This is a genomic window from Veillonella sp. AF36-20BH (assembly GCF_003602765.1).
Lineage (GTDB): Bacteria > Bacillota > Negativicutes > Veillonellales > Veillonellaceae > Veillonella > Veillonella hominis.
Genome location: NZ_QTLR01000008.1, coordinates 1 through 57,671, shown reverse-complemented (window position 1 = coordinate 57,671; position 57,671 = coordinate 1). Strand labels below are relative to the sequence as shown.

Below are 57,671 nucleotides of genomic sequence, written 5' to 3'. Positions count from 1 at the left end.
CAACTGCAGAGATTAAAGCCGCTGATCTTGCTCAAATTGCAGAGGCCCAAAATTCTGAAATTGTTATTATGCCTGTGCCATTACAAGATGTATATGTACAAGTTAATACTATTAACAGCCCAGATTCGTACAATAATGATAATCATGAAATTTATATCGCTGCAAAGGTTAATGCCCTTTTATACTATTATGATGTAAACGATAAGGTAATCCATACTGTTCGTACGGGCTTCAACCAAACTGATGACTCTTTAACTATGCCAACACATAAATCAGTTTGGAACAAAGTTATGACTATATTACTTGATAAATTACCATACAAACGAATTCCAACAGACCATGACCGTTACCAAGCACCTGGTATTAATTCTGAGGCACCTGTTGTACTCGATTTCCAAGTAGAACAACCTAAGAATACTGCATACTCCTTAAAAGGTGTGAGCGTCTTTGTAGATAAATTTCTTAAAAAAAGGCTAGCCAGATGGCTAGCCTTTTTCTTATAACATTTTTGTAACATGCAAGCGCAGTAAAGCACGTTGCAATGCTGCTTCTGCTCTTTCTACATCAATATCAGGTGTAGGATTTGATAACCGACCTTCAGCACGCTCTTTAGCACGCTGTGCACGATCCACATCAATAGATGTAGGATCTTGACAGTCAGGGGTTACAATACTCACCTTATTATGTTCAATTTCACAGAAGCCACCAAATACGGCAAATTCACGAGATGTTCCATCTGGTTGATCAATGCGTAAAGGTGCTAAGTCTAATGCAATAATCATAGGCGCATGATTTGGCAAAATACCAAAAGCACCATCGATAGCTTTACCTACAAAGAATGTAGATTGGCCTTCGAATACGATTGCATCAGGTGTAATTATCTGTAGGGTCATAGGTTCCGCCATGGATTATTCCCCCTTCTCTTGCATTTCCTTTGCTTTTTGAACGGCTTCATCAATGGTACCAACCATGTAGAATGCACCTTCTGGCAATTCATCATATTTACCATCTAAGATTTCTCTAAAGCCTCTCAATGTTTCGGACAATGGCACATATTTACCAGGAGAACCAGTAAATACTTCTGCTACGAAGAATGGTTGACTCAAGAAACGTTGAATCTTACGAGCGCGAGATACAGTGAGTTTATCTTCGTCAGACAATTCTTCCATACCGAGGATTGCGATAATATCTTGAAGATCGCGATATTTTTGCAATACTTCTTGTACGCCACGAGCTACTGCGTAGTGCTCTTCACCAAGTACATGTGGGTCCAAAATACGGCTTGTAGAATCGAGTGGATCCACCGCCGGATAGATACCAAGTTCCGCAATGGAACGAGACAATACTGTTGTCGCATCCAAGTGAGCGAATGTCGCTGCTGGAGCAGGGTCAGTCAAGTCATCGGCAGGTACATATACAGCTTGTACAGAGGTAATAGAACCTTCTTTAGTAGATGTAATACGTTCTTGCAATGCCCCTACGTCATTAGCCAATGTAGGTTGGTACCCTACGGCAGATGGCATACGACCTAAAAGGGCAGATACTTCAGAACCCGCTTGGATAAAGCGGAAGATATTATCGATAAACAAGAGCACGTCTTGTTTCTTCACATCACGGAAGTATTCAGCCATTGTAAGGCCAGTAAGACCTACGCGCATACGAGCCCCTGGTGGCTCATTCATTTGGCCGTATACGAGAGCTGTTTTGTTGATAACGCCGGACTCTTTCATTTCGTTCCACAAGTCATTACCTTCACGAGTACGTTCACCTACGCCGGAGAATACGGAGTAACCGCCGTGCTCTGTAGCAACATTGTGAATCAATTCCATAATCAATACGGTTTTACCTACACCGGCACCACCGAAGAGACCAATTTTACCACCTTTTACGTATGGAGCGATAAGGTCAACGACCTTAATACCTGTTTCCAAGATTTGTGTATCCGGAGAAAGGTCATCAAATTTAGGTGCTGGACGATGAATAGGCCACTTTTCATCAGCCACAACTGGAGCTGGATCATGGTCTACCGTTTCACCAAGTACGTTAAAGATACGACCTAATACGCCTTCCCCTACAGGGATGGAGATTGGAGCGCCAGTATCTTCCGCTTCCATATTACGTGTCATACCGTCAGTAGAACTCATGGCAACGCAACGAACTGTATCGTCGCCTAAGTGTTGCATAACCTCTACTACGATTTTTTGTCTATCGTGTGCCTTGTGGTCATGGTAGATGTGGATGGCGTTGTAGATAGCTGGTAAATGACCAGCATCAAAGCGCACGTCTACAACTGGGCCGATGACCTGCACAACTTTACCAATATTATTACTCATCGACAGATGTCTCCTTATCTATTGCAAGGCATTAGCGCCACCAACGATTTCAGAAATTTCGTTTGTAATACTAGATTGACGCAACTTGTTGTATTCAAGGCCTAAGGACTCAATGAGTTCCCCTGCATTATCTGTAGCAGATGTCATGGCCGTCATACGAGCGCCCAATTCACTAGCTGCAGATTGCAACAATCCATTATAAACTGTAATTTCTAAGTATTTTGGCAACAACGCCTCCAAGACGGATACAGCAGATGGCATGAAATCATACTCTTCTCCTTTTACCTCATCTTGTGGTTGCTCTATTGGCAACAAGCGCTCAGCCTGTGCAATTTGCGTCATAGAATTTACAAAACGTGTATAGATCATGATGACTTCGTCAACTTCATGACGTTCGTATAGTGAAAGTGCTTCATGCATAATGGTACGCGCATGTTCATAGGATGGTTTATCAGAAAAGCCCGCATAGGACTTATCGATATGAATACCTCTAGATTTCATGCTATCTCTAGGCTTTCTGCCTGCCGTGATAACACGGTACGTGTCAGAAGATTTACCATGTAATTGTTCCATGGCAAATTTCAACACATTAGACGAAAATGCCCCTGCCAGACCTTTATCTGCACCTACTACAATATAGCAAGTACGCTCTACAGGTCGCACATCTAAGAGAGGACTTTCAAAGCCTTCTAAATCACTATTAGACATATGACGCAAGATTTGCCCTATCTTCTCTGCGTAAGGACGAGTAGCTTCCGCTTTTGTTTGTGCCCTACGAAGACGAGCAGAAGCTACCATCTTCATCGCTTTTGTAATTTGTTGCGTATTGGTAACACTTTTTATGCGTTTTCGCAAATCTTGTGCACTAGCCATACATTACGCCTCCTTACGAGACACTAATGTATGTGTAGAGCCAAATGCTTCAACACATTCTGAGATTGCTTGCTTCAATAGATTTTCAGTTTCTTCGTCAATTTTCTTAGACGTTTCAATGTTAGTGATGATTTCAGGGTAATTTGCTTTTACATAGCGTAAAAGTTCAGCTTCAAAGGACAATACATCTGCCACTTGAATATCTGCTAAGTACCCTTTTGTACCAGCGTAAAGGTTAATAACCATTTCCGCTACGCTCATAGGCTCATATTGACCTTGTTTTAACATTTCAGTTAAGCGTTCACCACGATCAAGTTGAGCGCGTGTAGCCGCATCAAGGTCGGAACCAAACTGAGCGAAAGCAGCCAACTCACGATATTGAGCAAGGTCCAAACGTAATTGACCCGCTACTTGTTTCATCGCTTTAGTTTGAGCACTACCACCTACACGAGATACAGATAAACCTACGTCAACAGCTGGACGAATACCAGAGTAGAACATATCTGTACCCAAGAAAATTTGACCATCGGTGATGGAAATTACGTTTGTTGGGATGTATGCAGATACGTCACCTGCTTGTGTTTCAATGATTGGCAACGCTGTAATGGAACCTCCACCAAGTTCAGGTGAAAGTTTCGCAGCCCGCTCTAATAGACGGCTGTGTAAGTAGAATACGTCGCCTGGATATGCCTCACGCCCTGGTGGACGGCGCAATAATAGGGACATAGCACGGTATGCAGCCGCTTGTTTTGTTAAGTCATCATATACGCATAATACGTGTTTACCTTGGTACATAAAGTATTCACCCATGGCAACACCAGCGTATGGGGCAATGTATTGAAGAGGTGCACCAGTGGAAGCACTCGCAGAAACTACGATTGTATATTCCATAGCCCCTGCTTCTTCAAGTTTTTGTACTACACGAGCAACCGTAGATTCTTTTTGACCAATAGCTACATAAATACAAATAACATCTTTGCCTTTTTGGTTCAAAATAGTATCTAAGGCAATCGCAGTTTTACCTGTACCACGGTCACCGATGATAAGCTCACGTTGACCACGGCCGATTGGTACCATCGCATCAATCGCTTTAAGACCTGTTTGCAATGGTTCGTTTACGGATTGTCGATCCGCAATACCAGGTGCTGGATGTTCAATAGGACGACGTTCTGTAGCTTGGATAGCACCCTTGCCATCAAGAGGTTGACCAAGAGGGTTTACTACGCGACCAATCAAGGCATCTCCAGCAGGAACGTCCATAATTTTGCCAGTACGGCGCACTTGGTCTCCTTCTTTAATCAAGAAGTCATCACCTAATAGTACGGCACCAACATTATCTAATTCTAAGTTCAAAACCAAGCCATATACGCCGTGTGGTAATTCTAGCAACTCACCGGCCATGGCTCTTTCAAGACCATAAATATGGGCGATGCCATCCCCTACGTCGAGAACAGTACCCACGTCATCGACATTGAGGTCAACATCATAGTCCTGAATCTGCTGTTTGATTATAGCAGTGATTTCTTCAGGCTTCATTTTCATATATACCCATTCACCCCTATCTAATAGAGTTCGTTCTTAATAAAGATTTTTCTAATTCCTCTAAACGACGAGATACAGAGCCATCAATGCGTTTATCCCCTACTTGGATAACGATACCACCCATAATAGATGGATCTTGACGCACAGATAAAATAACATCTTTCCCTGTTACTTCTCGTAATTTAGCTTGTACAGATGCTTCTACATCAGCTGTGATTGGTTCTGCTACAGTTACAGTAGCTTCCAAAATACCACGAGCCTCTCGTGATTTTTGAATAAACGCTGCAATGGCCTGCGCAATATAACGATGGCGACCGCGTTTAATCATCACATAGATAAAATGTAAAGCAACTTTGTCGATACTAGATTCAAAAATAGAACCAACTAACTTAATCTTTGCATCTTCTGTAACGATTGGATTTTCAAGGAATGAACGAAGTTCAGGCTGTTCCGCCATAACGGACGCTACATAACCTAATTGCTCCTCCATGAGTTCCAAATTATTTTGTTCTTGAGCTAATTCAAACATAGCCGAACCGTATTTATCTGCTACAATTTCTATGCTCATCGTATCACAACCCTATCGTTTTACTATCAAGTTGACGAATAGCGTCTTCGATCAATTTTGTATTAGTTTCGCTGTTCATATCTTTAGCAACAACTTTACCAGCCATAGCTACAGACAAAGAAACAACTTCATTGCGTAAACTATTCATAGCACGATCACGTTCGATTGCAATATCTTGGCGAGCACGATTTTTTTCTTGTTCAATTTGTTCGCGTGCTGTCACTAATTGTTCGCGTGTTGTATTTTCTGCTTCTTGAACTGCTTTTTCAACAATTTGTTGTGCTTCTTGACGTGCTTTAGCAATTTGAGCAGCATAATCAGCTTTAAAGCCCTCTGCCTCTACACGAGCTTTTTCTGCAGCTTCTAAGTCTTTAGCAATTCGTTCTTTACGTTCTGTCATCATAGCCAATAATGGTTTATATGCAAAACGCGCCAATAGCCAAACTAATATAAAAAAGTTCAACATTTGAGCAAGAATCGTTCCAAGGCTTAAGTCAACCAAGGTTATTCCTCCTCGTTATTATCTGAATAACAAAATAAATGCTACTACTACACCGATGATAGGCATCGCTTCGATCAAACCAATCGCTACGAACATAGTAGACATCAATTGACCACGCAATTCAGGTTGACGCGTAATGCCTTCAATTACTTTGCTAGATACAAGACCGTCACCGATACCTGCACCAATGGCACCACAACCTACTGCGATTGCTGCTGCTAATGCGAATAAACCTTGAGCTTCCATAATATATCCTCCGTAAAAAATTAATGTTCCTCACTAAGAGCCATCCCCAAGTAGGAGGCAGTAAGAACGGTAAAAATAAAGGCTTGAATAATACCAATAAATAAACTAAAAGCAATCCATACCCATGGTGCCGGTACAAACCAAGGCAAATTGTACAATACTTCTAACAGAATTTCACCAGCTACGATATTACCAAATAGACGGAAGGCAAGTGTAACAGGTCTAGCAATCTCTTCAAAAATATTCAGTATTAGCAAAGCCTTATAAGGTCGTACGAAATGCTTGAAATAGGATAAGCCTTTAACTTTAATCCCCATAACCCATACTACTAATGTGCTACATAGAGCTAATGCAACAGTAGTATTAATATCGGATGTTGGTGATGTTAACGCCTTAAACGTAGGCATTAAACCTAATTCGTTTCCTACAAAAATAAATAAGAAAAACGTAAATAACAAGGAACTCACCATCGGCCAATGACGACCTAAGTTCGGAGCTAATTGCCCCTCTAAGCCTTCCAATATAGATTCAACTATATTTTGCAAGCCTACAGGCACCAATTTTCGTCCCCGGGTGGCTAGTACTGTTATCAGTATTACAATAGCCATAGTAACCCATGTAGCAATTAGAGTATCCAAATTAAATGTCAACCCTAACCACTGCACGACTTCATGGTGTCCCGCATGTAATTCCACGTTCTCAACCCCTTCCATAGACATAATAAAAAACTAATATATTTACAATAAATATAAATATAATATATATGTATCATCATACATCGTTATAGATATATAATCAACACTTGAAGGGTAAACAATTCTAATTACTCATGAATGTATTGTGTATAATGCATTATTGGAATATATCTATAATTTAACACATCATAAGATTAGAAATGTCGACTAAGCCACCAGTAAACAACATATAATGCAGGCTGAATAAGTGCCACACCAACAAACACGCTAATAGCCTCTATGCCGGGAATCTTTAATCCTAAGACTACTAATGAACCTACTAACATAAGACGCCATATCATCTGTCTACGAGCTTTACGAACGGCTTTGTAAGGATCCCCTGATACAATGGATTGACCATGCAAAGCTAAACTTAACAAGTAGAGCACCATTATAAAAATGCCCCACAACCAGCCCCATACATATTGTTGCAATCCGCATGCAATCTGTATTATTACTCCAAAAAAGGCAATAAAAAAACAAGTCAGTAACACGCACACTATGAATTTTATATATTGATTCATACATACCTCACTACTTAACTTGTTTATATAACATATAAAACCCTGTTATAGCGCCTATTAGGCCAAATATGACCATACAGAGTGGTTCCGTTTGAAGCCAAGTATCCAATTTATAACCTAGCCAAATAAAACCTCCAATACAGGAGACCAGTGTGACCCCCGCTGATGTTGCCATGGCGAGGGCTTTCACAAGATCCTTATCCATATTATTTACCAAAACGTTCAGGACGACGCGCATCACCTAAGAATTCATGTCGCAATGCTTGGATAATACGTTCAGATGCTTTCCCATCACCATAAGGATTGACGGAGTTAGACATCAATTTATAAGCCTCTGCGTTGCTCAACAATTCATGAGCCGCTGCGTGTACTGCATCTTTATCAGTACCTACTAGACGAACTGTACCAGCTTCAACAGCTTCAGGGCGTTCCGTTGTATCGCGCAATACAAGAACTGGTTTACCAAGAGCTGGGGCTTCCTCTTGAATTCCACCTGAATCAGTCAAAATCAAATAAGATTTAGCCATTAAATTAGCAAATGGTTCATAATCAAGAGGGTCAATTAATGTAATACGTTCTACAGAACCAATTTCTTCTTGTACAACTTGGCGAACTTTAGGATTCTTATGTACAGGGAAAACAACTTGAATATCTTCAAATTCATTAATTAAATCTCGAATAGCTTGATATACATGACGCATAGGTTCGCCTAAGTTTTCTCGACGATGTGTGGTAACAAGGACCGTGCGTTTTTCAGAATCAAGAGCATTAATAGCTGCATCATCGAATACATAGTTGTCTTGCACCGTCGTATCAAGAGCATCAATAACAGTATTACCCGTTACATAAAGATGTTCTGTATTAATATTTTCTTTTTTTAAATTGCTTTCAGAACTAGAAGTAGGCGCAAAGTGATACGTCGCAATAGAGCCCGTCAATTTGCGATTCATCTCTTCAGGGAACGGAGAGTAAATATCACCTGTCCGTAATCCTGCTTCCACGTGACCTACAGGAATTTCTTGGTAGAAAGAAGCCAAGGCCCCAGCAAAGGTAGTTGTAGTATCACCATGAACGAGTACCACATCAGGTTTTGCTTCTTCTAATACATCTTTAAGGCCCATCAAAGCACGATTAGTTACATCATATAGTGTTTGACCTTGACTCATAATATTTAAATCATAGTCTGGGGTAATATTAAACAAGTTTAGTACTTGATCGAGCATATCTCGATGCTGTGCCGTAACGGTTACGATAGGTTCCATATCTGGTGCTGCTTGTAACGCTTTTACAAGAGGAGCCATCTTGATAGCCTCAGGTCTTGTACCAAAGATTGTCATAACTTTTAACATAGTTGCCTCCAACGTAGTAGGATAGAAAAAATGGGGCGCCAAGCACCCCACAGATGGTTATTCCTTATGAGAATCATCAGTATTCTCCAAAGCTTTAGCCAATTCATCGCGATCAAAGGATATGGTATCATCCGAGTCGCTGCGTTCAATTGTAGGACGTGGTAACGGATGCCCTGCCGCATCACTATGCATGATAACACCAAGGCGTCGTGCAATATAGATACTACACAAGAAAATTACTAATACTAAGGTCGCACCGACCCAAGCATTAACCTCTGCAACGATAACAGATACACCACCGAAAAGAGCTGTTACTGCATACATCAACAATACAGCTTGCTTTTGTGTTAATCCTTGTGCCAATAAGCGATGGTGAACATGACCTTTATCGGGTTTAAAGATGGGACGCCCACTGATTTTACGGCGCACAATGGCAAATAAGGTATCCAAAATCGGCAAACCTAATACGATAGCTGGTACTACTAATGCAATGGTAGCAGCCGTTTTAACGGCGCCCATAACAGAAATAGCAGCCAATGTATAACCGAGAAGCATAGAGCCCGTATCACCCATAAAGATCTTTGCAGGGTTAAAGTTATACCGTAAGAAGCCTACCGTTGCACCTGCCAAGGCAAGAGAAATACAAGCGAGGTCGGTTTGACCAAGTTGCAATGTCATTGCACAAACAGCGATACATGCGATAAAGGAAATACCTGCAGCCAAGCCATCAAGACCATCGATGAGGTTTACAATATTTGTAAAACCAACTATCCAGAAAATAGTCAATGGAATAGCCCAATACTTGAGATATACTACACCACCCCAAGGAAGGTTAATGAAGTCTACTCGAATATCATAAGCCACCAGAATAGCAGCTGCTATAATTTGTCCCATTAACTTAGTTTTTGGCTCAATTTGTTTAATGTCGTCCCAAATACCAACTAGCACCAAAATGACCGTACCAAGGACAAACCCAAACAATTTATGATCATGCGGGATGGAATTGTTAAAAAGAACCGATCCCACATAACCGAGAAAGATTGCTAATCCACCAAGTCGTGGAATCGCACCATGATGCACCTTTCGAGCATCAGGCTTATCTATTGCCCCAACAGCAACGGCAAAGCGTTTTACCAATGGGGTAAGTGCAAAGGTTATGATGAGCGCTAGTGCAAAGGCCCACACATAATCGAGCACATATTCACTCATAAGACACCTCCAACAAGTAGGTTGTAAAAACGGATTAATTCGTTAAGCTACGAATAGGAGCAGGAATTCTTCCACCACGGGCAATGAACTCGGCTGCACTATATGGACTCACTTCAATAATAGGAGCATAGCCTAATAATCCACCAAACTCAACAACCTCTCCAACAGTCTTACCAGGTACAGGAATTACACGAACCGCAGTTGTCTTATTATTAATCATACCAATTGCTGATTCATCTGCAATGATAGCAGAAATGGTATCAGCAGTAGTGTCTCCAGGAATAGCAATCATATCAAGACCTACAGAACATACACATGTCATGGCCTCTAATTTATCAAGCGTCAAACTGCCACAGGATACAGCATCAATCATGCCTGCATCTTCTGAGACAGGAATGAATGCACCACTAAGCCCACCTACGTGAGAGGAAGCCATAAGACCACCTTTTTTCACCGCATCATTAAGTAATGCTAGTGCTGCTGTAGTGCCATGACACCCACAAGAGGACAAGCCCATTTCTTCAAGAACATGAGCTACAGAGTCACCTACAGCTGGCGTTGGCGCCAAAGATAAATCGATAATACCAAATGGTTTACCAAGACGACGAGATGCCTCTTGCGCTACCAATTGACCTACGCGCGTGATTTTGAAAGCAGTACGTTTAATCGTTTCTGCTACAACGTCAAAGGATTGTCCTCGAACGGATTCAAGCGCATGTTTTACAACACCCGGGCCAGATACACCCACAGAAATAGCACTATCCCCTTCTGTTACCCCGAAGAAAGCACCCGCCATAAACGGATTATCCTCTACAGGATTACAGAAAATAACGAGTTTAGCACAACCAAGAGCATCATTATTCTTTGTAAGTTCTGCGGTTCTCTTAACGATGATACCCATATCGCGCACTGCGTCCATGTTGATACCAGTTTTAGTTGAACCCACCGCAACAGAGCTACAAACAATATCCGTAGTTGCCATCGCTTCAGGAATAGAGTCAATCAAAATACGATCAGCTCGTGTAGCGCCCTTTGTTACAAGCGCAGAAAAGCCGCCGATAAAATTAACACCTACAGTTTTTGCAGCACGATCCATAGCTTCCGCCACAGGAACATAGGATGTTAAATCACTACCACCTGCTACAAGAGAAATGGGTGTTACAGAAATACGCTTGTTGATAATAGGAATACCGAACTCGCGTTCAATATCTTCACCCGTAGATACAAGGTGTTCTGCCTCTTTTGTAATACGGTCATAAATACGGTCACACAACTCTTTACCAGAACTAGATGCGCATTCGAGCAAGCTGATCCCCATCGTAATAGTACGCACATCAAGCTTGTTATCATGAATCATCTGATTCGTTTCTAAAATATTGTCGATAGATAACATAAGTGCCTCCTATCCTACACGGTGCATGCTCAAGAAAATATCAGCATGTTGTGCACGGATTTCAACACCTAGTTCTTTACCTTGAGTCGTTAAAGCCGCTTGGATAGCTGTAAGATTTTTCATATCTTCAGACTTGGTTTCACACATCATAATCATATTGAAAACGCCATCAAGGATGGTCTGATTAATGGACATAATATTTACACCGTAGTTAGCGAGTACGGTACTAACCCCAGCAATGATACCAACGCGGTCTACGCCGACAACGGTAACAACTAATTTCATAACATCACCTTCTCTAAGCACTACAAACTATATAGCCAGTATAGGGCATTCATATAAGGCATTCAATAAACTATATTAATATATTATAACACATTTATTATTTTTCATGAGTGAAATCTTTATGAGTTTTCTAGTGAAAACAACATGTTACACTTCGTCAGACAAAGCACTTGTTACAATCTCTTCACCAGCAGTTAACAATGCGATAAGACCTTTGTCCCCTTTATAGCTTTCACCATAAATTTTATATAAATCTTCAGTACCAGATGGACGTGCTACAAACCAGCCTGTTTCTGTTTCTACACGAACACCATCGATAGGCATATCCTTGTACAAGGATGTCGTGCGTACATTCGTAATAGCATCACCATCGACCTCTGTAGCTGTAATAGAGCTAGCATTTAACTGTTTCAACTTAGCCTTGGCCTCCTTTGTACAAGCCGCATCAATACGACCAAATCGAGGATCTCCACAGCCTTCCACAATATTGTTATACAGTCTCTCAACAGTGGCGCCCATTACAGCGTACATCTCCATCGCTAAGAGAGCCATTACCATGCCGTCTTTATCTGTGGTCCATACTGTACCATCTTTTTTGAGGAAGGATGCCCCAGCAGATTCTTCGCCTCCAATGCCAATTTCCCCATCGAATAATAGAGAGCTAAAGTATTTAAAGCCTACTGGAACTTCATACACGGGAATTTCTTTAACGGATGCCCACTTATCAATCATGGTTGTACAAACAACCGTTTTACCTACCCCTTTATCCTTCCAACCACGAGTTGTGAATAGATAATCAGCAGCGGCTACGAGGAATGCATTTGGTGAAGCAAGCCCTTCTGCACTAACAATACCATAACGATCGTAATCGGGATCGTTACCAACAGCCAAATCGTAATTACCTATTTGCTTAATAACATCGGCCATAGCGTATTCTGAGGAACAATCCATGCGGACCTTACCATCATGGTCATACGTCATAAAGCTAAAGGTAGGATCATATTCATCATTGATAATATCCATATTGAGATTATAGCGCTCTTTAATAGCTTGCCAATAACCTAGTCCACTACCACCAAGGGCATTAACGAGAACCTTAGGTTTTGCACTTTGTATTGCCTCCATATTAATGATAGAAGACAGTTCTTCAACATACAGGCCTTTATAGTCATACGGAACTTGTTGATCAGGTTCAATATTGTCGATGCTAATACGTTTAAACCCTTCTAGTTCACAATATGCACGAACATATTCATTAGCTCGAGTTTCAATCCATTTTGTAACAAGAGTATCCGCCGGACCACCATTAGTAGCGTTATACTTGATACCACCATTATCTGGAGGATTATGAGATGGCGTAATCACGATACCATCCGCTTTGTCATCGTGGCTTTCATTATAACGAATAATGGCACGAGATATAGATGGTGTCGGCACGAAATCCATATCGGAATCAACCATTGCCGTTACGCCATTGCCAGCAAGAACCTCTAGAACTGTTACAAGGGCTGGCTGAGATAAAGCATGTGTATCTTGACCGACAAAAATCGGACCTGTAGCGCCGAATTGGCCACGGCCATCACAAATAGCCTGTGTAATAGCGGCCACATGTAAATCTGTAAAAGTACCATTTAAAGAAGTACCGCGATGGCCAGATGTACCAAAGGATACGAGTTGTGTCGGATCTGTAATATCCGGAGCATTATCAAAATAGGCATCCACAAGGGTTTGCACATCGATAATATCTTGTTCTTGTACAGGCGTACCTGCTAATTTGTGAGTCATAGAAACCTCTAATCTTATCTTGAGGGCAAGCCCTCTCATTTTACAACCTTGATATTCGATCAATTACATTAAATTACTTTCAAAATGTATGTATCATTCATAAAATATTATATTTACACATAATTAATATAAGATGACAACAGCCAGAGATTTTATCATAATTCTTTATTTTTATCTGTTACAACTATTTTCATCTATTACAACATTATTGTTCGCTTCGGTAGTTATATCTTGTGATTTTAGCTGATTAGATATTTCCGCAGGAACAATAGGTTGAGTAAAACCTTGACCGATAACCTCTTGAGCATCAGTAATCAAAATAAACACATTTGGGTCCGCTTCTTGAATAACCTCTTTCAATTTATTTACCTGCAGCAAGTTAACTGCAACCATCACAATCTGCTTAGGCGTCCGTGTATAGGCACCAATACCATTAATAATGGTAGCACCACGACCGACTTTATTGATGATACATTCACATACTTCATCAGTCCGATAGGTAATAATAAAAGCAACTTTACGTTGATTAAAACCAATTACCACCTTATTTGTAATAATAGTATATACATACACACTGATAAGAGTTACGGCTACCGCTTCAAGTCCAACAACGCCGACAGCAACTAAGAGGATAGCACAATTGATGGCACTATTAATAGATCCCATTTGAAGACCATAATATTTGCGAACGATAAGTGCAATTGGATCAAGGCCACCTGTATTACCACCTACACGGTAGACGATACCAAGCCCCAGTCCAGTTGTGATACCCGCCATCATAGAACTGAGTAGTGGATCCTTAATAATCATGTTATATTGTAAGAAACTAAACAGATCAATCATCCACGATAGCATGAGCGTGCCATACAAGGTATTAAGTACAACACGTTTGCCAAGCCACTTCCAAGCAGCCCAAAAGATAGGGACGTTCAAAATAACGTTCCAAGAACCAACGGATAATCCCGTTAGATAATACAGAATCAATCCTACCCCACTAATACCAGTACTAACCAGTTTATGAGGTAGTACAAAGGCGTCTAGACCAGCACCAAAAATTGCACAACCAATAGCAACTATGACACATTGATAGACAACATCTTTATACTTGGCGAACATAGCTCCCTCCAAATTGCCATTTCACTATAAATATTCTATAATGAACTAATTAAAACATACGCTGTTTACAATGCTTTTAATAATCAAACAACAGGTATATACAAAATCATCATAAACCACTTAATGGTTATTTTCAATCACTTTATAACAGTATAAAATAAACATATTAACTGCATATAATTTGTACATTACAAACGAGGCTATTATGAGTAAAAGTTTTGAGCAACTCGGTTGCAGCAAAATTAATATTGGGCTTGCTATTACAGGTAAGCGTGACGATGGATACCACAACATCGATTCCATATTTCAATCGATTCGCCTTAGTGATTCTATTTATTTCGCTAAGCATCATTCCGTAGTATTTTCTGGTGGCGCTCCCGAATTGCCCGATTACATGCAAAAGCTCGTAAGCTATGGAGAAGATAATCTCGCACTCAAAGCTTTACGCGCCATACAGGCCTATACGGGTTGTAAAGCCGGTGCTGCCATCCACCTCCTAAAACGAGTTCCCGTTCAAGCCGGTCTTGGTGGCGGTAGTGCAGACGCAGCTGCCATGTTATTAGGCCTCAACCGCTTCTGGGACTTACGTCTTACGCAAGAGGAACTTTTAAACATCGGTACCTCACTCGGATCTGATGTACCGTTCCTACTACAAGGTGGTACAGCTCGCGGAACAGGTCGTGGTGAAGTGTTAACCTATAGTCAATCGCCAGAAGCACATTGGCTATTATTAGTAAAGCCAAAGGTATCTATTTCTACAGCGGTTGCTTATGGTCGTTTCAGCGGTAAATCTAAAGCCACCACAAAAACAATCGATACCGTTCTGAATCATCTTAAGAATAATGATTTACAATCTGCTTTCACCAGTAGTGCTAATACATTCGAGGAATTATTATTCCCAGATCACGAGGAACTAATAGTATGTAAGGAGTTCTTCACTAGTCGTGGTTACCCAACCATCATGACAGGCAGTGGTCCTACAATGGTGGTATTACTCAACAAACCAATGGAAGCCTTGCAGTTGCAAGAAGAAATCAAAGCAGCTGATCACGATTGGCTATCACTCATTACTAAAACATGTACACAGGAGGACTTAGTATGACAAAACGGTTACAACCTATACGACTCGATGCGTATAAACCACTAAGAGAAGTTGTAAGTGAAACATTGCGCCAAGCCATCCAAGATGGAGTGTTAAAACCCGGGGAACGTCTTATGGAAATCCCTCTCGCCGAAGAGTTGGGCGTAAGTCGTACCCCAATTCGTGAAGCCATACGCAAACTGGAACTAGAAGGCTTTGTCGTTATGGTTCCCCGTCGCGGTACCTACGTTGCCAATATTTCTTTAAAGGATATTACGCAAGTATTTGAAATCCGCTCTGCCCTTGAAGAACTTGCAGCAGGCCTTGCGGCAGAACGCATTACGGAAGAGGAAATCGAAACCTTAGAGAGAATGCTCGTAGAAATCGGCGATCATATGGAAAACAAAAATATGGAATCCGTCGTCGCTGCGGATGTAGAGTTCCACGAAGTCCTCTACCGCGCTTCTCGTAACGAAAGATTAGCAGATATCGTTCACAACTTGCGAGAGCAAACCTACCGCTTCCGCAGTTTTTCTATGAACCAACCAGGTCGACTTAGAAAAACTTGGGAGGAGCATCGCCAATTAGTAGAAGCCATTGCCTCTCACAATGCAGCGCAAGCTCGAAAACTAGCTCGAATTCACATGGAACATTCCGAACAAACCTTGTTGCAAGGAATGGAAGAATCGCAAGAATTTACTAAAGCATAAAAAACATCCTACAAAAATATTATATAAAGTAAAAATCCTTCCTATTTGTGAAGGATTTTTGTTTTACATAGTCTATAGAAATTGATACAATATCATTGATTATTATATGAATTTTTTATAGGAAAGGGAGTTTTTATGGAAGCAATGCTCAATGATGCTATATCTACCATAAACAATTATTTATGGAGTTATTTCATCATTTTTATTCTCATCGGTGCAGGTCTCTTCTTTACCATGACAACGAATTTTGTACAAATTCGCATGATTAAAGAAATGATTCGCCTCGTGATTAACGGCGCAGGTAGTTCTACAGAAAAAAACCATGTATCTTCATTTCAAGCGTTCTGTGTTAGTACCGCATCTCGTGTAGGTGTTGGTAACATCGCAGGTATAGCGATTGCCGTTGTACTTGGTGGTCCTGGTGCTATTTTCTGGATGTGGGTTATCGCACTCATAGGTGCTGCCACTGGCTTCATCGAATCTACATTGGCACAAATCTACAAAGAGCCTGTCTCTAAAGGCGGTTTCTACGGTGGACCAGCTTACTACATTCGCTATGGTCTAAACAATAAAGCATTATCTGTTCTATTCGCTATCTTAATCAGTATTACCTATGGCTGGATTTACAATTCTGTACAAGCCAATACATTGGCTGCATCTCTCCAGGTTTTTAACCTTGATGTATCCTATACAGGTGCCGTAGTGGCAGTCCTTCTTGGCATTATCATTTTCGGTGGTATCAACCGCGTTGCAAAAGCATCTGAAATCATCGTTCCTATCATGGCGATTCTATACATTGCTACTGCATTATTCGTGGTAATTATGAATATCACCCAATTCCCACATGTAATCTATACTATTTTCTCCTCCGCATTCGAGCCTGTTGCAGCAGGTGGTGGCTTATTAGGCGCTACTGTCATGAATGGTATCAAACGGGGGCTCTTCTCTAACGAGGCCGGTGAGGGTTCTGTTCCAAACGCGGCCGCTACTGCAGCTGTTAACCACCCTGTGGAACAAGGGCTTGTACAAGCATTCGGCGTATTTCTTGATACTTTCATCATTTGTACAGCTTCTGCTTTCATCGTACTCATCGTGGGTGATTACAGCACTACAGGTCTAACAGGTATTGCTCTTGTACAACATAACCTAGCTCAACAGCTTGGTTCTTGGGCTCCTACAGCCGTAGCCATTTTCATTGTTATGTTCTCCTTTAGTTCCTTAATTGGTAACTATTACTACGGTGAAATCAATATTAGCCACTTAACAAATAAACGATTCTACCTACATTTGTTCCGTATTGGCGTAATTCTTATGACATTTGTGGGCTCTATTGCCTCTCTAGATCTTGTATGGAATCTAGCCGATTTATTCATGGCTTTCTTAGTATTAACTAACGTAAGTTCCATCGTACGTATGGGGCGCACAGCAGGTCTTGCCCTTGATGACTATATTAAACAACGTAAGTCAGGTATTGAAACGCCAGTATTTAACCGTTCTATTCTAAATCACACGTACGGCATCGTATGGTGGGGTGATGGTCAAACTACGGACTCCTCCGTACCTCCTACTCCGATTGAAGATACTGTGGAAAAATAAAATATATCGATGCATGAGGCTGGTGAAAGTATCTTTCACCAGTCTTTTTTGTATAATCTTTAAAATAGTTTATTAGTACATACATAAAGGTCTATATTTTTCAGAATATAGATCTTTATTTTTTTGTAAAAGTATCCATTTTCATAGATAAAAATATTGTTCACCAGCAGATTGTACTGTGATAAAGATCATAGTAATTATCTATATTCTTACAACTTTCAACGGTCAAAAACTATAGAATATATTTATGAAAATATAAAGGGTATTCTGTTTACAATGTCGAATACTTAAATATGCGATAAAATTAGCACTAATTAAACTATTAATTTACTCTATTATCCAGGAGGTAATTATGAGCGGTTATAACCCATATGAAAACATGTTAAACACGTTAGACGTAGCAGCTGAAAAGCTCGGCTATACTCGTAGTGAATACGAAGTGTTACGTCACCCAGAACGGGAACTAAAAGTAGCAGTTCCTCTTCAGCTCGACAATGGTGAAGTTCGCGTATACGAAGGTTATCGTTGCCAACATTGCACATTGCGTGGTAGTGCTAAAGGCGGTCTTCGCTTCCATCCTGATTCTGACGAAAACGAAGTGCGTGCACTTGCGGCTTGGATGACTATTAAAAATGCTATCGCTAACATTCCTTATGGCGGTGGTAAAGGCGGCATCAAAGTCGATCCTAAAACTTTAAACCCTCGTGAATTAGAACGCTTAACTCGTAACTTCGTACGCCGTATTGCACCTATCATCGGTGTTAATACAGACGTTCCTGCACCAGACGTAAATACGAATGCTCAAATCATGAGCTGGATTGCTGACGAATACAGCACATTAAAAGGTGAATGGAGCCCAGGTATCGTTACAGGTAAACCAATCGAAGTAGGCGGTTCCTTAGGCCGTAATGAAGCGACTGGTCGCGGTTGCCTCATCGCATTGCAAAGCTACCTCGCTAAGAAAAACTTGGATATCAAAAACCTTACTGTTGCAGTTCAAGGCTTTGGTAACGTAGGTTCCGTAGGTGCTCGTCTCATTGCACAAGCAGGTGCAAAAGTTGTGGCTATCGGCGACGTAAGCGTTAACATCTACAACCCTAACGGTCTCGATGTTGAAAAAGCATACGAATATGCTAACTCCCATGGTCGTTCCCTCGAAGGTTACAGCGAACCAGGCATGACTACAATTGGACCTCAAGAGTTATTGGCTCAACCAGTTGATGTATTATACATGGCAGCCCTTGAGAACCAATTAAACAAAGACAACATGGAAAATATCCAAGCTAAGATCATCTTGGAAGGCGCTAATGGCCCTACTACTAATGATGCGGATAAATACTTCTATGAAAAAGGCATCGACATCATCCCTGACGTTCTTGCTAACGGTGGCGGCGTAGTTGTATCCTATTATGAATGGGTACAAAATAAAGCAAGCTTCTACTGGACTGAAGAAGAAGTTAATGAAAGATTAACTAAGAATATGCAAAATAGCTTCGAAGCTGTCTGGGAAATGCAACATAAATACAATGTACCTCCTCGTCAAGCAGCGTACATGGTTGCTCTTGAACGCCTCGTAGTCGAAATTAGATGGCGTGGCTATAACTGCTAAACTCCTATACCTCCATACATTTTAGCCATAAAAAAGGCGTAAGCTCAATGTGAGCTTACGCCTTTTTATTTGTATTCGTTAATGCTCCATATGAATGGAAATTAATGCCCTCTCTTTAGTTTTATTTGAAAGCACCTAATAAGGCAGCCATGCTAGGACGACTGATCAAGGCTTTCACCAATACAGAACCAAGAATAGCTGGAATGGTTTGACCAACGATAAGATTCAACACTAATAGCCAGTACGGTAGCCCAAGTAATGGGCTAAGCCACAATGGCACACATAACGCAGGCACAAAAACAATTGGAAGCATTGCCCACCAAGCACTGAAGCCAAGCTTACGCATACCTACAATGATGCCTGTTGTTACTACACCGACACCAAAGCCCCCTATCATATCGAAAATACCAAGACCGCCGAATAGGAAGTTAGAAATGAGGTTACCAATCCCCATGGGAATCACCAAGAACGGAAAGGCATAAGCAAGTGCATATAATGATGTTGCTATACGAATTTGATACGCCCCGAAGGAAACGCTTTGCGTTACATACAATACAACGATGTACAATGCCACAACCATGGCAGAAATAGTCAATTTGCGTGTAGAAATCATAACACTCACCTCCTCAAAATAAAAAAAGCATGGCAAAACTACCATGCTTACAATGCTTATGAATTTCCGTAGTTTTGTTTAGAGACAGGATGGTTTCAAACTGTCTTATTTAGTTGTCGCCTTTAGGCAGTACTAATATATCATATATCTAATATTTTCGCAATTAATTGGGATTAAGGCAGACTTGTAGGATCATCTACGATTAGTATCAAGATTGTAAGGTGGGGGTGGTGGCAGATACCTTTCCTCATCGCTCCACTGGCGAACCGGTCATCGGCCTAGGGCCTTGACCTGCCAAAGTCGCTCTTTGAAAAGGTATCTGCCACCACTTCAAATTTAGCAACTCTACTTATACCCTAATACTAGTGACGTACAAGTCCGCCTTGAATTACATATACATGCTACTCTATTAGAATATATATAAAGTAGCCACCTAAAAGGCGACTGCTTGTCTAAGCCAGTTTATGGGTATTATAGTGCTGGGTCTTCGACTCCGTTTGCGTGGAAGGCTTTAGCTCTGTCGATGCAGGTACCGCAGTGTCCGCATGGTTTGTCTCCGCCTTCGTAGCAAGACCAGGTTAAGTGGTATGGTACGTTGAGGCGTAGGCCTTCTTTTACGATGTCAGCTTTGTTGGAGTTAATAAAAGGTGCTTCTAAGGAGCATTCTTTACCGGATCCTTCAAAGATAGCGTCGCCCATAGATTTGTAGAAGTGTTCTGTACAGTCAGGATAGGCATTACCCGCCGTGTCATCACTGTGAGCACCGTAATAGATATAGCCGCAGTCTAAAGATAGTGCCAAGGATGCTGCCGCAGATAAGAATAGGCCATTTCTAAACGGTACATAAGTGCTTACCGTACCCTTCCCTTCTGCCTCTTGTTGTTCTTTGTAGGAACCTTGCGGAATATCTTCACTAGATTGTACTAATAAGGAGCAGTTACTAAAAGCAAATAGCTTAGCAACGTCCATCGTTTTACCTTCCATGCCGTAGTACTCTAAAATAGCTGTAGCAGCCTCTAATTCCTTACTATGTTTTTGACCATATTGAATCGATAAGGGCACTACATTATCTTTACCAAATCGTTCAATAGCAAGGGCTAAACACGTAGTACTATCTACGCCACCACTAAAAAGAACTACGGCCTTTTGTTTTTGAGCCATATTATCTCCTTATTCTGAATAACAGTTTTCAAAATATCTCAAAAATAAAGAATGCAAACATAGATATATATTTCAATAATATATCTATTTCGATAGTAAAAGTCCTAACGCTATCACAACAGCCTCATCCGTAGATGAGGCTGTGCTTTTACATTCACTGAAATTTTATAAATCAATAACCAATTCTACTGGACAGTGATCGGAGCCAAAGATTTGTTGATGAATCTTCGCTTCTTGAATTTTATCATCAAGGCGTTTGGATGTGATGAAATAGTCAATTCTCCATCCTGTATTCCGTTCACGAGCTTTCCCCATGTAGGACCACCAGCTGTATTGCTCAATAGCATCTGGATAGAGGTGACGGAATGTATCTGTAAAGCCTGCCCCTAAGAGTTCTGTCATCTTTGCACGCTCTTCATCGGAGAAGCCTGCATTTTTACGGTTCGTCTTAGGATTTTTTAGGTCAATTTCTTGGTGTGCTACATTGAGATCACCACATAGAATGACAGGCTTTTTCTTATCTAATTCAAGTAGATAATTGCGGAATGCATCTTCCCAAGTCATACGATAATCAAGGCGAGCTAATTCACGTTGGCTATTCGGTGTATAACAGCATACCAAATAGAAATTATCGTATTCAGCAGTGATAACACGGCCCTCTTGATCGTGTTCTTCAATACCGATGCCATTAGTTACGGACAATGGCTTAATACGCGTGAATACAGCCGTGCCACTATAGCCTTTCTTAACTGCACTATTCCAATATTGCTCATACCCTGGCAACTCCAAAGAAATTTGATCCGGTTGCAATTTTGTTTCTTGCAGGCAGAAAATATCTGCATCTAATTCATTAAAGGATTCCATAAATCCCTTTGTTACAGCGGCGCGGAGGCCGTTTACATTCCAAGAAATTAATTTCAATTCTTACTCCTTTATAATACTTCGCATCAATCTAATACTATTCACCGTATTTAACTTGGTGAAAGTCTCTTTCACATAGAATATACGTCAAGTTTTTGCTTAATGTAAGCTAATCTAAAGATTATATGTTAGCAATACTACTGCTTTTTATGTTTCTTAGCATGTCTTGCTTCTGCACGAGCCTTGCGGGCATTTTCATTTGCTTTAAGATCGCTTTCACGTTTCTCACGAAAATAGTTAGCCACCGCCGACAAGACAAGGATTACTAATACAGTTACATTAAACATACCAGGTCCAAAGGTATAGATATGATAACACAAATAACCAAAGGCAACGACTGTTAATAATTGTTTTAATAGATTCATTCGCCCTCCTAAGTTAGTTTAATGTTTCTACACCTGTACTAAGCGGGAAGCTTTCATACGTTACCCAGTCACTAGAACTACCAACATATAAAGCAGATTCAAGCCCTACTTCACTCATGGTTAACAACGCATTGCAGGCAGTCACACCAGACCCACAGTACGTTACAACTGGCCTATTTTGGTAAATTTCGTTGTAATACTCAGCCTCTAAATCTTTCAAGGATTTAGGACCATCTACGGTATAGCCACTTTCATAAAAGTGATTAACAGCCCCAGGAATATGCCCTGTCATGCCATCCATCGTATCCACTTGAGATCCATCATAACGGAATGGTGCACGAGCATCAATAATAACATGATCTCCGCTTTCACTAGCCTTGAGTACCTCATCACGACTCATAACCATATCCGTTTGCAACTCGTAGTTAAAGATAGATGGTTCAGCAGGTAACGGGGTCGGCTCTTTAGTTAGGAGGTGGCCCTCTCGAACCCAACGTTCAATACCACCAGATAAAACGCGTACATCTGTTAAGCCCATGTAACGTAACGTCCACCAAAGACGACCCGCTAAGAATAGCCACGAATCATATACTACAACCTTTGAGTTACGAGTGATGCCATAAGACTCAAAGGTATGAGCTAACTGTTCCATATCTGGCAATGGATGACGGCCACCATGCTCGCCTAAAGGACCAGTCAAATCCTTGTCTAAATCTACCGCATAAGCCCCCTTAATATGACCTTTTTTATAATCTTGATACCCTCTAGCATCTAAAATGATGACCTCATCGAGACAAGCTAATAATTCTTTAGGAGTGATAAAATTTGACATATTGTACTCCTTTCTTTGATTATATCGAAAAATACAAATCTTTTAATATTATTATATACGACTACAACGGGATATACAATTTATTTTGGTATAGTGAAAGTTATTTATTTGCGTAATATTAAAACTAGATAAACACGAAAAGCCCCTATCTAAGATAGGGACTCATACGTTATTTAATGTTTAACTTACAAGCGTTTGTATATGGCATCTACCGCATCAATATCGGCAGGTAACCAATCCACAGAATATAAACTATCTTTAGATAACCATTTTGCAGCTTCATGTTCTACTAAAGTAATATTAGAATCATTTTCCAACGAACATAAATAACAGTGCATTGTTAAATCAAACTTTTCATAACCTGTATATTCGATCGTAATAATATGCTCTTGAACGTTAATATCCGCTTCTAACTCTTCTTTGATTTCTCTAATAAGAGCTACATCATGGGCTTCACCTAGTTCAATTTTGCCACCCGGGAATTCCCATCCATCCTTAAGATCACCATAGCCTCGTTGAGTTGCTAGTATGGTATTATCCTTTTTTATAATAGCTGCCACCACTTCAATATGTTTTCGTTGTTCACTCATAAATATCCTTATCCATTAACAATATAATCATAAATATCATCCCGTACAGGTACTTCGAGTACATATTCTAATTCTACCGCCGCAGTACCATTAGCCATGGAGATTTCTTTAGCATTTTCCTGACCAGTAGAATGAATCGGTCCCAAATAGTAAAACTCTTTAGACTCTTCATCATCCTTGTTTTTTCTCACAAATAAATACATAGCAACGCCTAGTTCATCAGCATTAAATGCGGTTTGTACATCATCAGAGGTAAAGGATCGTTTGTTTTTAGAAATAGCTTTTAGTAATCCTGGATTTTCAAATTTATCCTCGTATTTAATGGTATCTTGAATATCATCTGCTTTATGATAATTAATAAAAACGGGATATGTCTTAGTTTCCTTATGAAATTTATAGCCCCCAATGTTAAGAGGAACTTCGTTTTGAGGCCACTCCAATAGTTGGCAAACCTGTTCATACGTATATTTTTCATATAATGCAAACGGCGTATTACCATAAATATTGTCTTTATACTTTTCATCGAACTGCTTCAAACCATAATCAACGAGCTCTTGAACTTGTTCTTTAAAATTATTATCCTCTAAGGACTGTTTAAAGAGTTGAGATATACCATAACTACCATTGGAAAATTCAATAAATTCACTATCAGCAAAGGTCTTTTGCGCTACTTGAACACCAAATTGATTTGTCATCATATTAATGAGATTAATACGTCCATATTCAGACAAGTCTACATTGTAACTATCTAGTAACTCTTCAGTTACATAATTAATCACATCATCACGACCATCTAGTAATGCCTGCAATAATAGAAGTTCTCTAACACGCATACCTGTTGTTAATTTCTGAGATATAAAATGCAGCATTCTCTCCTGAACAGGTGTAAAGGATATATCATAGTCCTTATCCTTAATCTTTATCAGGAAATGATGATAGGACTTAAATTTACTAAAAATTCTACTAACATCAATCGAACCATGATCGGCAAAATCAGAAATTTTAGGAATACGACCTAATTTAAAGCGTAAATTGAAATAGGCTTCTTTAATTAATTTCATATCAGAAAATTTTGCCGTATCAATAGATTCATAAATGCGTTGTTTTGCAATTTTATCAAAATGTACAGTTGAGGTACCTGGAATAATACGATTGCCAGCTTGTACATAACGACGCAAAGTATCCTTGTTATAGCTCCTATCACCTGATAAGGCTAATGGAATCATAAAGTTATTAGTATAATTCCCAATAAAATCCAATATAACTACATATTCTTTATCCTCAAATTTACGAAGACCACGCCCGAGTTGTTGAATAAAAATTATCGGACTTTCAGTTTGACGTAGCATAATAACTTGATTAATTTCTGGAATATCAACACCTTCATTAAAGATATCTACGGTAAAGATATAATCCAATTGCAGGTCTGGACGTCCCTGATAATCACCGGTTCCCGTTAATCGAGCAATTGCTATTTCCCTAGTTTCTTGACTATCTTCACCAGTTAAACATACAGTGCGATAAACACCACGCTCGTTAAAAGCATCGGACAACGCTTTGGCCTCAACTCGATTACTACAGAATACTAGGCCCTTTACACGACTACCACTATGTCCAAAATAGCGAATCTTTTCTATAATTTTATCTACCCGCTCTTTTGTAGACAAGTTTGAAAAGGATACCTCCATATCAGAAATATCTTCTTGCGTATCCACCCATAAATCACTAATGCCAAAATAATGAAATGGACATAGTAAATCTTCTTCTAAAGCCTGTTGCAATCGGATTTCGTAAATAATATTATGGTCAAATAATTCATACAAATCATAGCCATCTGTACGTTCCGGACTAGCCGTCATCCCCAATAAAAACTGAGGCTCAAAGTATTCAATAATGCGCTGATAGCTATCTGAACCTGCACGATGTACTTCATCAATAATAATACAGTCAAACTCCTTTGGATCATACTGTTTCATTACATCATTACGACCCATCATTTGCATTGTAGAGAATACATGAGTCGCATTATAGTATTTAGCATTCCCAGAGACCAAACCAAATGTAATAGATGGATCATTATAAATCCGCGCAAAACTAGCGATCGCTTGTTTTGCAATTTGTTCACGATGTACTAAAAATAATATTCTTTTAGGCTGCATTTCTCTCATAGCAAAAGCTGCCGCATAGGTCTTGCCAGTACCCGTAGCAGAGATCAAAAGACCTCTTTTAGCATTATTAGCCCTTAATTCGTTAAAGTTAGCAATAAACTGTTGCTGCATGCTATTAGGCTCTAATTGAACCAAATCTATTTTTCTAAATTGCTCTGCTACAGTCTTTTGTGAAGTGCGCTCTGGGCGTACCCATCTTGGTTTATACCAAGGAATAAAATCTTCATAGGGAATAGAAAATTTTGAATTCCAATATAAGTCAAATTCTTCCATAATTTCTCGAGCATAGGTATCACTGCAATGAGCTTCAGATCGAGTATTCCATTCACGATTTTTCTTTAATGCATTAATAGTTAAATTAGAACTACCAACTATAATCTGATAAGATTCATTTTTTCTAAAAATGTAGCCTTTTGTATGGAATCCATGACCACTACCTTGTGTAGTGCAATACACTTTTAACTCAATATTATTTAAACTCCCTAAATCTTCCAAAACTTGTGGACTATTAAAACCAAGATAATCCGTCGTTAACACACGTCCTCGGACGCCACGTTCTTCTAACTCTTTAAGAATTGGTTTTAATGTTAATAAGCCTTCTGGAGTAATAAATGCTACTGATATTAAAAACTCGTCACAATTGCGTAACCCATCTTCAATGGCAGATAATACATTACGCCCTTCCCCATTAGCAATAAGTTCCGAAGATGTAGCAAAATTGATTAAATGATTCGATTCTGACATAACGAACTCCCCATATAATGAATACTATACTTGCTATTATACCAGCCACAGCTGCAACGTCTAGAGAGTATATAGTTTTACTTTTAAAAGTATATTTTTATAACAGCTTACAGCCTCATTCATCGTTTAATCGTTAATTATAAATATAAATACATGTTCAAATCTAACATTTTCATCTATTCCTTATAATTATCGTATCTATACGTCTTTTTTGCCACGTAAAGTTGTGATATAATGTAAATAATTACTCTTAGGGCATTAGTCTGCCCAAATGGATCCAAAAGAGTTAGTGTGTTTTCAAGGAGCGTGCGCAGTTGAAAAAGGGGTACATCAAGTTAATAGCAGCCATTGTGCTTGGTGCTGCTATTATCGGTGGTGGGATCTATGGGGTGTATACACTCTTATCATCCAATACAACGACAATTTTATATCGATCAACCGTTGACGATAAAATCAACGCCATACGACCTTATATTGTTGCATTAGATGCATATAACTCATACAGTGTAGCCTATGCTAGCCAATTACAGCCAACTCTTGAAGAGTTGCGCAATGGGTCTCATAATACGACGATTACCTTACCTAAATATAAGGAACTTAAAGCTGCATTAGAGGTAGCAAAACAAGATAGTTCTACGCCCTACGAAGATGTAAACCAAGCAACAAATGATGTCCTCGTAGTACTTGATCAAATTATTCCTATTGCTGATCAGTTGCAATCTTACTATGTGGAACGTCGTTATGAAAAGGATAATTATAAAGGTAGCGATGAGCTAGCAGCTCAATATGTACCTTTAGCAGAACAGTTCTACGCTACATACAATGCATTAGACTTAGCTTTAGATAATCGTAATAATGAGCTTTATAACGAACGCATGACTGAGTATCAGGGAGAAAAACGGGAAAATGCGGTTAACTTTATAGAGATAAATCTCATAACAGCACAAACTATTGACCTTATTGATCCAGATGGGAATACAGACACCCAAAAGGTAGAATCAAACTTACAACAAATTACACAACGCCTCAATAAATTACAACCTGGTACTACACCAGAAGTACAAAATGCGGTAAGAGAGTATCAAGACTCAGTAAAAGAATTTGTTGCAGAGGCACGCAACTACATTATTATCAACTCATCTTATGGCGAAGCTTATACGCAATTATTTACCAAGTATAATAAAATGATTGGCAAGGCCAATGCAGTTAACATGGCAGACTTAGATGTAACAGAAAAAAAATAATATTTAGATAACACAAAGGACTAGCCCATGCGAGCTAGTCCTTTTATTTTTATGTAAGCAACAAACTTTATTCCCTTTTCAAGTCTTTCGTAATGATGTAATATTCGCTTGGCGAAATCTTAAGCCCCTTTATATAGCTTTTACAAATCATATTAATTTTTGGATATCCTAAGAATAATGATGCACTATCATCTAACAATATTTCTTGGGCTTTCACAATGGCATTATAACGTTGTGTATCATCTATAGTTGTTTCTGCCAAAGCAAGTAGTTCATCATATTTAGGATTACTAAAACCAGACACATTAGTTGGATTAGAACCATCAATATTTGTACCCCAATATTGTTTTAAGAACCATACAGGACTACCAGTGCTAGCAGTTGACACACTAGTTATTGCCAAGTCATATTCACCAGAACGTGTTACCTTATCAACTACACTAGAATCAACAATCTCTACATTAACATCTATACCAATTTTTTTATAATCAACCTGCAATGCTTCTGCATATAAGATAACCTCAGGTCTAGATGTGTAGGTATAGAAGTTAAGTCGTAATTTCTTACCATCCTTATCTACATAACCATCTCCATCAGTATCTATCCATCCAGACTGTGCCAACAAAGATTTTGCACGTTCTACATTATATGTTTCAGGAATTTTAATGTCATTATATCCATAATTTAAACTTGGTGGCAACGGAGTTCTCCCTGCTACAAAAGTATCTTTAAATAGTTTTTTTGCATAATTCTCACGATCTGCCCCCGCCACTAAAGCACGTCTTACATTAATATCATTCAAGTATCCATTGTGGTTCATACGAACCATAACAACACGCAATGAAGGAGTTTCTTCAATGATATAGTCATTACTATCTTTAAATAATCCATACTCACCGGCAGCAATATTAACGGCCATATCAATATCGCCAGCTTGTAATGCCATGGCACGAGTATTCACATCATTAATAGAGTCCACAACTACATGTTTAAACCCAACATCACCGTCCCAATAATTTTCATTTCTATCTAACTCAATACGATCTTTAGTAAAAGATATAGGCACATATGGACCCGTCGCAATAGGCCCCTCTTTACTAAAATCACGTCCATCACGTTCTGATTGAACGTCTACAATCAAGAATAAAGGATCACCTAATAATCCAGGCAAATTGGGATATACCTTATCAGTACGAATAGTTAAAGTCTGTCCATTTGCTTCCATTAAGTCATAAGAAAAAAAGGATTTTGCACGTTTACTCTTTTGAAATGCACGTTCAAGCGATTCCTTAACAGCTTGTGCCGTAACCTTACGTCCATTAGAAAACTTGACCTTATCATTAATAACAAAAGTCCAAGTCTTATAATCATCTCCTACTGACCAAGAAGAAGCAATCCATGGTTGTGGTTTCATAGAGTCATCAAATCTAACAAGATTCTCCCCTATACCATATCGCACAATTCCCCAACTAAAGTAATTCTCAGTAGGTTCTAAAGTCTCTGCATAAGACATAGCTCCTACTTTTAATGTGTCCTTATTGGTGTCTTTTCCACATCCAGAAAATATTAGAGTACCCGCCAATAGAATACACATCCCCAATAATGAATACTTTTTTAACCTCATGTCAACCTCCAACTATATGTTTAATTTCTCCAAAAAATATTGATATATAAATATATTAATACTAAATACTATAATCTATAGTATTTATCCTTACAAATGAGAACTATTTATAGAATCATAGCCAACTTGAATCGTTAAGTTTTCAAAATACTTATTAAATAAAGTATTAAAGGTACAAAAAGGGCTATTACATAATATATAGCTTTACTGCTTTATGTAATAGCCCCAATAGTAGCATAAGTACTAGTTAATTAGATTCTATTATTTACGTTTCAAATCTTTTGTAATAATGTAATATTCAGACGGTGTTATCTTGATACCATCAATATGTTTATTACCTACAATATTAATTTTAGGATACCCAAGGAATAATGCTACAGCGTTATCTAACATCAGTTGTTGGGCATTGATAACAGCATTACGACGCACCACTGGGTCGCTACTGCTTTCACCAAGAGCCAACAATTCATCGAAACGAGGATTAGAGAAGCCAGAGCCATTAGTTTCAACGCCTGTACCCCAATATTGTTTCAAGAACCATACTGGTTGACCCGTATTAGCGGTTACAACACTGGAGATAATCATATCATAATCACCAGATTGAGATAATGTGTCGATAACCGCATAATCTACGATTTTAATTCGTAAATCTACACCGATTTTTTTGTAGTCCGCTTGCAATGCTTCCGCATATAATGGCAATTCAGGACGAGTTGTATAGGCATAAAAATCAAGTACGAGGTTTTCACCATCTTTATCGACAATGCCATCGCCATTCGTATCTTCATAGCCTTCACGTTTTAATAATTCTTTAGCGCGCTCTACATTATATTTATTAGGATCGCGCAATTGGTTAAAGCCATAATCGATGGATGGTGGCAATGGAGCCTTACCAGCTACGAACGTATCTTTCATGAGATTTTTCGCATAAGACTCGCGGTCTGCCGCTGCAATGAGGGCTGCACGAAGATTTGGATTTCGTAGTTTCCCCTTTTGCCCCATACGAACAAATACGTCACGCAATGAAGACATTTCATAGATTGTGAAGTTCTTATCATTTTGGAAGATACTATATTCACCAGGTCCAATGCTAATAGCCATATCTACATCACCAGATTGTAATGCCATAGCACGCGTATTCGCATCATTAATGGAAGGGATCTCAACCTTGGCAAAGCCTGCTTTACCATCCCAGTAATTATCATTACGTTTTAGTTCAGCACGCTCTTTTGTGAAAGAGGATACTACATATGGACCAGTACCAATAGGACCTTCCTTTGCAATATCACGACCATTCGCCTCTGCTGTCACATCCATAATCAAAAACAATGGATCTCCTAACAAGTTGGGCAAATTATAATATTCCTTGTCAGTCTTGATGGTCAACTCCTGACCGTTAGCAGTAATTTCTGTATAGTTAAAGAACGTTTTTGCTCGTTTACTTTTAGCAAAAGTTCGTTCTAAAGATGCTTTTACCGCCTCAGCTGTCAAACTATTACCATTTGAGAATTTAACTTTATCATTGATGGTGAAAGTCCATGTTAACTTGTCATCACCTTGCTTCCAAGAGGTGGCAAGCCAAGGCGTTGCTTTCATTTGATCATCAAACTTGATAAGCGTTTCACCTATACCAAATCGTACAACGGCCCAACTAAAATAATTTTCCGTTGGTTCTAATGTGCCAGCAAAACTAATAGCCCCTACCTTTAATACATCATTAGATGAAGCAGAATCTTGATTCATACAACCAATAGTCCCGAGCATAGTCACACCAAGGGTCATACCTATTAGTAAAGCCTTGCGTAATCCTTTCATTTATACACCTAACCTTTCTACACACATTAACTATCTATTTATGCTCAGATACTCACTATGTTTTGTATTAACATAATCTAGTAAATATAACCTGCTTTTACAATAGTTAATATAGAGAGAATCTATGTACATCACTTCATATGAGCACATCTTATTATACCCATAGGGGTATATTTCATACAGTCAACTATACTATAGATTAGGTGTTAACACAATGTATAATTTGAGAAACATTTCAATATATCTATTAAAAAATTTCATATCTTAACTATACATAAAAAAATAGCAGTTAGTCTTGAAACTAACTGCTATTTTAAGTTTACCTATCCGCTCTAAGCCTCTACGTTTCAAAGCTATACTTTTAAAAGTTTTAAAACAAGCTCTCTAAGCTTCTAATGCAGCCTCATCCAAGGTAAGTGGCTTATGATCTTGACCAATTTCAAAGATGGAGCTCAATAAAACCTTTGTATATGGATGTTTTGCATCCGCCAAGTGGAAAGCATCTAGTTCTTCAACGATAGCACCTTTGTACATTACGACCACCTTGTGGCACATCGTACGAATAAAGGCAATATCATGAGCAATAAATAGGTATGTTAAATTTTTCTTTTTTTGTAAACGCGCCAAAAGGTACGCAATGGAGTCTTGTACGGATACATCTAGAGCACTAGTAGCCTCGTCTAATACGAGGATTTCGGGCTCTAAAACGATAGCACGAGCAATGGCAACACGTTGGCGTTGACCACCAGACATTTCATGAGGATAGCGATGCATAAACTCGCGAGATAAATCTACCATTTCCAGGTAGTCACCTGCGATTTGCTCTTCTTTTCCCTTTTCAAGAAGACCAAAATTATAAAGTGGCTCAAGAATGATATCTTTAACCTTCATACGTGGGTTAAAAGCTGCAGATGGATCTTGGAATACCATTTGAATCTTTTTACGATATTCTTTCGTTTGTTCAGAATTCATATGTTGAATCTCTACACCATCTACATAAATCTCGCCTTCCGTAATAGGAAGCATTTTCATGATCATACGAACCAATGTTGTTTTCCCAGAGCCAGATTCCCCTACAATCCCAAGGGACTGACCTTTTTCGAGAGTTATATTAATATCCTTACATGCTTCAAGCTCACCACCAGTAGGAAGTGGGAATCGTTTATATACATTCTTAATTTCTACTGCATAATTAGTCAATGTAACGACCTCCTCCCAATGTTGGCACAGCGTCTTTTAATTGTTTTGTATATTCATTAGATGGATTTTCCAAAATATCTTGCGGAGTACCAGCATCTACAACACGGCCCTTTTTCATAACAATGATATAATCGGACATATACGCTGCTACACCAAGGTTATGCGTAACCATTACAATTGCTGAATTATGCTCTTTAGCTAGTTCAAGCATTTGCATAACCACTTGAGATTGTGTTGTTACATCCAGAGCAGATGTAGGTTCATCACCAATGAGTAATGCTGGGTCCAAAGCTAATGCCATGGCAATACCCACACGTTGGCGTTGACCACCAGATAACTCATGAGGATAACGGCGCAAGATATCTGCACAATTAGGTAAGGCTACGGATTCCAATAACTCAATGGCTCGTCGATCACATTCATCATTGGAGATTTCAATATGAGATGTAAACAACTCTCTAAACTGTTTACCAATGCGAACAATAGGATCCAATGCACTACCACTATCTTGGAAAATCATGGCTATGTCTTTGCCACGTATGGATCTCCATTCAGACTTAGATAGGGTACGAAGGTCATGACCATTAAAGAGCATTGTACCCTCTGTTACCTCACCACCTACAGGCAATAAACCCATGAGGGCCCGGATCACGGTAGTTTTACCGGATCCGGACTCACCTACGATGGTTAATACCTTACCGCGTTCCAAGGTAAAGTTCACATCCATAACAGCAGGCACACCTTGGTACGCAATGTTAAGGTTTTCTACAGTTAGTATGTTTTCTGCCATTATAGCTCCTCACTATTTTGTAATTTTGTTAGTAATCCAGTAGTAATCACTTGGGTACATTACAGCACCTTTCAAGTAAGAACCTGTAACGATATTAGTTTTAGGGTAACCTAAGAATAATGCAGCGCCATCATTCATCAACAATTGTTGAATTTGGATTGCATAATCACGACGTTTTGCTGGGTCGAATTCAGTTTCAGCTGCATCTAACAATTGGTCAACTTGTGGATTGGAGTAACCAGAACCATTTTGAGGGTTGGAACCATTGTTATTAGTGTGCCAGTAGTTAGCCAAGAACCAGATTGGATCGCCTGTATTAGCTGTTACGATATTGGAGATAAGCATATCATAGTCGCCTTCTTGACCCATTTTATCGATCAAGTTATAGTCAACTGTTTTGATTTTCATATCGATGCCAACCTTTTTAAGGTCTGCTTGAACAGCCTCTGCATAAAGTGGTAATTCTGCACGAGAGTTATATACTACGAAGTTGAATGTTAATGGTTTGCCATCTTTATCAAGGATGCCATCGCCATCTGTATCTTTCCAGCCATCTTCTGCTAACAATTGTTTAGCGCGTTCAGGATTATATGCATTTGGATCTTTCAAGTCTTTGAAACCATAGTCCATGGATGGTGGAATTGGAGCGGAACCAGGAATGAATGTACCTTTTAACAATACATCAGCATAGTTTTTACGGTCTGTTGCAGAGATAACTGCAGCACGAACTTTGTCATCCCCAAGAATACCTTTTTGATTAATACGGGCCAATACGACACGAAGAGATGCGATTTCATCTACTTTGAATTTATCATTGCCTTGGAATAAACCAATTTCACCAGGACCGATGTTAACAGCCATATCTACGTCGCCAGATTGTAAGCTCAAAGCACGCGTATTAGGGTCATCGATGGAAGGAATTTCTACAGTTTTAAATGGTACTGTACCATCCCAGTAGTTTTCGTTCGCAGCCATTTCAGCACGTTCTTTAGTGAAGGATTTAACTACATATGGGCCTGTACCGATAGGACCTTCCTTCGCAAAGTTACGGCCATCTTTTTCAGCTTGAACGTCAACGATTAGGAACAACGGATCCGCTAAAAGGCCAGGCATATTAGGATATTCTTTTGTTGTATGAATAACTAATTGTTGACCATTAGCTTCCATAGAGTCATATTCGAAGAATGTTTTCGCACGATTAGACTTTGCAAAAGCACGTTCAATAGACGCCTTTACAGCTGCTGCATCAACTTTTTTACCATTGGAGAATTTCACCTTATCATTGATTGTGAAAGTCCACGTTTTATGGTCTGGGGATACTTCCCATTTAGATGCAATCCATGGTTGAGGTTTCATTTGTTCGTCAAACTTAGCCAATGTTTCACCTACACCATAGCGCATTACAACCCATGCGAAGAAGTTTTCTGTAGGTTCTAATGTGGATGCGAAGTTAGTAACGCCTACTTTTAATACATCTTTGTTAGCAGCACCATTATTATCAGACCCACAACCAGCTATGAAGGAACCCATCATTACAATACTAAGACCTGCTAATAGGGCCTTTTTCCAAGATTTTTTCATGTAAAATCTCCTTTTACAACTACATGTAAAACATAAAAACATTTAACATCATCACTATCTAAAATAGTTGTGATGGAAAAACCATAATTTCTTACCAGTCATAATGAAACTTTCACTAGATAAAGATTCAAATTTATGAAGGTAAAAACAATTTTATCCTTGATTTTTTGGATCCACTACATCTCGTAAGGAGTCAGACCAAAGATTAAAAATAGCAACCACGATAAGGATGGACATACCAGGGAATGCCATGAGCCATGGACTCGTTTGCAAGTACTGGCGACCCTCGTTAAGCATAAGACCCCATTCTGGAGTCGGTGGCTGAGCACCAAAGCCAAGGAAGGATAAACCTGCTACCTCAATCATGATAGCCCCGATATCTAATGCACCTGTTGTAATAACGAGAGGCATAATATTAGGAATGATATGACGTCTGATGATGGCCGTCGTAGATGCGCCCATCATAACAGCAGCCGTTACATATTCCTCACCGCGCACCTTGAGCGTCATAGAACGTACAATACGAGCATATTTTGCCCAACCTACAACAGATAAGGCTAAAATCGTATTTACAATGCTACCACCTAGAATACCAGCAATAGCAATAGCCAATACGATACCAGGGAATGATAACATGATGTCTGCTAAACGCATAAGAACCATTTCAACTTTACCGCCAAAATAGCCTGCTATAGCACCGATGATAGTACCAATGCTCACCATGATAACGACGATGGATACGCCCATGAACAAGGATAATTGAGTACCATAAATGATACGAGATAATACATCACGTCCTAATTTATCTGTACCAAACCAATGTTGGCTGCTTGGTGCTTGCAATGCCTGACTTATATTTGAGGTGAAAGCATCACCTGGTGCAAGCCAGGGTGCAAAGATAGCGATGAGGACAATGATAATCATCAACCCACTATAGAAAGAGAACAATTTATGTTTTTGAATAAATTCTGCCATTATGCTCTCTCCCTTTTCAATCTAGGGTCTAATAAGATATATGATGCATCAACCAATGCATTAATACACATATATGCTAAAGCAACCCACAACACAAAACCTTCAATCAATGGATAATCGCGCATGGTAATGGCATAAATTGCCATATTCCCAAGTCCCGGCCAAGAGAATACCATTTCTACGACTGCCACACCACCTAGTAACCAACCAATAAGAACACCAAGAATAGTGATGAGTGGTAACACAGCATTAGGTAAAATATGACCGAATAAAATTTTCATCTCACTCACACCGCGAGCACGAGCGCCAATAACATAATCCTTTTGCATTTCCTCAAGGATAACGAGCCGTACTTGACGCATGTATTTAGACCCAACAACAACCGCCAAAGTAATGGCTGGCAAAATAACACCAGACGCGGTCACGCGAGAGGATGCAATCGGTACAAGGCCTAATTTAAGACCGAAGATGTAAATCAGTACAAGACCTAACCAGAATGTTGGCATAGATACACCTACAAACGATAATGATCTTAATACATAGTCAACCCACTTATTACGATTTAAGGCACTTATGATCCCTGCCGGCAATGCGTAAAGCAGTGTAAAGACCAAAGCCGTCCCAGCCAACATCAATGTACCAGGTAACGCCTCCAACATACGATCTACTACTGGCTTTTTAGCAGAATAACTCATCCCTAAATCACCTTGTGCCGCATTGACGACCCAGTTTGCATACTGCACTACAAACGGTTTATCTAACCCAAGCTGAGCTCGAGTTTCATCGATAAGTTCCTGAGATACGATAGTATCTGCCGTTTCAAGTAGCATCGTTACCGGGTCACCTGGTGCTAAATAGGTGAGACAAAATGTCAAAAATGTAATGCCAAACAAGGTAACAATAAATTGCCCCAATTGTTTGACAAAGCGTTTGCCCATAGGCGCCTCCTAAACTCTCTAAACACTAACAACAATTCAAATGACAAACTAATGATACTAGCTTTTTTATATAGCGGTGAAGCTTAAAAGCTAGGGAACGAAAAAAGGCTAGTCGCCCGACTAACCTAAATTAAGCACGGTATATGCATACCATGCCTTTAGAGCAGGCTTTCTGACTCTGATTCATTGCAACATTTCGGCCTTCCCAGTTTCCCAGTGACCCTATAATGAAACCTTGCTCCTCATTACAGCTATTTGCATAGTATAGGTTTTTCACCCATTTTCCTCTTTTACGCTCGGTAAACACCGACACTCACTAGTTTATTCACTTTTATCGATTATAAATATACTATATTAATACTTTGTTTACAATACATATACCCCTTACGGGTATATGTGTATCTTATTATTTCAATATTATTTTTATACTAACAAAAACAATTGATTAGTGATTAAATTCACAATACTGTATAAATTTATATAAATTAACTTATATAAATAATTTTTTATTATATTTACTGTATATAACTGTATATATATTAATTTTAATAATAACAAAGTAATGTAAAACTTTATCATAAAATCTTTTTATGCACAGCAAAAATTTGATTAATAATAAAAATGCTCTTTAAGTTTTTTCAAATTAGGCACTTAGGCACTCATGAATTATAAGTCTAATTTATGATTATCATAAAAAAGAGGCTATTACCAAGTAATAGCCTCTATAAGACGAGATGTATTTAGTTAATCAATACTTTGTTGTAAGCGATGCGCTCTGCGTGTATCCCACGCTTTACGCAAAACATAAATCACCAAACCAATGCTTACTGCCACTGCACTACCTACCATAGCATCAAAGCCACATGCGTAGATTGCATATAGACAATAAAGAACGCCTATACCGAACAAGTAATTAGAGCGTTTAATACGACTTTCAGCTACGCCAGCCATACGCATCATTGTAGGTACTGCCAAGATGCACAATACATACGGTACTACGTTAGTTACAACCGCTAAGTTTACTAGGATTTCAAACTGCTCACGCAAGGATTCGCTTGCAGTGAACAATGTAAGTAATGTTTCAACAGCGAGTAAAATCAATACGCCACGAACAGGAGCATCTTTGCTATTTACACGAGCGAATATTTTAGGGAAGTAACCATGTTCCGCTGCACTTTTGAATACGCGGGACAATGTGAATTGCCAGCAAAGTAAAGCGCCAAAGCAAGAAATAACCATAGCAGCCATAACGATGTTCGCAATAGTATCATTGAACATGTATACAAATGTCAAACCGAATGGTGCGTTAGAATTCAATAAGTCAACGTTCGGCACAATACCTGCCATAACGTTTGTGGACAAGATATAAACCACTGCCACTGCTAATGTACCTGCTACTGTAGCGATAGGTACGTTTTTCTTTGGATTCTCAACAGCATCAGCATTAGCCGCTGCGGACTCAAATCCTAGGAAGCCCCATAAAGTTAGGGAAATAGATTGTTTTACCGCATCATAAAGCGGAAGATCATTTGGGTTCCATGCCGCCCAATAGATAGATGGATCAAACCAATACCAGCCGATTGTACCGATTAATAAAACCGGAACAATAGAACCCCAAATAGTCATGTTGCTGAGTCGACCTGTGAAACGATTCCCTCTGAAGTTTAGAATCGCTGCAAACCACAAGAGCACAATTGTTACCTGACTTGTTTGTGTCGCATTGAGGTCAACACCAAAGAAAGCTGCGCCATAACCTACGGCAGATACCGCGATGGCGATATTAGCAATGATGAGAGATATGCTGTAAGCATAGCTCGCCATAAAATGTCCAGTTTTACCGAAGCGATGTTCTGCATAACCGCCCATGCCCCCTTGTTTTTGGGAGAACATACCCGCTTGAGCAAAAATATACGCTAGTAAAAGCGCACCCACAGCTGTCACGAGCCAAGATAAAACTGAAATAGTACCAACTTGAGCCAAATTAGTTGGTAACATAATGATCCCAGCTCCTAGCATATTGGCTGCTACCATTGTGGTTAGCTGGAATACAGACATTTTTTTAGCGGTGGTTTTCATGTATCAATCCCCTTTCACTAAGGTGAATTTTTTCTCGTCCATAATTCACTTAAAATATATATACCGCTAAGTAAATTCAGTTCGTGCTGTGATGGGCTTGAATGTGAATTTACCGTTTTTATTCTTATTACGAGTTAAATAATAACACCTATGAAACCAAAATAAAAGTACTTTATTGGCGGACAAGGCATATTACACGAATTGAATAAATCATAGGTAATTTATCATCAAAATCGAACAGAACTCATTTTAATCGTGGCAAAGTATATTTTTACCCCATTTTATTCTGTATATAGATGTAATTTTTCCTATCTATCACGGTTATAGTGTCCTAGTACAAGACTATTATTCTCTCACAGTCCACTATACATGTACATGTAAATACATCATTTTAATAGTGGATTATCAATTAGAATTTTGGGCTTTATAGGTATCGTCTAGCTTTTAAATAAAAAATCGATATACATATAAGTATAATGGGCAATATTAGACCCTTAATGAAATCCTTATATGTATATCAATCTTATTTTTCCAGATTTTATTGATAACTATTCTTTATTTTTATCTACTGCTTATTCCGCACTAAGCTCTACTCTTGTACAGATTCAACGATTGCTTTCCATTCAGCAATTTGTTTTTCCTCAGCAGCGATAATAATTTTACCATTATTACGTTGTCGTTCCACACATTCTGGAGCCGTACCAGAATAGTTATTACGACCTGCAACGCAAGCTTCGATGGAGATAGCGTCAAGAATATCTGCATCAAAATGGTTGGAAATAGCTTTGAAGTCCTCTACGGATAGATCAAGGAGTACACAGCCTTTTTCGATGCAATGATGCACTGCATTACCTACAATTTCATGAGCTTCACGGAATGGGACACCTTTCTTCGCAAGATAATCTGCCATATCCGTAGCATTAGAGAAGTCGTCATCAAGGACTGCTTTCATATGAGCCCCATTGACCTTCATACCACGAATCATAGCCGCATTAATGGACAATGCGAAGTGTACTGTATCAATAGCATCGAAGATACCTTCTTTATCCTCTTGCATATCCTTGTTGTATGTAAGTGGTAATCCTTTCAACGTTGTTAGAAGGCCTAACAAGTGACCATAGGTACGGCCTGTTTTACCACGAACCAGTTCACAAACGTCAGGATTTTTCTTTTGAGGCATGATACTAGAACCTGTGCAGTGAGCATCATCAAGTTCAATAAAATTAAACTCATTGGTAGACCACAAGATCAATTCTTCGCTAAGGCGACTCAAGTGCATCATCACTAGAGATGCAAAGGACAAGAATTCAACTACGTAGTCACGGTCAGATACGGCATCCATACTATTTTCGTAAATACGGGAGAAACCTAAGAGCTTTTGCGTATACGTTTGATCAATGCCGTATGTAGAACCTGCTAACGCACCTGCACCAAGTGGCATGATGTCCGCATGTTTGAATACCATCAACAAACGATCAAAGTCTCGTTCTAGCATGGAGAAATAGGCCATCATATGATGACCAAACAATACAGGTTGAGCACGTTGTAAATGCGTATAGCCAGGCATGATAACGTCACTATATTTTTCAGCTGTTTCAATGAGAGCTTTCTGCATATCTACAATGAGTTCGCCTATTTCCACAACAGCTTTACGCACATACATATGCAAATCTACTGCACACTGATCATTACGACTGCGGCCGGTATGCAAACGCCCACCTGCTTCACCGATATCATCAGTAAGGCGTTTTTCAATATTCATATGAATATCTTCAAGAGCCACGGAGAACGGGAACTCTCCTTTATCAATCTGATCTTTAATCTTCGTTAAACCTGCTAAAATAGCATCTCGATCTGCGTCGGAGATAATATGTTGTTTTGCCAGCATAGTCGCATGTGCCTTGCTGCCTGCAATATCTTCGGCGTACATCCGCGCATCAAAAGCGATAGAGGATGTAAAATCCTCTACCGCTTTATCAGTGCCTTTTGTGAAACGCCCGCCCCACAATTTAGCCATTATTTACCTGCTTTCTCTTTCATCAATGCATTAATTTTGAGAGGTAAACCGAACAAGTTGATGAAACCTTCTGCATCAGATTGATCGTATACGTCATCTTCTTCGAATGTTACGAAATCTTCGCTGTACAAAGAATATGGAGAAGTACTACCTGCAGAAATGATATTTCCTTTGTACAATTTAAGTTTTACTTCACCTGTTACAGTTTTTTGAGTTTCGTCAACAAACGCTTGTAACGCGTTCATCAATGGTGCAAACCACATGCCATCATATACGAGTTCAGCGTATTTGTTAGCAATGAGTTCTTTGTAGTGGTATGTAGCTCTGTCGAGGCAAAGGTATTCAAGTTCTCTGTGAGCATACATGATGATAGAGCCACCCGGGTTTTCATAAACACCACGGGATTTCATACCTACCAATCTATTTTCGACGATATCTACAACGCCTACACCATAGTGTGCACCGATTTCGTTGAGTTTTTCTAATATTTGTAATGGAGTACCTTCTTGACCATCTACAGCTACAGGTACACCTTCTTTGAAGGATACAGTTACATAACCAGCTTCATCTGGAGCTTGTTCAGGAGTATGTGTTACCAAGTACACATCATCTTTAGGCGCATTTGCTGGATTTTCAAGATCGCCGCCTTCATGGGACAAATGCCATACGTTTTGGTCCATAGAATATGGGTGAGATTTTGTAGCTACAACTGGAATATCGTGTTTAGCAGCATATTCCATGCAATCTGTTCTAGATTTCAAATCCCATTCTCTCCAAGGAGCAATGATTTTCATGTTAGGAGCTAATGCTTTGATAGTCAACTCAAAACGAACTTGGTCATTACCTTTACCAGTCGCACCGTGAGCGATTGCATCAGCGCCTTCTTTTTTTGCAATATCTACAAGGATTTTACCGATTAAAGGTCTCGCGAAGGATGTACCTAATAAATATTTGCCTTCATAAACTGCACCAGCTTTTACTGTTGGCCATACATAATCTTTTACAAACTCTTCCTTAGCGTCAACGATGTACGCTTTAGATGCGCCAGATTTGATTGCTTTTTTCTCAACTGCATCATAATCCTCAGGTTGGCCCAAGTCTACACACACAGCAATAACTTCAGCGCCATAATTTTCTTTTAACCAAGGAATGATAACAGAAGTATCTAAGCCACCAGAATATGCGAGTACTACTTTATTTGCTTTACCCATGATAACACCTCATAAACCACTATCTATTTAAACTCATATAATCAATACAATATCAGATAATTGTGAAAGCACCGTGGTATCTTCTATCACCGACAGGCATTTTCTCCTTCTGACAAAAAATAGTATACACCTGTATAATTATAAATGCAAGCATTATTTTTATTCATTTTAATAATATATTTCGAAACCGAACTAAAAAACATAAAAAGCTATATCGAGTAATCTAAAATCAGATATAGCTTAATTTCTTACTACGAAATAAATACTAACACTATATTAATTTATACGGGTATCCTCATTAGAAATCACATGATATGTTAATTCATTAACTTTACTAAAAGTAAAGTTAACATCTACTTTATTCTTTGGGACGCAATAAAAATAATCTCTAATATTTATTTCTATTATATTTAGATGTATTTTCTGCCGTTTGATATTTAATACATCATTATCAATGTCAATTCTATCAAATTGCTGGATAACTTCATTAAATTCATCAGAATATTCGAAGTCTAACACCTTAATATTCTGAAGAATATTCTCTTTAAGAACAAGAAACACTTCATTAAAGTAATCATCAAGTTCTGCCAAAAACAAAGTATAGCCTAATAAGAAAACAGTATTAACGTACTCAAAACTTAATAAGGAGTCAAAATCAATTGTAAGACTTTCTGCTTCTTTATTCACCACCTCAAATAAATTAAAAGAATCAAAGCAAGCGCGATATACTGGACTGAGCAACAAAGCTTTGCACTCAAAATCTATACTATTTATAGTATCCACTAATAATGTAGTCGGAATTACACCTCCAACCCACGACTCAACATCCTCTAGTGCCATACCTTGAAATGTAATTTCCTTAAGTTCAGATGATAAACTCATTTCATCGATTAGTTCTAACATATCCATCCTATAAAATAAGGACTCTAATATATTTAAGTTAATACAATTATATCTATAGGCTTGAATTGTTCCTAATGCAATCATTAAAAAGTAAAATTCAATATTTCGTTTCCCGTTAATAATTATTTTCATAGTTTTTGATTCCCACGATAGGTTATGTCTGTTCAAACAATATCAATAGGTGAAAACTGGTAATCTAAAGCTACCTTATAATCTGTAGTTGTATTAATTGATGCTTTTAAAGTATTAACTATTAAAGACTGAATTTCACCTATAGCCGAGTAAAGCTCATTTTGAGCTTCATTAATAATCGCTTCAATACGAACATCTAAATCATAAGACCTAGAAATTCTATAATCACCTGTACTGTAGTCTACATTGCTAAATAGCTTTAATATATTCATCTCAGATATCGCTGTATCGAAGGCATTTATAGTATTTAAAATATTATTTTTATCTATTTCATTTACACCTATAACGGTCTCATTTTGAATATGTGGGATTGAATCCACAATGCATTGCTCTCTAACAGCAACTCGCAAAGACTCTTCATTCATTATTTGTTCTCTATCTAACGCTTTGTTCCAAAAGCAATGTCTAATGGCCATACAATTATGTTCATCATCGTAATAAACTATCCAGTTTTCTATTTTATTAGCATCAGCCTGTTCAATATAAAAAATTTCACGAGCATAGGACTCAACATCATGAACCTCAGATTTATAGTCTAATCCTCCGGGTCCCCTCAAATAATAAGATATAAAATTCTCAAGTCTAAGCATGGCAAACTTAATAGTAGGTTTTGCTCCTATATAAATAGAGGAAAAATTACCTTGCTCATACTGTTTTAGTACAACATTATCCAATACACAATCTCCTAACAGTAAAACACTTGTGAAAGTTTATTATTGATATCACTAATGTAACAAAAAAATCCTTGTTAGCCAATTTAATTTAACTAACAAGGATTTGCTTCTTATATATATTTTTTATTCTTCCACAAGCTCTAAGTCCTGTTCATACGCATAGTCTGCTTCTGCTTGTGTAATCATGCCTTGGTCTACCATTTGTTCGAGCACCAGCTTTTGTCGAGCTTTAGCCCCTTCATAGTTCGTATAAGGATCTAAATAGGACGGTGCATTAGGTAATGCTGCGAGCAAAGCGCTTTGCCCCAATGTTAATCGACTGGGACTCGTCCCAAAGTATCCGTGAGCTGCTTCGTAGATACCATAATAATTATGACCATAATATACGGTATTCAAATACATGGTAAGGATTTCTTCCTTAGAGTAATAATGTTCCATTTCACTAGCGAGAATCGCCTCTTCTACCTTACGACTCATGATGCGTTTCGAGGAAAGGAAAAGATTTTTTACGAGTTGTTGTGTAATAGTACTACCGCCTTCCAGCGTTTCACCTGCTATGGTATTTGTGTACAAGGCGCGAATAATACCGAGTACATCAATAGCTCCATGTTTATAATACCGCTTATCCTCAATAGCAATTAATGCATTTTTTGTATACTCAGGAATAACATCCCCTTTCACCCAATGCTCTTTTGAAACACGTTGATTAAGAGCTATCTGTACTTTATCTCTAAATGTAAACAGTCGTATAATTCGATCTGTACGACTGAGCGTGTCTTCACTTTGTTCTATTTGTTTTTCAACAAGTGTATGAGCTTTACTCTCACGATTTGTCCCTTGAAAGCTATGGTATCCGTCATATATAAACATAGCCAAAATCATGACCACCACGAATACAACTAGGTTTCGAAGGTAGCGAAATACTTTCATTTCTTTCACCTATTTCTTAAAGGTCTGTAATATAAACACATGTAAATATAGGTTTATAATCTAGCCATCTATACAATACCTTATATACATATACAAATATAAGGTATATTAAATGTATTGTATCACATCAATCAAGAAGAAGATATGTAAAACACTAGTTTTTACGTCCACTCATAGTACAAATATATTTAATATATCTTAATAACGGCACGATACTATATATCTATAAATACCGATTAATGCATATTAGTTATACTTATTAAGTTGTATTAAAAACTTTAAATAGAGTATAATATATGAGATGATAAAAACATGCCTATGGAGGAGTAATATGAAACAGTGTATGGATTCAGAAAATCTGCATCGTCGATTGCGTAAAATCTTAGGTCAAGTGCAAGCTATTGATCGAATGATTGAAGAAGACATTCCCTGCGAAGATGTGTTGAGCCAAATTAATGCAGCTAAATCTGCACTACATAAAGTAGGACAAGTAATTCTTGAAGGACATATCAACCACTGCGTACGAGATGGTATCGAACATGGTGACGTAGAAAAAACCATTAGCGACTTTACAAAAGCTGTAGAACGCTTTGCAAATATGGGTAAATAAAAAAGGACTCTACAAATGAATTGCACCCAAAAATTAGACATAATTTTGGGAGATGCAGTTCAAAATGTAGGGTCCTTTTTATTACCCCAATATTAATCGTGGTTAGTTATTAAGAATTCGCTCAATGCAGCGAGTACATCATCTTCGTCAGCACCGTCAGCAGTCAATGTAACGGATGTACCTTTTGTAGCCCCCAAAGTCAATACAGTTAAGATAGACTTAGCATCCGCTGTTTTGCCATTGGCAGCGATAGTCACTTTGGAAGTGAACTTAGTAGCCAATTGTGTGAAGGCTGTAGCAGGACGAGCATGTAAACCAGATTCGTTAGTAATTTCTACTGTTAATTCTTTCATGATAACCTCTTTCTATCTCGATAGGCAGAGCCTATCTCATACATTCTAATAGATATATTGTATCAATATCAAGTATTTCAATTCAAGTATATTACATCTTATTTGCTATATAATGATTCTATTTAAGGCAAAACTGGATTATAGTAAACCTTTTTCAGCTAATACAGATTTAGTGTATTCTGTAATTTCTTCTGCTGTGTCCATAGTAAGTGCTTTATTTGCCACCTCTTCACATTCTGCTTTGGAAACAGAACGCAAGATATTTTTAATAAGAGGAATCGAAGAAGCAGTCATGGAGAATTCGTCGAGGCCAAGACCTAATAGAATCATGGTCGCCACAGGATCACTAGCAAGCTCACCACACATACCTGTAAATTTACCTTGCTCATGACTAGCGTCAATGACGTGCTTAATAAGACGTAACACGCCTGGATGCAATGGTTGATACAAGCTACCGATTGCTTCGTTCATACGGTCTACTGCCAATGTGTATTGGCAAAGATCATTCGTACCGATACTAAAGAAGTCTACATATTTAGCAAGGATTGGAGATATAACAGCTGCCGCTGGTACTTCGATCATGATGCCAACCTTGATATCCTTGTTAAAATCCTTTCCTTCAGCCGCCAGCTCCGTCTTACATTCACTAAGCATATCATTCGCTTGTTTCACTTCCTCAACGGAAGCAATCATAGGATACATGATGTGAATGTCACCAAACGCACTAGCTCGTAACAAGGCACGCAATTGTACCTTAAAGATATCTGGACGATTTAAAGAAATGCGAATGGCACGATAACCGAGGAATGGGTTCATTTCACTTGGCAAATCAAGGCATTTTAATTCCTTGTCGCCACCGATATCCATGGTACGGATGATAACCGGTTGTCCCTTCATCTCTTGGGCTACCTTTTTATATTCTTCAAATTGTACATCTTCTGTAGGCAGTTCGTCGTTTTCCATGTAAAGGAATTCTGTGCGGTACAAACCAATACCTTGTGCCCCCATAGTGAGCGCATGTTTAGCATCCTTTGCCTTGCCGATGTTACCGAATAATTCTACATGGTGACCATCAATGGTAGTAGCTTCAAGATTAGCAGATTCGCGCAACCGTTTTAATTCCTCTTGGAACGCCAACGCTTGATTTGTATACTCCGTCCAATCCGCATCAGATGGATTGACTTCTACGATACCATCGGTACCAAGAACGACTGCTTTGTCGCCATCAGCGAAACTTTCAATATCGCCGACTCCCATAACAGCGGGAATTTCGAGTGTACGAGCCATGATAGCCGCATGAGATGTAGGACCACCCGCCGCAGTGACAATGCCTTTTACCACATTTTTATCGAGGGAGGCCGTATCAGATGGTGCCAAATCATGAGCCACCAAGATAACTTCGCCAGAAATATGTGATAAACCGCGAGGATTCATACCTAATATATTGCGCATCAAACGATCGCCGATATCTTTAATATCTGCACCTCGTTCACGCATGTAGGCATCTTCCATACCAAGGAAGATATTGGCAAAGCTTTCAATTGTTTGAGACGTGGCCGCTACCACGTTCATATGGCTAGACTCAACAAGGGATTTAATTCCGTCAGACAAGGATGGGTCTTGAGCGATTTGCATGTGCGCTTCAAAAATAGCGGCCTCTTCTGGTCCCATTTCATCCAACGCTTTTTTACGAATAGTATCCAATTGTTTTAAGGTAGATGCCATAGCAGTTGCAAACTTGCTAATTTCTTCTTCTACCTTGTCTTCCGCTACAGTGTAATCAGGAATGACAATTTCCTCTTGAATATATCTATATACATTGCCTACTGCAACGCCACGAGATCCAGAAATCCCTTGAATTCGCATATATGTTCCTCTTTCTATTACGATTAGCTACATTACTTTTTATTTTATCATTTCTCGGTTAAACAATAAAGTAATCCAAATACCTATATTCCCTTAAATAGCCATCTCACATGGGGCATTTTTTTATTTTATTATAACTCTTAATAAACGCTGTAAGCTTTCCTTATTTTCCCTTTATTTTGCTATAAATTTATACGATTTCATGCCATGCTTAAGGCCTATTTATGATATAATATTATAATATAGAATATATAATAATATACATATGAGACTTTCACGGGCTTCATGGTGAAAGTCTTACTTATTGATAGGAGACTTTATGAAATTAACAAAAATGCATGGTCTCGGCAATGATTTCATCCTATTTGCCGACCCACAAGGGACTTCTAAAGACTACACAGACCTCGCTATCCGCCTTTGCGATCGTCGCACGGGTATTGGTGCCGATGGTCTTGCCATCCTAGTACCTTCCGAAACTTGTGATGTGCGCATGCGTATCATCAACTCCGATGGTAGTGAAGCAGAAATGTGCGGTAATGCGATTCGGTGCTTTGCCAAATACGCTTATGAACACGGTGAAACTACGAAAGAGACTTTCACCATCGAAACCTTAGCAGGCATAATGAAGCCTACCTTGACTATCGAAAACGGTATAGTCACACAAGTTACTGTAGACATGGGCAAACCATTCTTCAAAGCCCAAGACATTCCTATGAATGTAAACATGGATAAGGTTATCGACGTAGACCTCGATGTAAACGGTGAGACCGTAATAGTAAGCTCCGTATTGCTCGGCGTGCCTCATACGGAGGTATTCATCGACGACATTACAAAGGCCCCTGTTACAACACAAGGCCCAATCCTTGAAAAGCACGATGCCTTCCCTGCTAACACAAATGTAAACTACATTGAAGTAGTAAATGACAAACATATCAAGGTGCGCACTTGGGAGCGCGGCGCTGGTGCTACCTTAGCTTGTGGAACAGGCTCTTGTGCCTCTGCCGTTATGTCCTTTGAAAAGGGTTTAACAGGCCGCGAAGTAGATGTGGAACTCTATTTAGGTACATTGCATATTTCATACTTGGAGGATGGCACGGTGTTCATGACAGGCCCTGCTGAGGAAGTCTTCGAAACAGAACTTCCTATCGACTAAGATGAAGTGGTTACAACTTATATTAAATGCGTTCCTAAGATACCAGCAGGGTCGCTCACTCATGCCACGGAATATAGAGCCCCTCTTAGGACTACTTACATCCATTCTCGTCATCCTCATTGCTGTAGCCAATAGCATCGCCATTGGTTACGCCTTGATTGTCGTATGGTGCATCATGGCCTTTGTATTTTATCGCAAAGGATATCAACCAAAGGAACTATTAAACCTATCCTGGACAGGTGCTAAAACGTCCATCGTGGTGATGCAAATCTTTCTTCTCATCGGTTGGCTCATCGCCATGTGGCAAGCAGCGGGCATTATCCCTATGATCATTGCCACAGGCATCGACTTGATTGATCCGTCTATCTTTATCGTCTGTGCCTTTTTAATAACAGCTGCCGTGAGCATGCTGTTGGGCACCGCACTAGGAACTGTAGGCACGATAGGCATCGTACTCATCACGATGGCAAGAGCTGGGAGTATTCCAGAAAATATCGTAGCCGGTGCCATTATTGCAGGTGCTTACTTTGGTGATCGAAACGGGCCACTATCCTCTAGTGCGTCTCTCGTAGCAGCCTTAACCCATACAAAGGTATCGACGAATATTCCCATCATGTTTAAAGATGGTATTCCAGCACTCATCATCTCTACAGTGCTGTATCTATTACTATCTCAGTGGTACCCACTCAATTACGAAAATAGTTTACTATCCGATACAATTCACTTTATTTTCAACATCGATTGGACATTATGGATTCCAGTCATCATCGTCATTGGTCTATTGCCTTTGAAAGTATCTATCCGTTGGCCTATCGGACTCAGTGCATTAGCAGCGGCCATTCTAGCTTATACAAATCAAGGAGCCACCATTTCTGAGTTGGGATGGTATACCTTAACGGGCTTTGAACTACCGCACTACAATCCACTAGCTAATATCATTCATGGCGGCGGTCTACAAACGATGTTTATCCCTACCCTTTCGATCTTCATGGCTACTGCCATTTCAGGCATGCTTGAAGGGGTTGGCTTCTGGAACGACATACGACAACTGTTAGAACGAGCTAAAACACGGAGCGATATATTTGCTGCCAATGTAGGTCTTGCCTTTTTAACAGGTGCTATTGGATGCAGCCAAGCTATTGCGGTAGTTATGACGCACTCTATTATGCGTATTACCTACGCGCAGCGAGGCATTCAAGACGAAGATGTAATGCTAGACTTTGAAAATAGCGGCATCCTCATCGCTCCATTGCAACCGTGGAATATCGCTGCCTACGTGCCCGTTGTCATGATGGGTACAAGTTCAGCAGGTTACGTACCATTTGCCTTCTTCCTATATCTAGTACCACTCATCTATTGGTTACGACTACGGAAGCAAGATCAATCAATCATACGCTAATTAGTATTATCTCAAAAGGGGAAATTGTATGATTTACACTATTACCTTTAATCCAGCTCTCGATTATATCGTGCGCCTTGATCACCTCAAGACGGGCACTATTAATCGCACCATCCAAGAATACGTTCTCGGTGGCGGCAAAGGTATCAACGTATCTATCGTGCTCAATAATCTTGGCATGGATACGACAGCACTCGGCTTCATCGCAGGGTTTACAGGCGAAGAAATCGTAACACAACTCAAGAACTTCGGCGTAAAAGAAGATTTCATCCGACTTCGCGAAGGATTAACCCGCATCAATGTTAAGGTAAAGGCCTCTGATGAGGAAACAGAGATTAACGGCCGCGGCCCAATCATCGGTGCCGACGAATTAGAGGCCCTATACAAACAGCTTGATGCATTGACCGAAAAGGATACCTTAATCCTTGCTGGCAGCATTCCTTCTAGTCTACCAAGCGATATGTACGAACTCATTATGGATCGCTTACAACATAAAAATATTCGCATCGTAGTCGATGCTACAAAAGATCTACTCACAAAAGTCTTGCCTTATAAACCATTCTTAATTAAGCCAAATAATCACGAGCTTAGCGAAATCTTTGGTCGCACTCTCGCTACAAAGGATGACCTTGTAGAAGCTGCTAAAGCATTACAAGAGAAAGGTGCACAACACGTGCTCATCTCCATGGCTGGTGATGGAGCTATCTTGGTCGCTGCTGACGGCACTGTATACACGAGTCCTGCCCCTAAAGGTATACTCGTAAATTCCGTAGGCGCTGGCGATTCCATGGTCGCTGGCTTTATTACGGGCTATGAAAAGACAGGTAAATTACAAGAGGCGCTCTACTGGGGCATCTCCAGTGGATCTGCCTCTGCCTACTCTGAAAACCTCGCAACCCTTGAAGAAGTAGAAACACTACTTTCACAAGTACGAGTTAAATAATTTTATGTTTTATTTGCATCAAGGAGTACACATATGCAAATCACTGATTTATTAAAACCGCAATCTATCCTGTTGAACGCAGATCCTGTCACAAAGGCTGACGCCATTTACACCTTAGGTGAATTGATGGACAAAGGCGGCCACTTGACAGACAAGGCAGAATATTTAAAAGCAGTGTTCGCTCGTGAAGAGTCTGGTTCTACAGGCCTTGGCGACGGTATTGCCACACCACATGCTAAATCTGCCGGCGTAAAAGAAGCAGGCCTAGCCGCTATGGTCGTGCCTAACGGTGTGGATTTTGAAGCACTTGATGGTCAACCATCTCGCCTATTCTTTATGATTGCTGCTCCAGAAGGCGCGGCTGACACTCATGTAGAGGTATTGAGCAAACTAGCAACTATGGTGATTGACCCAGACTTCAAAGAAGCCCTAATTCAAGCGGCTACTGTTGATCGATTCTTAGATCTCATTACAGCTAAAGAAGAAGGAAACTTTGACCCATCTGTAGAAGGATATATCAAACCAACAGAGGATCAAAAAGCAACCAGCATTACCGATGCTATCGAAGCAAAGGCTACGGAAGCAATTGAAAAGGTAGCACCTAAGATTTCTGTAGATAACCCGCATTATGATGTACTAGCTGTTACAGGCTGTCCTACTGGCATCGCACATACCTACATGGCTGCTGAATCTTTAGAACGCAAGGCTAAAGAAATGGGTATTTCCTTAAAAGTAGAAAAGAACGGTGCCTCTGGCGTTAAAGATGCTCTTACAGCAGAAGAAATTGCACATGCTAAATGTATTATCGTAGCTTCCGATCGCCAAGTAGAAATGGCACGCTTTGACGGTAAACCTATGATTCAAACTAAGGTAGCGAATGGCATCAATAAAGCGGAAGAGCTACTAACAGAAGCTATGGCTGGCACAGCTGCCGTATATCAAGCATCTGCGGCTGACCGCGAAGCTGCTGAGATTGCAGCTAGCGCATCTGATAGCGTAGGTCGTCAAATCTACAAACATTTGATGAACGGTGTATCTCACATGTTGCCATTTGTTATCGGTGGCGGTATCTTGATTGCCCTCGCCTTCTTATTCGACGTATTCGATCCAGCGAATCCTAAAAACTTTGGTTCCGGTACACCTCTTGCGGCTTTCTTAATGCAAATCGGTGGAGCTTCCTTTGGCTTCATGTTACCAGTATTAGCGGGTTACATCGCTATGAGTATTGCGGACCGTCCAGGTCTTGTAGCTGGTTTCGTTGGTGGCTTATTAGCTAACCAAGGTGGCTCTGGTTTCCTAGGCGCATTGATTGCCGGTTTCGCAGCAGGTTATTTGGTATTATTAGTTAAGAAATTAGTATCTGGTTTGCCTCAAGCATTAGAAGGTACAAAACCGGTTCTATTCTACCCTGTACTTGGCGTATTGTTCATCGGTATCGCTATTACCTTTATCATCAATCCTCCTGTATCTGCACTTAATCACTGGTTAATGGACTCCTTACAATCCATGGGCACTACTAGCCGCGTATTATTAGGTCTAATCTTTGGTGCTATGATGTCCGTTGATATGGGCGGCCCTGTAAACAAGGCGGCTTATGTTATCGGTACTGGTGCTCTTGCAACTGGAGAATACGGTATCATGGCTGCTGTAATGGCAGGCGGTATGGTTCCTCCATTGGCAATTGCTCTTTGTACTACATTCTTCCCTAGTCGCTTCACAGAGGCTGAACGCAAATCTGGTATCACAAACTACATCATGGGCCTTTCCTTCATCACAGAAGGTGCCATCCCATTTGCAGCAGCCGATCCAGTTCGCGTATTACCAGCTTGCATCATCGGTGCTGGTACAGCTGGTGCATTATCCATGTTCTTCGAATGCACACTACGCGCTCCACATGGCGGTATCTTCGTAGTACCAACAATTGGTAATCCACTTCTTTACCTTGCATCCATCGCAATCGGTTCCATTGTGGCTTGCTTCATCTTAGCACTTGTAAAGCCAAGTTTAAAAAATAGTATCGCTAAATAGATCATAAAATTAACTATCAATTATAACTTATATATGATTGATGGCTGATGATTGTTGATTGTTTATGATGAGTTTCGACGATTAGCGGTTAGTAACTAATAGTTAACATTTAGCGACTAATTGATTAATGACTCTTATCGATGGTGAAAGCTGGTGTCACACCAGTAGATATAGTAAAAGGACTAGAATATACGTATTCTGAACTGCCCTAAAATTGGACACAGTTTTGGAACAACAGTTCAGAAGTATACGTGATCTAGTCCTTTTCTTATATTCAAAAATAATTAATATTATTTTATAATTCATGATCAAAACTACTTTCAAAAGTGGAAGCAAATCCTCAAAATTGTACAATTACATTGATTTATGTTAAACTATATAAATATTAATTAACTTTAAAATTATAAATTATTATTAGAAATCTAGTTCGGAGAACTAATTCATGAAGTCATCCAAAAATTGTAAGGTTACTGCTGCATTTCTTGCCGCAGCTGCGTTGGGTGGTGTTACCCATGCAGAGCCTACACTTAACATGAATGATTTAGTAGGTACGAGTACCAGTGCTGAATCAACGACACAGAGTCCTACAAGTGTAGCAACTCCAGTCGTGAAACCAATGGCAACTCAGCCAGTCTTACCAGCTACACCACAACCGGCCACCGTTGTACAACAACAAACACCACCGATGGCACAACCTCAACCATCCTACGTGATGCAACCAGCAACGGTTAGCCCTGTACAAACTCAACAAGTTACACCATTGCAAGCAGTACCGCAACAAGTAGTACCAATGCAATCTCAACAACAGGTTCAAACTCAACCGCAGTATGTTGTCAATAAAGATACAAAGGCTGTCATGGAACCTACATTAGCAATGCACAGTTTGATAAATGTACAACGAAAAACTGAACCTGTTACTATAGAGAAACCAGTGGATGGTAAGCAACAAGTACAAACTACACAAGTACAGCGTACACCTGTTGTTATTCAACAAGAATCCATAGCTCCATTAACTGTATCAAATACTACAGTAACAAAAGCCGTGGTAGCAAAACAGAGGCTTACAATTCGAGATATCCAACGAGCTGAGCGTGAGCGTTTAGCTCAACTAGCCGCTGAAGAAGCCTCCCAACAAGAAAATTTATCACAAGCTGATCAACAACAACTTGCTCAAAAACAAGCTGAAGCTCAACGTCAAGCGGCACTACAAGCACAACAACAAGCAGAAGCCCAACGGCAAGCAGCTTTGCGAGCGGAACAAGAACGTGTGGTAGCTCAACAAACTGAGGCTCAACGCCAAGCGGCTTTACGTGCTGAACAGGAACGTATTGCGGCTCAACAAGCTGAGCAAGCGCGTATTGCAGAAGAACGCCGTCAAGCAGCAGAGCTAGAACGAATCCGTATCCAAGAGGAACAACGCCGTATTGCTGAGCAACAAGCAGTTCAAGAGCGTTTAGCAGCTCAACAAGCGGAGGCTCAACGTCAAGCAGCTATTAGAGCCGAGCAAGAGCGTATCGCTGCTCAACAAGCTGAGGCGCAACGTCAAGCTGCTATTAGAGCGGAGCAAGAACGTATGGCTGCTCAACAAGCGGAGGCTCAACGTCAAGCAGCTATTAGAGCCGAGCAAGAGCGTATCGCTGCTCAACAAGCTGAAGCTCAACGTCAAGCGGCTATTAAAGCTGAACAAGAACGTATTGCCGCTCAACAAGCGGAAGCTCAACGTCAAGCAGCTATTAGAGCCGAGCAAGAGCGTATCGCTGCTCAACAAGCCGAGGCTCAACGTCAAGCAGCTATTAGAGCCGAGCAAGAGCGTATTGCCGCTCAACAAGCGGAGGCTCAACGTCAAGCGGCTATTAGAGCCGAGCAAGAACGTCTTGCCGCTCAACAAGCTGAAGCTCAACGTCAAGCGGCTATTAGAGCCGAGCAAGAGCGTATTGCTGCTCAACAAGCTGAGGATCAACGTCAAGCGGCTATTAGAGCCGAGCAAGAACGTCTTGCCACTGAACAAGCCGAAGCTCAACGTCAAGCTACTTTAAAAGCTGAACGTGAGCGTATCCTCGCTCAACAAGCTGAAGAAGAACGCTTAGCAGCTGAAGAAGCAGCTCGCCAACGTGCCGAAGCTGCCGCTAAAGCCGAAGCCGAACGACAAGCAGCTATTAGAGCAGAACAAGAACGTATGGCAGCTCAACAGGCTGAAGCTCAACGTCAAGCTACTTTAAAAGCTGAACAAGAGCGTGTAGCGGCTGAAAAAGCTAGAGCTGAACGCGAAGCTGCTATTAAGGCTGAACAAGAACGTATTGCTGCTAAGCAAGCGGAACTCGCAAGACAAGCTGCAATCCAAGAGGAGCAAGAACGTTTAGCAGCTGAACAACTAGCAAAAGAAGAAGCTGAGGCTGCAGCCAAAGCACAAGCTGAAGCCGAAGCTAAGGCTAAAGCAGATGCAGAGGCTGCTGCTAAAGCACAAGCTGAAGCCGAGGCTAAGGCTAAAGCAGATGCAGAAGCTGCTACTAAAGCTCAAGCTGAGGCTGAAGCAAAAGCTAAAGCCGAAGCAGACGCAGCTGCTAAGGCTCAAGCTGAGGCAAAAGCTAAATCTGAAGCTGAGACTAAACAAGTTCAAGAGAGCAAATTACCACAATCTTATGTAGATGCTCGTAATACAGTCTCCACAAAAGGCTCTCCTGTAACAGAAGAGAAGAATATTCTTTCCCAACCAATGGATCCACCATTGCAAGCCGATGCATCTGCAAAGATTAGCCTTGCCTTCGACGTGAAAAATTACGAATCCATGTCTACTACAGTAGATAATAAGGAAATCAAATATCGCGCCTTCGAATATATCCCTTACGTGACTAATCCTATCGACATCGATCAACAGTACATGAACATCTATGTTCCAGAAGAATACTTCAACAACGGTACTGTAAATGGTTATAATACGCAAACAGCCCCTATCTTCATGCCAAATGCGGTAGGCGGTTACATGCCAAGCCAAGCTATGACTCCAAAAGTTGAAAATGGCAAACCTAACAGTGTTGTATATGCATTATCCCGTGGTTACGTAGTAGCCTCCCCAGCTACACGTGGTCGTACTAACAAAGCCTCCGATGGCAACTTCATCGGCAAGGCACCAGCAGTAATCGTTGACTTGCAAGCCGCAACAGCTTATTTGCATGCTAATGATTCCGCTATGCCAGGTAATGCAAACCGAATTATCACAAATGGTACTAGTGCTGGCGGCGGTGTATCCTTGTTACAAGGTGCTACTGGTAACAGTGCTGATTTCCAACCATATTTACAAGCATTAGGTGCGGCTACAGCGGCAACGAATGTATACGCAGTTTCTGCGTACGCCCCTATCACTAACCTTGATGCGGCAGATATGGCTTACGAATGGAGCTATAATGGTATTACCTCCTTCAACAAGGTATCCATGGGTCAAGGCGAATTGCCACAAGCTAATGTAGGTGGTAACTCTGCTCCTCCACAACGCACGATGCAACGTGTAAACTTGGATGCAGACGATCTAGCATACTCCAAAATGCTCAGTGAACACTTCCCTGATTACGTAAATAACTTACAATTACGTGACTCTTTAGGTCGTGTGTTGAAATTGGATAAGAACGGTAACGGTACTTTCAAAAACTATGTGAAAGAATTTATCGTTGCAGCGGCTAACAAGGCACAAGCTAAAGGTACTGATTTATCTAAGCATACATACCTTGTACGTGATAATAAAACAGGAACTATCAAAGACATTAACTGGGAAGCTTATAACCACTTTGTAAGCCGTTCTAAAGCGCCAGGAGCCTTTGACTCCCGTTCCAATGATACTGGCGAAAACAGTCTATTTGGTACAAGTACTACAGATAATAATCACTTTACTATTACTGCAGCATTACACGATACAACTGCTAACCAAGATGTATACGTAGAAAATGCTAAGATCGTTACTATGATAAACCCAATGAACTATCTCGGTTCTCCAGCTGCGACAAATGCACGATTCTATCGTATCCGTTACGGCACAGCTGACAGCAATACATCTGTTGCAATCCCTTTAATCGTAGGTACGCGTGCTCAAAACCTTGGGTACAGAGTAGATATGGCAACACCATTTGATGTAGATCATTCTGGTGATTACGATCTAGAAGAATTATTCAACTGGATGGATAATATTGTTAAAAACGGTAGATAAATACAATTAAAAATATACCAAAATACTAAAGGAGCTACCTAGTAGCTCCTTTTTTATATCTTGAATTGCAATAAGTAATGCGACAAAATTAAATCAATTTTCTAA

50 protein-coding genes and 1 riboswitch (1 of these 51 running past the window's edge) are annotated in these 57,671 nt (G+C 39.7%); of the genes, 12 read left to right on the top strand and 38 right to left on the bottom strand.

Annotated features, from left to right (window positions below):
• Nucleotides 1–503, top strand: partial view of a hypothetical protein gene (locus tag DW000_RS08720; RefSeq protein WP_120056087.1) — the 3' portion only. The gene continues 457 nt to the left of window position 1, outside the view; the window shows 503 of its 960 coding nt (coding positions 458–960); its start codon lies off the left edge, out of view; its stop codon occupies nucleotides 501–503.
• On the opposite strand, the gene atpC is transcribed toward DW000_RS08720, so the two are convergent.
• From atpC to DW000_RS08640, 16 genes are all read right to left on the bottom strand, one after another.
• Nucleotides 498–905 (bottom strand): ATP synthase F1 subunit epsilon, encoded by a 408-nt coding sequence (gene atpC / locus DW000_RS08715; RefSeq protein ID WP_120056085.1) that lies wholly within the window; start codon nucleotides 903–905, stop codon nucleotides 498–500. The two genes, DW000_RS08720 and atpC, sit on opposite strands and share 6 nt — an antisense overlap.
• 3 nt (nucleotides 906–908) lie before the next feature.
• Nucleotides 909–2,333, bottom strand: a complete 1,425-nt coding sequence (atpD, locus tag DW000_RS08710) for a F0F1 ATP synthase subunit beta (RefSeq protein ID WP_120056083.1) — start codon at nucleotides 2,331–2,333, stop codon at nucleotides 909–911.
• Between the two features lie 18 nt (nucleotides 2,334–2,351).
• Nucleotides 2,352–3,206 carry an ATP synthase F1 subunit gamma gene (gene atpG / locus DW000_RS08705; protein WP_120056081.1) on the bottom strand — a complete coding sequence of 285 codons (855 nt, stop codon included), beginning with the start codon at nucleotides 3,204–3,206 and terminating at the stop codon, nucleotides 2,352–2,354.
• Between the two features lie 3 nt (nucleotides 3,207–3,209).
• Nucleotides 3,210–4,748, bottom strand: a complete 1,539-nt coding sequence (gene atpA / locus DW000_RS08700; protein WP_120056079.1) for a F0F1 ATP synthase subunit alpha — start codon at nucleotides 4,746–4,748, stop codon at nucleotides 3,210–3,212.
• Between the two features lie 16 nt (nucleotides 4,749–4,764).
• Nucleotides 4,765–5,316 carry an ATP synthase F1 subunit delta gene (atpH, locus tag DW000_RS08695; RefSeq protein ID WP_120056077.1) on the bottom strand — a complete coding sequence of 184 codons (552 nt, stop codon included), beginning with the start codon at nucleotides 5,314–5,316 and terminating at the stop codon, nucleotides 4,765–4,767.
• Nucleotides 5,317–5,320: 4 nt separating this feature from the next.
• Nucleotides 5,321–5,818, bottom strand: coding sequence for a F0F1 ATP synthase subunit B (gene atpF, locus DW000_RS08690; RefSeq protein ID WP_120056075.1), 498 nt, complete (start codon nucleotides 5,816–5,818; stop codon nucleotides 5,321–5,323).
• Nucleotides 5,819–5,836: 18 nt separating this feature from the next.
• Nucleotides 5,837–6,064, bottom strand: coding sequence for a F0F1 ATP synthase subunit C (atpE, locus tag DW000_RS08685; protein WP_004695064.1), 228 nt, complete (start codon nucleotides 6,062–6,064; stop codon nucleotides 5,837–5,839).
• Between the two features lie 20 nt (nucleotides 6,065–6,084).
• Nucleotides 6,085–6,783 (bottom strand): F0F1 ATP synthase subunit A, encoded by a 699-nt coding sequence (gene atpB, locus DW000_RS08680; protein ID WP_120056073.1) that lies wholly within the window; start codon nucleotides 6,781–6,783, stop codon nucleotides 6,085–6,087.
• Between the two features lie 170 nt (nucleotides 6,784–6,953).
• Entirely contained in the window at nucleotides 6,954–7,232 is a 279-nt protein-coding gene (locus DW000_RS08675; RefSeq protein ID WP_243624571.1) for an ATP synthase subunit I, read from the bottom strand.
• A 100-nt stretch (nucleotides 7,233–7,332) separates the two neighbouring features.
• Nucleotides 7,333–7,527: an AtpZ/AtpI family protein gene (locus DW000_RS08670; protein ID WP_012864790.1), complete on the bottom strand. Its 195-nt coding sequence runs from the start codon at nucleotides 7,525–7,527 to the stop codon at nucleotides 7,333–7,335.
• A 1-nt stretch (nucleotide 7,528) separates the two neighbouring features.
• A complete protein-coding gene (gene wecB / locus DW000_RS08665; protein ID WP_120056069.1) occupies nucleotides 7,529–8,671 on the bottom strand; it encodes a UDP-N-acetylglucosamine 2-epimerase (non-hydrolyzing) in 1,143 nt (380 codons plus the stop codon).
• A 57-nt stretch (nucleotides 8,672–8,728) separates the two neighbouring features.
• Nucleotides 8,729–9,880, bottom strand: a complete 1,152-nt coding sequence (locus DW000_RS08660) for an MraY family glycosyltransferase (RefSeq protein ID WP_120056067.1) — start codon at nucleotides 9,878–9,880, stop codon at nucleotides 8,729–8,731.
• A 34-nt stretch (nucleotides 9,881–9,914) separates the two neighbouring features.
• Nucleotides 9,915–11,273 (bottom strand): PFL family protein, encoded by a 1,359-nt coding sequence (locus tag DW000_RS08655; protein ID WP_120056065.1) that lies wholly within the window; start codon nucleotides 11,271–11,273, stop codon nucleotides 9,915–9,917.
• 9 nt (nucleotides 11,274–11,282) lie between these two features.
• Entirely contained in the window at nucleotides 11,283–11,558 is a 276-nt protein-coding gene (locus DW000_RS08650; RefSeq protein WP_012864794.1) for an ACT domain-containing protein, read from the bottom strand.
• Between the two features lie 147 nt (nucleotides 11,559–11,705).
• A complete protein-coding gene (locus DW000_RS08645; RefSeq protein WP_120056063.1) occupies nucleotides 11,706–13,343 on the bottom strand; it encodes a phosphoglucomutase in 1,638 nt (545 codons plus the stop codon).
• 171 nt (nucleotides 13,344–13,514) lie between these two features.
• Nucleotides 13,515–14,459: a YitT family protein gene (locus DW000_RS08640; protein WP_120056061.1), complete on the bottom strand. Its 945-nt coding sequence runs from the start codon at nucleotides 14,457–14,459 to the stop codon at nucleotides 13,515–13,517.
• A gap of 205 nt (nucleotides 14,460–14,664) precedes the next feature.
• Between DW000_RS08640 and ispE the strand changes: the two genes are divergently transcribed.
• From ispE to DW000_RS08620, 4 genes are all read left to right on the top strand, one after another.
• On the top strand, nucleotides 14,665–15,561 hold the full coding sequence (ispE, locus tag DW000_RS08635; RefSeq protein WP_120056059.1) for a 4-(cytidine 5'-diphospho)-2-C-methyl-D-erythritol kinase: 897 nt from the start codon (nucleotides 14,665–14,667) through the stop codon (nucleotides 15,559–15,561).
• Nucleotides 15,558–16,250, top strand: coding sequence for a GntR family transcriptional regulator (locus DW000_RS08630; protein WP_004697535.1), 693 nt, complete (start codon nucleotides 15,558–15,560; stop codon nucleotides 16,248–16,250). Before ispE ends, DW000_RS08630 begins: the two co-directional genes overlap by 4 nt.
• 135 nt (nucleotides 16,251–16,385) lie before the next feature.
• Nucleotides 16,386–17,846 carry an alanine/glycine:cation symporter family protein gene (locus tag DW000_RS08625; RefSeq protein ID WP_120056057.1) on the top strand — a complete coding sequence of 487 codons (1,461 nt, stop codon included), beginning with the start codon at nucleotides 16,386–16,388 and terminating at the stop codon, nucleotides 17,844–17,846.
• Between the two features lie 352 nt (nucleotides 17,847–18,198).
• Nucleotides 18,199–19,455 carry a Glu/Leu/Phe/Val dehydrogenase gene (locus DW000_RS08620; protein ID WP_120056055.1) on the top strand — a complete coding sequence of 419 codons (1,257 nt, stop codon included), beginning with the start codon at nucleotides 18,199–18,201 and terminating at the stop codon, nucleotides 19,453–19,455.
• Between the two features lie 121 nt (nucleotides 19,456–19,576).
• On the opposite strand, the gene DW000_RS08615 is transcribed toward DW000_RS08620, so the two are convergent.
• The 7 genes from DW000_RS08615 to DW000_RS08585 all read right to left on the bottom strand — a co-directional run bounded on the left by DW000_RS08615 (nucleotide 19,577) and on the right by DW000_RS08585 (nucleotide 26,849).
• Nucleotides 19,577–20,068: a QueT transporter family protein gene (locus DW000_RS08615; protein WP_120056053.1), complete on the bottom strand. Its 492-nt coding sequence runs from the start codon at nucleotides 20,066–20,068 to the stop codon at nucleotides 19,577–19,579.
• A 471-nt stretch (nucleotides 20,069–20,539) separates the two neighbouring features.
• Nucleotides 20,540–21,229 (bottom strand): 7-cyano-7-deazaguanine synthase QueC, encoded by a 690-nt coding sequence (gene queC / locus DW000_RS08610; RefSeq protein ID WP_120056051.1) that lies wholly within the window; start codon nucleotides 21,227–21,229, stop codon nucleotides 20,540–20,542.
• 165 nt (nucleotides 21,230–21,394) lie between these two features.
• Nucleotides 21,395–22,150 carry an exodeoxyribonuclease III gene (locus tag DW000_RS08605; RefSeq protein ID WP_004695049.1) on the bottom strand — a complete coding sequence of 252 codons (756 nt, stop codon included), beginning with the start codon at nucleotides 22,148–22,150 and terminating at the stop codon, nucleotides 21,395–21,397.
• Between the two features lie 137 nt (nucleotides 22,151–22,287).
• On the bottom strand, nucleotides 22,288–22,515 hold the full coding sequence (locus DW000_RS08600; RefSeq protein ID WP_008602417.1) for a hypothetical protein: 228 nt from the start codon (nucleotides 22,513–22,515) through the stop codon (nucleotides 22,288–22,290).
• 13 nt (nucleotides 22,516–22,528) lie between these two features.
• Complete coding sequence (locus tag DW000_RS08595) at nucleotides 22,529–23,347, bottom strand: sulfurtransferase (RefSeq protein WP_120056049.1); 819 nt, start codon at nucleotides 23,345–23,347, stop codon at nucleotides 22,529–22,531.
• 185 nt (nucleotides 23,348–23,532) lie between these two features.
• The gene (locus DW000_RS08590; protein ID WP_120056047.1) at nucleotides 23,533–23,937 is read right to left on the bottom strand and encodes a (deoxy)nucleoside triphosphate pyrophosphohydrolase; all 405 of its coding nucleotides are present in this window, start codon (nucleotides 23,935–23,937) and stop codon (nucleotides 23,533–23,535) included.
• Nucleotides 23,938–23,945: 8 nt separating this feature from the next.
• Nucleotides 23,946–26,849, bottom strand: a complete 2,904-nt coding sequence (locus DW000_RS08585) for a DEAD/DEAH box helicase (protein WP_120056045.1) — start codon at nucleotides 26,847–26,849, stop codon at nucleotides 23,946–23,948.
• Between the two features lie 314 nt (nucleotides 26,850–27,163).
• On the opposite strand from DW000_RS08585, the gene DW000_RS08580 reads away from it, so the two are divergent.
• On the top strand, nucleotides 27,164–28,093 hold the full coding sequence (locus tag DW000_RS08580; protein WP_004695044.1) for a DUF3829 domain-containing protein: 930 nt from the start codon (nucleotides 27,164–27,166) through the stop codon (nucleotides 28,091–28,093).
• Between the two features lie 67 nt (nucleotides 28,094–28,160).
• Here the strand turns inward: DW000_RS08580 and DW000_RS08575 are convergent, their stop codons facing one another.
• The 13 genes from DW000_RS08575 to DW000_RS08515 all read right to left on the bottom strand — a co-directional run bounded on the left by DW000_RS08575 (nucleotide 28,161) and on the right by DW000_RS08515 (nucleotide 45,019).
• Nucleotides 28,161–29,717 carry an ABC transporter substrate-binding protein gene (locus DW000_RS08575; RefSeq protein ID WP_120056043.1) on the bottom strand — a complete coding sequence of 519 codons (1,557 nt, stop codon included), beginning with the start codon at nucleotides 29,715–29,717 and terminating at the stop codon, nucleotides 28,161–28,163.
• Between the two features lie 261 nt (nucleotides 29,718–29,978).
• Entirely contained in the window at nucleotides 29,979–31,532 is a 1,554-nt protein-coding gene (locus DW000_RS08570) for an ABC transporter substrate-binding protein (RefSeq protein WP_120056041.1), read from the bottom strand.
• A 384-nt stretch (nucleotides 31,533–31,916) separates the two neighbouring features.
• Nucleotides 31,917–32,732: a dipeptide/oligopeptide/nickel ABC transporter ATP-binding protein gene (locus DW000_RS08565; protein ID WP_120056039.1), complete on the bottom strand. Its 816-nt coding sequence runs from the start codon at nucleotides 32,730–32,732 to the stop codon at nucleotides 31,917–31,919.
• Nucleotides 32,725–33,522 carry an ABC transporter ATP-binding protein gene (locus tag DW000_RS08560; RefSeq protein WP_024061595.1) on the bottom strand — a complete coding sequence of 266 codons (798 nt, stop codon included), beginning with the start codon at nucleotides 33,520–33,522 and terminating at the stop codon, nucleotides 32,725–32,727. The genes DW000_RS08565 and DW000_RS08560 overlap by 8 nt, the downstream gene beginning before the upstream one ends.
• A gap of 12 nt (nucleotides 33,523–33,534) precedes the next feature.
• Entirely contained in the window at nucleotides 33,535–35,103 is a 1,569-nt protein-coding gene (locus DW000_RS08555) for an ABC transporter substrate-binding protein (protein WP_024061596.1), read from the bottom strand.
• Between the two features lie 153 nt (nucleotides 35,104–35,256).
• Entirely contained in the window at nucleotides 35,257–36,078 is an 822-nt protein-coding gene (gene nikC / locus DW000_RS08550) for a nickel transporter permease (RefSeq protein WP_004695039.1), read from the bottom strand.
• Nucleotides 36,078–37,016 (bottom strand): nickel ABC transporter permease, encoded by a 939-nt coding sequence (gene nikB / locus DW000_RS08545; protein WP_120056037.1) that lies wholly within the window; start codon nucleotides 37,014–37,016, stop codon nucleotides 36,078–36,080. Before nikB ends, nikC begins: the two co-directional genes overlap by 1 nt.
• A gap of 144 nt (nucleotides 37,017–37,160) precedes the next feature.
• A riboswitch (cobalamin riboswitch) is annotated at nucleotides 37,161–37,348 on the bottom strand.
• Between the two features lie 412 nt (nucleotides 37,349–37,760).
• Nucleotides 37,761–39,092: a putrescine-ornithine antiporter gene (gene potE, locus DW000_RS08540; RefSeq protein ID WP_004697529.1), complete on the bottom strand. Its 1,332-nt coding sequence runs from the start codon at nucleotides 39,090–39,092 to the stop codon at nucleotides 37,761–37,763.
• Nucleotides 39,093–39,681: 589 nt separating this feature from the next.
• Nucleotides 39,682–41,109 carry an argininosuccinate lyase gene (gene argH / locus DW000_RS08535; protein ID WP_120056035.1) on the bottom strand — a complete coding sequence of 476 codons (1,428 nt, stop codon included), beginning with the start codon at nucleotides 41,107–41,109 and terminating at the stop codon, nucleotides 39,682–39,684.
• Complete coding sequence (locus DW000_RS08530; protein WP_120056033.1) at nucleotides 41,109–42,320, bottom strand: argininosuccinate synthase; 1,212 nt, start codon at nucleotides 42,318–42,320, stop codon at nucleotides 41,109–41,111. The genes argH and DW000_RS08530 overlap by 1 nt, the downstream gene beginning before the upstream one ends.
• A 276-nt stretch (nucleotides 42,321–42,596) precedes the next feature.
• Nucleotides 42,597–43,355: a DUF3969 family protein gene (locus tag DW000_RS08525; protein ID WP_120056031.1), complete on the bottom strand. Its 759-nt coding sequence runs from the start codon at nucleotides 43,353–43,355 to the stop codon at nucleotides 42,597–42,599.
• Nucleotides 43,356–43,387: 32 nt separating this feature from the next.
• Nucleotides 43,388–44,089 carry a hypothetical protein gene (locus DW000_RS08520; protein WP_120056029.1) on the bottom strand — a complete coding sequence of 234 codons (702 nt, stop codon included), beginning with the start codon at nucleotides 44,087–44,089 and terminating at the stop codon, nucleotides 43,388–43,390.
• Between the two features lie 123 nt (nucleotides 44,090–44,212).
• Nucleotides 44,213–45,019, bottom strand: coding sequence for a biosynthetic peptidoglycan transglycosylase (locus tag DW000_RS08515; RefSeq protein WP_058948111.1), 807 nt, complete (start codon nucleotides 45,017–45,019; stop codon nucleotides 44,213–44,215).
• Between the two features lie 331 nt (nucleotides 45,020–45,350).
• Between DW000_RS08515 and DW000_RS08510 the strand changes: the two genes are divergently transcribed.
• Nucleotides 45,351–45,629: a metal-sensing transcriptional repressor gene (locus DW000_RS08510; protein ID WP_004697521.1), complete on the top strand. Its 279-nt coding sequence runs from the start codon at nucleotides 45,351–45,353 to the stop codon at nucleotides 45,627–45,629.
• A gap of 92 nt (nucleotides 45,630–45,721) precedes the next feature.
• Here the strand turns inward: DW000_RS08510 and DW000_RS08505 are convergent, their stop codons facing one another.
• Both DW000_RS08505 and ptsP read right to left on the bottom strand, forming a co-directional pair.
• The gene (locus DW000_RS08505; protein ID WP_120056027.1) at nucleotides 45,722–45,982 is read right to left on the bottom strand and encodes an HPr family phosphocarrier protein; all 261 of its coding nucleotides are present in this window, start codon (nucleotides 45,980–45,982) and stop codon (nucleotides 45,722–45,724) included.
• A gap of 138 nt (nucleotides 45,983–46,120) precedes the next feature.
• The gene (gene ptsP / locus DW000_RS08500) at nucleotides 46,121–47,848 is read right to left on the bottom strand and encodes a phosphoenolpyruvate--protein phosphotransferase (RefSeq protein ID WP_120056025.1); all 1,728 of its coding nucleotides are present in this window, start codon (nucleotides 47,846–47,848) and stop codon (nucleotides 46,121–46,123) included.
• A gap of 319 nt (nucleotides 47,849–48,167) precedes the next feature.
• Here ptsP and dapF point away from each other — a divergent pair, with 319 nt between their 5' ends.
• The 5 genes from dapF (at nucleotide 48,168) to DW000_RS09840 (ending at nucleotide 57,566) form a co-directional block, all read left to right on the top strand.
• A complete protein-coding gene (dapF, locus tag DW000_RS08495) occupies nucleotides 48,168–49,001 on the top strand; it encodes a diaminopimelate epimerase (protein ID WP_120056023.1) in 834 nt (277 codons plus the stop codon).
• A 61-nt stretch (nucleotides 49,002–49,062) separates the two neighbouring features.
• Nucleotides 49,063–50,400, top strand: coding sequence for a Na+/H+ antiporter NhaC family protein (locus DW000_RS08490; RefSeq protein ID WP_243624569.1), 1,338 nt, complete (start codon nucleotides 49,063–49,065; stop codon nucleotides 50,398–50,400).
• 28 nt (nucleotides 50,401–50,428) lie between these two features.
• Complete coding sequence (gene pfkB, locus DW000_RS08485; RefSeq protein WP_120056019.1) at nucleotides 50,429–51,343, top strand: 1-phosphofructokinase; 915 nt, start codon at nucleotides 50,429–50,431, stop codon at nucleotides 51,341–51,343.
• Between the two features lie 33 nt (nucleotides 51,344–51,376).
• Nucleotides 51,377–53,371, top strand: a complete 1,995-nt coding sequence (locus DW000_RS08480) for a fructose-specific PTS transporter subunit EIIC (RefSeq protein WP_008602396.1) — start codon at nucleotides 51,377–51,379, stop codon at nucleotides 53,369–53,371.
• A 442-nt stretch (nucleotides 53,372–53,813) separates the two neighbouring features.
• The gene (locus tag DW000_RS09840) at nucleotides 53,814–57,566 is read left to right on the top strand and encodes a subtype B tannase (RefSeq protein WP_207798788.1); all 3,753 of its coding nucleotides are present in this window, start codon (nucleotides 53,814–53,816) and stop codon (nucleotides 57,564–57,566) included.
• Nucleotides 57,567–57,671: the final 105 nt, after the last annotated feature.

Coding starts and splice junctions, on each gene's coding strand:
- atpC (WP_120056085.1), bottom strand. CDS start 905: ATGGCGGAACCTATGACCCTACAGATAATTACACCTGATGCAATCGTA.
- atpD (WP_120056083.1), bottom strand. CDS start 2,333: ATGAGTAATAATATTGGTAAAGTTGTGCAGGTCATCGGCCCAGTTGTA.
- atpG (WP_120056081.1), bottom strand. CDS start 3,206: ATGGCTAGTGCACAAGATTTGCGAAAACGCATAAAAAGTGTTACCAAT.
- atpA (WP_120056079.1), bottom strand. CDS start 4,748: ATGAAAATGAAGCCTGAAGAAATCACTGCTATAATCAAACAGCAGATT.
- atpH (WP_120056077.1), bottom strand. CDS start 5,316: ATGAGCATAGAAATTGTAGCAGATAAATACGGTTCGGCTATGTTTGAA.
- atpE (WP_004695064.1), bottom strand. CDS start 6,064: ATGGAAGCTCAAGGTTTATTCGCATTAGCAGCAGCAATCGCAGTAGGT.
- atpB (WP_120056073.1), bottom strand. CDS start 6,783: ATGTCTATGGAAGGGGTTGAGAACGTGGAATTACATGCGGGACACCAT.
- DW000_RS08670 (WP_012864790.1), bottom strand. CDS start 7,527: ATGGATAAGGATCTTGTGAAAGCCCTCGCCATGGCAACATCAGCGGGG.
- wecB (WP_120056069.1), bottom strand. CDS start 8,671: ATGTTAAAAGTTATGACAATCTTTGGTACAAGACCTGAGGCTATCAAG.
- DW000_RS08660 (WP_120056067.1), bottom strand. CDS start 9,880: ATGAGTGAATATGTGCTCGATTATGTGTGGGCCTTTGCACTAGCGCTC.
- DW000_RS08655 (WP_120056065.1), bottom strand. CDS start 11,273: ATGTTATCTATCGACAATATTTTAGAAACGAATCAGATGATTCATGAT.
- DW000_RS08650 (WP_012864794.1), bottom strand. CDS start 11,558: ATGAAATTAGTTGTTACCGTTGTCGGCGTAGACCGCGTTGGTATCATT.
- DW000_RS08645 (WP_120056063.1), bottom strand. CDS start 13,343: ATGACTCACAAATTAGCAGGTACGCCTGTACAAGAACAAGATATTATC.
- DW000_RS08640 (WP_120056061.1), bottom strand. CDS start 14,459: ATGTTCGCCAAGTATAAAGATGTTGTCTATCAATGTGTCATAGTTGCT.
- ispE (WP_120056059.1), top strand. CDS start 14,665: ATGAGTAAAAGTTTTGAGCAACTCGGTTGCAGCAAAATTAATATTGGG.
- DW000_RS08630 (WP_004697535.1), top strand. CDS start 15,558: ATGACAAAACGGTTACAACCTATACGACTCGATGCGTATAAACCACTA.
- DW000_RS08625 (WP_120056057.1), top strand. CDS start 16,386: ATGGAAGCAATGCTCAATGATGCTATATCTACCATAAACAATTATTTA.
- DW000_RS08620 (WP_120056055.1), top strand. CDS start 18,199: ATGAGCGGTTATAACCCATATGAAAACATGTTAAACACGTTAGACGTA.
- DW000_RS08615 (WP_120056053.1), bottom strand. CDS start 20,068: ATGATTTCTACACGCAAATTGACTATTTCTGCCATGGTTGTGGCATTG.
- queC (WP_120056051.1), bottom strand. CDS start 21,229: ATGGCTCAAAAACAAAAGGCCGTAGTTCTTTTTAGTGGTGGCGTAGAT.
- DW000_RS08600 (WP_008602417.1), bottom strand. CDS start 22,515: ATGAATCTATTAAAACAATTATTAACAGTCGTTGCCTTTGGTTATTTG.
- DW000_RS08595 (WP_120056049.1), bottom strand. CDS start 23,347: ATGTCAAATTTTATCACTCCTAAAGAATTATTAGCTTGTCTCGATGAG.
- DW000_RS08590 (WP_120056047.1), bottom strand. CDS start 23,937: ATGAGTGAACAACGAAAACATATTGAAGTGGTGGCAGCTATTATAAAA.
- DW000_RS08585 (WP_120056045.1), bottom strand. CDS start 26,849: ATGTCAGAATCGAATCATTTAATCAATTTTGCTACATCTTCGGAACTT.
- DW000_RS08575 (WP_120056043.1), bottom strand. CDS start 29,717: ATGAGGTTAAAAAAGTATTCATTATTGGGGATGTGTATTCTATTGGCG.
- DW000_RS08570 (WP_120056041.1), bottom strand. CDS start 31,532: ATGAAAGGATTACGCAAGGCTTTACTAATAGGTATGACCCTTGGTGTG.
- DW000_RS08560 (WP_024061595.1), bottom strand. CDS start 33,522: ATGGCAGAAAACATACTAACTGTAGAAAACCTTAACATTGCGTACCAA.
- DW000_RS08555 (WP_024061596.1), bottom strand. CDS start 35,103: ATGAAAAAATCTTGGAAAAAGGCCCTATTAGCAGGTCTTAGTATTGTA.
- nikC (WP_004695039.1), bottom strand. CDS start 36,078: ATGGCAGAATTTATTCAAAAACATAAATTGTTCTCTTTCTATAGTGGG.
- nikB (WP_120056037.1), bottom strand. CDS start 37,016: ATGGGCAAACGCTTTGTCAAACAATTGGGGCAATTTATTGTTACCTTG.
- potE (WP_004697529.1), bottom strand. CDS start 39,092: ATGAAAACCACCGCTAAAAAAATGTCTGTATTCCAGCTAACCACAATG.
- argH (WP_120056035.1), bottom strand. CDS start 41,109: ATGGCTAAATTGTGGGGCGGGCGTTTCACAAAAGGCACTGATAAAGCG.
- DW000_RS08530 (WP_120056033.1), bottom strand. CDS start 42,320: ATGGGTAAAGCAAATAAAGTAGTACTCGCATATTCTGGTGGCTTAGAT.
- DW000_RS08525 (WP_120056031.1), bottom strand. CDS start 43,355: ATGAAAATAATTATTAACGGGAAACGAAATATTGAATTTTACTTTTTA.
- DW000_RS08515 (WP_058948111.1), bottom strand. CDS start 45,019: ATGAAAGTATTTCGCTACCTTCGAAACCTAGTTGTATTCGTGGTGGTC.
- DW000_RS08510 (WP_004697521.1), top strand. CDS start 45,351: ATGAAACAGTGTATGGATTCAGAAAATCTGCATCGTCGATTGCGTAAA.
- DW000_RS08505 (WP_120056027.1), bottom strand. CDS start 45,982: ATGAAAGAATTAACAGTAGAAATTACTAACGAATCTGGTTTACATGCT.
- ptsP (WP_120056025.1), bottom strand. CDS start 47,848: ATGCGAATTCAAGGGATTTCTGGATCTCGTGGCGTTGCAGTAGGCAAT.
- dapF (WP_120056023.1), top strand. CDS start 48,168: ATGAAATTAACAAAAATGCATGGTCTCGGCAATGATTTCATCCTATTT.
- DW000_RS08490 (WP_243624569.1), top strand. CDS start 49,063: ATGCCACGGAATATAGAGCCCCTCTTAGGACTACTTACATCCATTCTC.
- pfkB (WP_120056019.1), top strand. CDS start 50,429: ATGATTTACACTATTACCTTTAATCCAGCTCTCGATTATATCGTGCGC.
- DW000_RS08480 (WP_008602396.1), top strand. CDS start 51,377: ATGCAAATCACTGATTTATTAAAACCGCAATCTATCCTGTTGAACGCA.
- DW000_RS09840 (WP_207798788.1), top strand. CDS start 53,814: ATGAAGTCATCCAAAAATTGTAAGGTTACTGCTGCATTTCTTGCCGCA.